The organism is Polaromonas sp. P4_F6, assembly GCF_056401275.1.
Map to the genome: position 1 here is coordinate 5,001 of NZ_JBFUJQ010000007.1, position 57,671 is coordinate 62,671.

Annotated in this window: 44 protein-coding genes and 2 rRNA genes (1 of these 46 only partly in view); 32 read left to right on the top strand and 14 right to left on the bottom strand. The window is 63.5% G+C overall.

What is annotated here, in order from left to right; genetic code table 11:
• Window positions 1-20 precede the first annotated feature (20 nt).
• Window positions 21-2,900, top strand: a 23S ribosomal RNA gene (locus tag AC1DUN_RS16680).
• A 143-nt stretch (window positions 2,901-3,043) separates the two neighbouring features.
• Window positions 3,044-3,156 (top strand): 5S ribosomal RNA (gene rrf / locus AC1DUN_RS16685).
• Window positions 3,157-3,384: 228 nt separating this feature from the next.
• Here the strand turns inward: rrf and AC1DUN_RS16690 are convergent.
• The 3 genes from AC1DUN_RS16690 to AC1DUN_RS16700 all read right to left on the bottom strand — a co-directional run bounded on the left by AC1DUN_RS16690 (window position 3,385) and on the right by AC1DUN_RS16700 (window position 6,831).
• Window positions 3,385-4,305: an MBL fold metallo-hydrolase gene (locus AC1DUN_RS16690; protein WP_477714932.1), complete on the bottom strand. Its 921-nt coding sequence runs from the start codon at window positions 4,303-4,305 to the stop codon at window positions 3,385-3,387.
• Between the two features lie 24 nt (window positions 4,306-4,329).
• Window positions 4,330-6,015, bottom strand: coding sequence for an AMP-binding protein (locus tag AC1DUN_RS16695; protein WP_477714933.1), 1,686 nt, complete (start codon window positions 6,013-6,015; stop codon window positions 4,330-4,332).
• A 75-nt stretch (window positions 6,016-6,090) separates the two neighbouring features.
• Window positions 6,091-6,831, bottom strand: a complete 741-nt coding sequence (locus AC1DUN_RS16700) for a DUF8198 family protein (RefSeq protein ID WP_477714934.1) — start codon at window positions 6,829-6,831, stop codon at window positions 6,091-6,093.
• A gap of 67 nt (window positions 6,832-6,898) precedes the next feature.
• Here AC1DUN_RS16700 and AC1DUN_RS16705 point away from each other — a divergent pair, with 67 nt between their 5' ends.
• The 5 genes from AC1DUN_RS16705 (at window position 6,899) to AC1DUN_RS16725 (ending at window position 11,496) form a co-directional block, all read left to right on the top strand.
• Window positions 6,899-7,405, top strand: coding sequence for a hypothetical protein (locus AC1DUN_RS16705; protein ID WP_477714935.1), 507 nt, complete (start codon window positions 6,899-6,901; stop codon window positions 7,403-7,405).
• A gap of 17 nt (window positions 7,406-7,422) precedes the next feature.
• Window positions 7,423-9,033, top strand: a complete 1,611-nt coding sequence (locus tag AC1DUN_RS16710) for a GMC family oxidoreductase (RefSeq protein ID WP_477714936.1) — start codon at window positions 7,423-7,425, stop codon at window positions 9,031-9,033.
• A 43-nt stretch (window positions 9,034-9,076) separates the two neighbouring features.
• The gene (locus AC1DUN_RS16715) at window positions 9,077-9,985 is read left to right on the top strand and encodes an esterase/lipase family protein (RefSeq protein WP_477714937.1); all 909 of its coding nucleotides are present in this window, start codon (window positions 9,077-9,079) and stop codon (window positions 9,983-9,985) included.
• 147 nt (window positions 9,986-10,132) lie between these two features.
• Window positions 10,133-10,795: a helix-turn-helix transcriptional regulator gene (locus AC1DUN_RS16720; protein WP_477714938.1), complete on the top strand. Its 663-nt coding sequence runs from the start codon at window positions 10,133-10,135 to the stop codon at window positions 10,793-10,795.
• Between the two features lie 83 nt (window positions 10,796-10,878).
• Window positions 10,879-11,496, top strand: a complete 618-nt coding sequence (locus tag AC1DUN_RS16725) for a Crp/Fnr family transcriptional regulator (protein WP_477714939.1) — start codon at window positions 10,879-10,881, stop codon at window positions 11,494-11,496.
• A gap of 14 nt (window positions 11,497-11,510) precedes the next feature.
• On the opposite strand, the gene AC1DUN_RS16730 is transcribed toward AC1DUN_RS16725, so the two are convergent.
• The 3 genes from AC1DUN_RS16730 to AC1DUN_RS16740 are packed head-to-tail and all read right to left on the bottom strand — an operon-like array spanning window position 11,511 to window position 16,359.
• Complete coding sequence (locus tag AC1DUN_RS16730) at window positions 11,511-13,391, bottom strand: S8/S53 family peptidase (protein WP_477714940.1); 1,881 nt, start codon at window positions 13,389-13,391, stop codon at window positions 11,511-11,513.
• Window positions 13,392-13,399: 8 nt separating this feature from the next.
• Complete coding sequence (locus AC1DUN_RS16735) at window positions 13,400-14,542, bottom strand: phosphatase PAP2 family protein (protein WP_477714941.1); 1,143 nt, start codon at window positions 14,540-14,542, stop codon at window positions 13,400-13,402.
• A gap of 35 nt (window positions 14,543-14,577) precedes the next feature.
• Window positions 14,578-16,359 (bottom strand): adenylate/guanylate cyclase domain-containing protein, encoded by a 1,782-nt coding sequence (locus AC1DUN_RS16740; RefSeq protein ID WP_477714942.1) that lies wholly within the window; start codon window positions 16,357-16,359, stop codon window positions 14,578-14,580.
• A 332-nt stretch (window positions 16,360-16,691) separates the two neighbouring features.
• Here AC1DUN_RS16740 and AC1DUN_RS16745 point away from each other — a divergent pair, with 332 nt between their 5' ends.
• The 3 genes from AC1DUN_RS16745 (at window position 16,692) to AC1DUN_RS16755 (ending at window position 21,529) form a co-directional block, all read left to right on the top strand.
• Window positions 16,692-17,174: a 4'-phosphopantetheinyl transferase family protein gene (locus AC1DUN_RS16745; RefSeq protein WP_477714943.1), complete on the top strand. Its 483-nt coding sequence runs from the start codon at window positions 16,692-16,694 to the stop codon at window positions 17,172-17,174.
• A gap of 12 nt (window positions 17,175-17,186) precedes the next feature.
• Window positions 17,187-18,284 (top strand): M4 family metallopeptidase, encoded by a 1,098-nt coding sequence (locus AC1DUN_RS16750; protein ID WP_477714944.1) that lies wholly within the window; start codon window positions 17,187-17,189, stop codon window positions 18,282-18,284.
• A 218-nt stretch (window positions 18,285-18,502) separates the two neighbouring features.
• On the top strand, window positions 18,503-21,529 hold the full coding sequence (locus AC1DUN_RS16755) for an ATP-binding protein (RefSeq protein WP_477714945.1): 3,027 nt from the start codon (window positions 18,503-18,505) through the stop codon (window positions 21,527-21,529).
• Window positions 21,530-21,538: 9 nt separating this feature from the next.
• On the opposite strand, the gene AC1DUN_RS16760 is transcribed toward AC1DUN_RS16755, so the two are convergent.
• Both AC1DUN_RS16760 and AC1DUN_RS16765 read right to left on the bottom strand, forming a co-directional pair.
• Window positions 21,539-22,195, bottom strand: a complete 657-nt coding sequence (locus tag AC1DUN_RS16760) for a class I SAM-dependent methyltransferase (protein ID WP_477714946.1) — start codon at window positions 22,193-22,195, stop codon at window positions 21,539-21,541.
• Window positions 22,196-22,216: 21 nt separating this feature from the next.
• Window positions 22,217-22,753, bottom strand: coding sequence for a hypothetical protein (locus AC1DUN_RS16765; RefSeq protein ID WP_477714947.1), 537 nt, complete (start codon window positions 22,751-22,753; stop codon window positions 22,217-22,219).
• Between the two features lie 365 nt (window positions 22,754-23,118).
• Between AC1DUN_RS16765 and AC1DUN_RS16770 the strand changes: the two genes are divergently transcribed.
• Entirely contained in the window at window positions 23,119-24,231 is a 1,113-nt protein-coding gene (locus tag AC1DUN_RS16770; protein ID WP_477664510.1) for a response regulator, read from the top strand.
• The gene (locus AC1DUN_RS16775) at window positions 24,228-27,650 is read left to right on the top strand and encodes a response regulator (protein ID WP_477714948.1); all 3,423 of its coding nucleotides are present in this window, start codon (window positions 24,228-24,230) and stop codon (window positions 27,648-27,650) included. Before AC1DUN_RS16770 ends, AC1DUN_RS16775 begins: the two co-directional genes overlap by 4 nt.
• On the opposite strand, the gene phhA is transcribed toward AC1DUN_RS16775, so the two are convergent.
• From phhA to hppD, 3 genes are read right to left on the bottom strand one after another with little or no spacing between them, the layout of a single operon-like run.
• Window positions 27,647-28,552, bottom strand: a complete 906-nt coding sequence (gene phhA, locus AC1DUN_RS16780) for a phenylalanine 4-monooxygenase (protein ID WP_477714949.1) — start codon at window positions 28,550-28,552, stop codon at window positions 27,647-27,649. The genes AC1DUN_RS16775 and phhA overlap by 4 nt on opposite strands.
• A complete protein-coding gene (locus tag AC1DUN_RS16785; protein ID WP_074579891.1) occupies window positions 28,540-29,337 on the bottom strand; it encodes a transporter substrate-binding domain-containing protein in 798 nt (265 codons plus the stop codon). Before AC1DUN_RS16785 ends, phhA begins: the two co-directional genes overlap by 13 nt.
• A gap of 52 nt (window positions 29,338-29,389) precedes the next feature.
• A complete protein-coding gene (hppD, locus tag AC1DUN_RS16790; RefSeq protein WP_477714950.1) occupies window positions 29,390-30,535 on the bottom strand; it encodes a 4-hydroxyphenylpyruvate dioxygenase in 1,146 nt (381 codons plus the stop codon).
• Window positions 30,536-30,653: 118 nt separating this feature from the next.
• On the opposite strand from hppD, the gene AC1DUN_RS16795 reads away from it, so the two are divergent.
• From AC1DUN_RS16795 to lnt, 4 genes are all read left to right on the top strand, one after another.
• Window positions 30,654-31,127, top strand: a complete 474-nt coding sequence (locus tag AC1DUN_RS16795) for an Lrp/AsnC family transcriptional regulator (RefSeq protein ID WP_007867295.1) — start codon at window positions 30,654-30,656, stop codon at window positions 31,125-31,127.
• 251 nt (window positions 31,128-31,378) lie between these two features.
• Complete coding sequence (locus AC1DUN_RS16800) at window positions 31,379-32,125, top strand: N-acetyltransferase family protein (RefSeq protein WP_477714951.1); 747 nt, start codon at window positions 31,379-31,381, stop codon at window positions 32,123-32,125.
• Between the two features lie 920 nt (window positions 32,126-33,045).
• The gene (locus tag AC1DUN_RS16805; protein WP_477662477.1) at window positions 33,046-33,828 is read left to right on the top strand and encodes an HlyC/CorC family transporter; all 783 of its coding nucleotides are present in this window, start codon (window positions 33,046-33,048) and stop codon (window positions 33,826-33,828) included.
• A 32-nt stretch (window positions 33,829-33,860) separates the two neighbouring features.
• Window positions 33,861-35,495 carry an apolipoprotein N-acyltransferase gene (gene lnt, locus AC1DUN_RS16810; protein ID WP_477714952.1) on the top strand — a complete coding sequence of 545 codons (1,635 nt, stop codon included), beginning with the start codon at window positions 33,861-33,863 and terminating at the stop codon, window positions 35,493-35,495.
• A gap of 131 nt (window positions 35,496-35,626) precedes the next feature.
• Here the strand turns inward: lnt and AC1DUN_RS16815 are convergent, their stop codons facing one another.
• Window positions 35,627-36,535 carry a LysR family transcriptional regulator gene (locus AC1DUN_RS16815; protein WP_477715137.1) on the bottom strand — a complete coding sequence of 303 codons (909 nt, stop codon included), beginning with the start codon at window positions 36,533-36,535 and terminating at the stop codon, window positions 35,627-35,629.
• Between the two features lie 264 nt (window positions 36,536-36,799).
• Between AC1DUN_RS16815 and AC1DUN_RS16820 the strand changes: the two genes are divergently transcribed.
• A complete protein-coding gene (locus tag AC1DUN_RS16820) occupies window positions 36,800-37,861 on the top strand; it encodes an asparaginase (protein WP_477715138.1) in 1,062 nt (353 codons plus the stop codon).
• Window positions 37,862-37,942: 81 nt separating this feature from the next.
• Here AC1DUN_RS16820 and AC1DUN_RS16825 read toward each other — a convergent pair whose 3' ends face one another.
• The gene (locus tag AC1DUN_RS16825; RefSeq protein ID WP_477714953.1) at window positions 37,943-38,719 is read right to left on the bottom strand and encodes an SDR family oxidoreductase; all 777 of its coding nucleotides are present in this window, start codon (window positions 38,717-38,719) and stop codon (window positions 37,943-37,945) included.
• Between the two features lie 159 nt (window positions 38,720-38,878).
• Here AC1DUN_RS16825 and AC1DUN_RS16830 point away from each other — a divergent pair, with 159 nt between their 5' ends.
• The 9 genes from AC1DUN_RS16830 (at window position 38,879) to AC1DUN_RS16870 (ending at window position 51,167) form a co-directional block, all read left to right on the top strand.
• Window positions 38,879-39,829, top strand: coding sequence for a LysR family transcriptional regulator (locus AC1DUN_RS16830; protein WP_477714954.1), 951 nt, complete (start codon window positions 38,879-38,881; stop codon window positions 39,827-39,829).
• Window positions 39,830-39,910: 81 nt separating this feature from the next.
• A complete protein-coding gene (gene glyQ, locus AC1DUN_RS16835; RefSeq protein WP_413328895.1) occupies window positions 39,911-40,831 on the top strand; it encodes a glycine--tRNA ligase subunit alpha in 921 nt (306 codons plus the stop codon).
• Window positions 40,832-40,842: 11 nt separating this feature from the next.
• A complete protein-coding gene (gene glyS, locus AC1DUN_RS16840; protein WP_477714955.1) occupies window positions 40,843-42,945 on the top strand; it encodes a glycine--tRNA ligase subunit beta in 2,103 nt (700 codons plus the stop codon).
• A gap of 15 nt (window positions 42,946-42,960) precedes the next feature.
• Complete coding sequence (gene gmhB, locus AC1DUN_RS16845) at window positions 42,961-43,533, top strand: D-glycero-beta-D-manno-heptose 1,7-bisphosphate 7-phosphatase (RefSeq protein WP_477714956.1); 573 nt, start codon at window positions 42,961-42,963, stop codon at window positions 43,531-43,533.
• A gap of 64 nt (window positions 43,534-43,597) precedes the next feature.
• A complete protein-coding gene (locus AC1DUN_RS16850) occupies window positions 43,598-44,350 on the top strand; it encodes a lysophospholipid acyltransferase family protein (RefSeq protein WP_477714957.1) in 753 nt (250 codons plus the stop codon).
• Window positions 44,351-44,389: 39 nt separating this feature from the next.
• Window positions 44,390-45,409, top strand: a complete 1,020-nt coding sequence (locus tag AC1DUN_RS16855; RefSeq protein WP_477714958.1) for a M48 family metallopeptidase — start codon at window positions 44,390-44,392, stop codon at window positions 45,407-45,409.
• Window positions 45,410-45,567: 158 nt separating this feature from the next.
• On the top strand, window positions 45,568-46,008 hold the full coding sequence (locus AC1DUN_RS16860) for a response regulator (RefSeq protein WP_074579839.1): 441 nt from the start codon (window positions 45,568-45,570) through the stop codon (window positions 46,006-46,008).
• A 58-nt stretch (window positions 46,009-46,066) separates the two neighbouring features.
• Window positions 46,067-50,371, top strand: coding sequence for a PAS domain S-box protein (locus AC1DUN_RS16865; protein ID WP_477714959.1), 4,305 nt, complete (start codon window positions 46,067-46,069; stop codon window positions 50,369-50,371).
• Window positions 50,372-50,525: 154 nt separating this feature from the next.
• The gene (locus AC1DUN_RS16870; protein WP_477662465.1) at window positions 50,526-51,167 is read left to right on the top strand and encodes a response regulator; all 642 of its coding nucleotides are present in this window, start codon (window positions 50,526-50,528) and stop codon (window positions 51,165-51,167) included.
• Between the two features lie 118 nt (window positions 51,168-51,285).
• Here the strand turns inward: AC1DUN_RS16870 and AC1DUN_RS16875 are convergent, their stop codons facing one another.
• Window positions 51,286-52,368, bottom strand: coding sequence for an MBL fold metallo-hydrolase (locus tag AC1DUN_RS16875; protein ID WP_477714960.1), 1,083 nt, complete (start codon window positions 52,366-52,368; stop codon window positions 51,286-51,288).
• A 112-nt stretch (window positions 52,369-52,480) separates the two neighbouring features.
• Between AC1DUN_RS16875 and AC1DUN_RS16880 the strand changes: the two genes are divergently transcribed.
• The 6 genes from AC1DUN_RS16880 to aceK all read left to right on the top strand — a co-directional run.
• Window positions 52,481-52,882, top strand: a complete 402-nt coding sequence (locus tag AC1DUN_RS16880; protein WP_074579834.1) for a MerR family transcriptional regulator — start codon at window positions 52,481-52,483, stop codon at window positions 52,880-52,882.
• A 126-nt stretch (window positions 52,883-53,008) separates the two neighbouring features.
• A complete protein-coding gene (locus AC1DUN_RS16885) occupies window positions 53,009-53,449 on the top strand; it encodes a PaaI family thioesterase (RefSeq protein WP_477714961.1) in 441 nt (146 codons plus the stop codon).
• A 50-nt stretch (window positions 53,450-53,499) separates the two neighbouring features.
• Window positions 53,500-54,681 (top strand): isovaleryl-CoA dehydrogenase, encoded by a 1,182-nt coding sequence (locus AC1DUN_RS16890; RefSeq protein WP_477714962.1) that lies wholly within the window; start codon window positions 53,500-53,502, stop codon window positions 54,679-54,681.
• Window positions 54,682-54,686: 5 nt separating this feature from the next.
• Complete coding sequence (locus AC1DUN_RS16895) at window positions 54,687-55,508, top strand: hypothetical protein (RefSeq protein WP_477714963.1); 822 nt, start codon at window positions 54,687-54,689, stop codon at window positions 55,506-55,508.
• 50 nt (window positions 55,509-55,558) lie between these two features.
• Window positions 55,559-56,251, top strand: a complete 693-nt coding sequence (can, locus tag AC1DUN_RS16900; protein ID WP_007867400.1) for a carbonate dehydratase — start codon at window positions 55,559-55,561, stop codon at window positions 56,249-56,251.
• Between the two features lie 15 nt (window positions 56,252-56,266).
• Window positions 56,267-57,671: the 5' portion of a bifunctional isocitrate dehydrogenase kinase/phosphatase gene (gene aceK / locus AC1DUN_RS16905; protein WP_477714964.1), read on the top strand. It continues 473 nt past the right edge of the window; 1,405 of the gene's 1,878 nt are visible here — the first part of the coding sequence; it begins with the start codon at window positions 56,267-56,269; its stop codon lies off the right edge, out of view.

Consider the following 57,671-nt stretch of genomic DNA (forward strand, 5'->3'; position numbering starts at 1 on the left):
TTGAGAAATCAAAGTTATAGGGTCAAGTGAATAAGAGCACATGGTGGATGCCTTGGCAATGATAGGCGACGAAAGACGTGATAGCCTGCGATAAGCTTCGGGGAGCTGGCAAATTAGCTTTGATCCGGAGATTTCTGAATGGGGAAACCCACCCTTAGGGGTATCGCTCACTGAATACATAGGTGTGCGAAGCGAACCGGGTGAACTGAAACATCTCAGTAGCTCGAGGAAAATACATCAACCGAGATTCCGAAAGTAGTGGCGAGCGAAATCGGAGAAGCCTGTTAGTGATAGCAAGACTCTTAGCAGAACAGCCTGGAAAGGTTGGCCATAGCGGGTGATAGCCCCGTATGCAAAAAGAGACTTGTGGTACTGAGCTAACGACAAGTAGGGCGGGACACGAGAAATCCTGTCTGAATATGGGGGGACCATCCTCCAAGGCTAAATACTCATCATTGACCGATAGTGAACTAGTACCGTGAGGGAAAGGCGAAAAGAACCCCGGGAGGGGAGTGAAATAGATCCTGAAACCGTGTGCTTACAAAAAGTAGGAGCCTCGTAAGGGGTGACTGCGTACCTTTTGTATAATGGGTCAGCGACTTACATTCAGTGGCAAGGTTAACCGAATAGGGTAGCCGTAGAGAAATCGAGTCCGAATAGGGCGATCAGTCGCTGGGTGTAGACCCGAAACCAAGTGAGCTATCCATGGCCAGGATGAAGGTGCGGTAACACGCACTGGAGGTCCGAACCGACTAGTGTTGCAAAACTAGCGGATGAGCTGTGGATAGGGGTGAAAGGCTAAACAAACTTGGAAATAGCTGGTTCTCTCCGAAAACTATTTAGGTAGTGCCTCAAGTATTACCATCGGGGGTAGAGCACTGTTTTGGCTAGGGGGTCATGGCGACTTACCAAACCAATGCAAACTCCGAATACCGATGAGTACAGCTTGGGAGACAGAGCACCGGGTGCTAACGTCCGGACTCAAGAGGGAAACAACCCAGACCGCCAGCTAAGGTCCCTAAAATTGGCTAAGTGGGAAACGAAGTGGGAAGGCTATAACAGTCAGGATGTTGGCTTAGAAGCAGCCATCATTTAAAGAAAGCGTAATAGCTCACTGATCGAGTCGTCCTGCGCGGAAGATGTAACGGGGCTAAGCCAGTTACCGAAGCTGCGGATTTGCAATTTATTGCAAGTGGTAGGAGAGCGTTCTGTAAGCCTGTGAAGGTGGTGGTGTAAACCCTGCTGGAGGTATCAGAAGTGCGAATGCTGACATGAGTAGCGTTAAAGGGGGTGAAAAGCCCCCTCGCCGTAAGCGCAAGGTTTTCTACGCAACGTTCATCGGCGTAGAGTGAGTCGGCCCCTAAGGCGAGGCAGAGATGCGTAGCTGATGGGAAACAGGTCAATATTCCTGTACCGATGTGTAGTGCGATGTGGGGACGGAGAAGGTTAACTCAGCCAACTGTTGGATATGTTGGTTCAAGCCTGTAGTCGTGCCTGGTAGGTAAATCCGCCGGGCTTAGATGAGGGGTGATAACGAGTCTGCTTGCAGACGAAGTGAGTGATACCCTGCTTCCAGGAAAAGCCACTAAGCTTCAGCTACACACGACCGTACCGCAAACCGACACTGGTGCGCGAGATGAGTATTCTAAGGCGCTTGAGAGAACTCAGGAGAAGGAACTCGGCAAATTGACACCGTAACTTCGGAAGAAGGTGTGCCTTTAGTAGGTGAACCATTTACTTGGGGAGCCCAATGAGGTTGCAAAAAATCGGTGGCTGCAACTGTTTATTAAAAACACAGCACTCTGCTAAGACGAAAGTCGACGTATAGGGTGTGACGCCTGCCCGGTGCTGGAAGATTAAATGATGGGGTGCAAGCTCTTGATTGAAGTCCCAGTAAACGGCGGCCGTAACTATAACGGTCCTAAGGTAGCGAAATTCCTTGTCGGGTAAGTTCCGACCTGCACGAATGGCGTAATGATGGCCACACTGTCTCCTCCTGAGACTCAGCGAAGTTGAAATGTTTGTGATGATGCAATCTCCCCGCGGAAAGACGGAAAGACCCCATGAACCTTTACTGTAGCTTTGTATTGGACTTTGAACAGATCTGTGTAGGATAGGTGGGAGGCTTTGAAGTGTGGTCGCTAGATCGCATGGAGCCAACGTTGAAATACCACCCTGGTGTGTTTGAGGTTCTAACCTAGGTCCATTATCTGGATCGGGGACAGTGCATGGTAGGCAGTTTGACTGGGGCGGTCTCCTCCCAAAGTGTAACGGAGGAGTTCGAAGGTACGCTAGGTACGGTCGGACATCGTGCTAATAGTGCAATGGCATAAGCGTGCTTAACTGCGAGACTGACAAGTCGAGCAGATGCGAAAGCAGGACATAGTGATCCGGTGGTTCTGTATGGAAGGGCCATCGCTCAACGGATAAAAGGTACTCTGGGGATAACAGGCTGATACCGCCCAAGAGTTCATATCGACGGCGGTGTTTGGCACCTCGATGTCGGCTCATCTCATCCTGGGGCTGTAGCCGGTCCCAAGGGTATGGCTGTTCGCCATTTAAAGAGGTACGTGAGCTGGGTTTAAAACGTCGTGAGACAGTTTGGTCCCTATCTTCCGTGGGCGCTGCAGATTTGAGGAAGCCTGCTCCTAGTACGAGAGGACCGGAGTGGACGAACCTCTGGTGTATCGGTTGTCACGCCAGTGGCATTGCCGAGTAGCTAAGTTCGGAAGAGATAACCGCTGAAAGCATCTAAGCGGGAAACTCGTTTCAAGATTAGATCTGCCGGGGCCTTGAGCCCCCTAAAGAGTCGTTCAAGACCAGGACGTTGATAGGTCAGGTGTGGAAGCGCAGTAATGCGTTAAGCTAACTGATACTAATTGCTCGTGCGGCTTGACCCTATAACTTTGATTAATTCGAAGTTGTTATGCCAAGTTGACGCATTCAAAAAGCACAGCCCAGCAGCTGTGCGAATCTAAATACAAGCTGATTGGCTCTATGAATTCGATGGATTGTTCTTTGGACAATCTGTCAAAAAGTTATGCCTGATGACCATAGCAAGTTGGTACCACTCCTTCCCATCCCGAACAGGACAGTGAAACGACTTAGCGCCGATGATAGTGCGGATTCCCGTGTGAAAGTAGGACATCGTCAGGCTCTTACAGCAAGGAACGCCCGGTTGATTTTTGATCAACCGGGCGTTTTCTTTTGTGTGCCGGGTATTCAGCCAGGCGACTCGAGATTTAAAAAAAGCCCTCATGGATCCATGCGGGCTTTTTCCGTTTCTGAGACGAGACGGGGGAGCGCAAGAAGATGGCCCAGGGAGCCGCTTGGTGAAATGGAAGAGAAAATTCTGAACGCCAAACTGGAATTGGCCAGGCCGGCTCAAGCGTTCGCGATACTGCTGCCGTCTCTTTGTGCGACGCCGGCCGTGACCAGCTCTTCACTGAGCTGCTCGATCCACTCACGAGCGGGGATGTCAGCGAAAAACTTGGCATTGATCTGCATGAAATACGGCGTTTCAATGGCCCATTGCGCAAACGCATCAAAGTCCTGCCGCTGGGTTTCGAGTAGTTTGAATTTCAGCAGGACTTTGGCGGCATGGTGAGCATGCCTGTTCGGGTTGCCGACAAACGAATCCAGCCGCTGGCGCGCGCGCATCAGCACTTGCGGTGCATAGGCGAAGACGCGGCCATGCCCGGGAACAACGGTTTTCGGGTTTAAGCGCTCGATCAAATCCAGTGTTGCGGCCACTTGCGAGAACGCATCCGCCCCTTCGAGCTCGGGAAACACCACACCAAACCCGTTTTCCCACAAGGCGTCGGCGGAAATAAGTACGCGACTTCGCGGTTCGAAGAAGATCAACGAGTGGGGATCATGGCCGGGCGCAGCGTGAATCTCCCAGATTTCAGTTCCAAAGAGCATGGAACTCCCTGGCTGCAACGCCCGCGTGAAGCCAAATTGTGGGCAAAGCTGCCCGGTGGGCAAATAAGTCAGCGCCACCGGGTCCCAATCAGCGACCTGCTGTGCGTGACCGGGAGGAATCAAGGTACGGAGAGCAGGGTAACGCGCCTGCAAAGCCGCATTGCCGCCGCAGTGGTCACTGTGCAAATGCGTGTTGATCAGGATATCGAGCGGCCGCGGGCCCAGAACGGCCTCCACCAAGGCCAGCGTCTGCGGCGCATGCGTGCAGTACCCGCTGTCCACCAACACGGTTTTGTCGCCGCCGGTGAACAAAATATTGTTGGCGGAGAGCCAGCCTCGCTCTAAAACATGCATCCCCGGCGGCAAATCCGGCTGGGCCATCAGCAAATTTCCGCGAAAAAGTACTCAGGCTGACGCACGCAACTCACGCCTGAGGATTTTTCCGACATTGGTTTTGGGCAGGTCATCGCGGAATTCAATGTATTTGGGGCGTTTGTAGCCGGTGAGATGTTGCTTGCAATAGGCGCTCACTTCGTCTTCGGTCAGTGTAGGGTCGTTCTTCACGACAAAAACCTTGATGGCTTCCCCTTGTTTGTCGTCTGCAATGCCGATGGCCGCGCATTCGACAACGCCGGGGCACAGGGAAATCACGTTCTCAAGCTCATTGGGGAACACATTAAAGCCCGAGACGATGATCATGTCCTTCTTGCGGTCGATGATCTTGGTGTAGCCGCGCTCGTCCATGATGCCGATGTCGCCGGTGCGCATAAAGCCGTCAGGGGTGAATGCCTTTTTGTTTTCCTCCGGTTGCTGGTAATAGCCCGTCATGACCTGCGGGCCCTTGATGCAAATCTCGCCGGATTCGCCCAAAGTGAGCGATTTCCCCTCATCGTCCTTGATCGCAACCTCGATGCTGGGCAGGGGCAGGCCTATGGTGCCGGTGAAGTCCTTGTTGAGCACTGGGTTGTTGGTGCCGATCGCGCAAGTCTCGCTCATGCCCCAGCCTTCGATCATGGGGCAGCCCGTCACCTGAAGCCAGTGTTTCGCCGTCCCCTCGGATGCGGCCATGCCGCCCGCCTGGGAGACGCAAAGGCTGGAGAAGTCCACCGTCTTGAATTGCGGATGCTGCAGCAGCGCGTTGAACAGCGTGTTGACCGCCGGCAACATGTGAAAGGGCCGCTTCTTGAGAACCTCGATGAATTTGCCGAAGTCGCGCGGGTTGGGAATCAGCGTCAGGTGGGCGCCCCAGCGGATGGTGAGCAGGCACAGCGTCAGCGCGAAGATGTGGTACAGCGGCAAGGCCGCGATGTTGTTGGTCTTGCTGACGTCCCCCACGCGTTCCAAGGCGGGCGTGAACCATGCCTCCGCCTGCAGGATCGCGGCGACGATGTTGCGATGGGTCAGCACCGCGCCTTTCGACAGGCCGGTGGTCCCGCCGGTGTACTGCAGAAAAGCAATGGAGTCCAGCGTGCTTTGGGCGGGCTTGAGCGCCAGGCGGCTACCCTCGGCAATCGCGCGGTTGAAGGTGGTGACAGTGCGCCCCTCGCTCAAAGGCAGTTTATAGGCCGGCACCAGCTTGGCAAGATGGCGCACGGCAAACGTGATCCACTGGCCGTACCAGAAACCGAGCAGGTCGCCCATGGAGGCCACGACGACCTTCTTCACCGGCGTGCGTTCAATCACCTCCGCCAGGGTGGCCGCGAAGTTTTCCAGGATAACGATGGTCGTCGCACCGGAGTCGCGCAGCTGGTGCTCCAGCTCACGCGCGGTGTACAGCGGGTTGACGTTGACGCAGGTGTAACCCGCCCGCAGGATGGCCGCCATGGTGACGGCGAACTGCGGCACATTGGGCAGCATGATGGCCACGCGGGCGCCGGGCTCCAGGCCCAGGCTCTGCAGCCAGGCGCCGAACGATGCCGAGAGTTCGTCGAGTTGCCCATAGCTCATCCAGCGGTCCATGCAGACCGAGAACGGCTTGGCCGCGTTCTTCTTGAGGGAGTCCTCCAGCAGATGGGTGAGCGAGTGGAACTGTTCGGTGTCGATCTCGTGCGATACGCCTTCGGGATAACTCTTGAGCCAATGCTTGTTCATACAAACTCCTTGCGGCTCATTGTGAAAGCCGCCTGGCGGAATCCGTATGGGGCTTGTCCTAATGCGGGCGCGATATCAGGGCCCGGCAGCGAGCAAATGGCCCAATCTGGTCTCGCAGGTGACAGCATCGTCCTCGAACAGGGAGTGGATCCATGCTGTCTCGCGGTCTTTGATCAGTCTGAGGAACTCACTTGCGCCGCGCATGGCGGCGAAGGCATCAAAGCCGGTCTCCAGGAAATGTTGCAAGGAGTTCAGCCCGGCCGCGGCCGCGGGCCCGCGCATCATTTTGAGCAAGGTGCGAAGGCCGAACATCCGGGTCAGGCGGTCGAGTTCCTGCCCCAGATGCAGCACCACCTCCAGCTGCCGCTTGCGCGCGGCGATATCCCCCACGCGGCGCCAGCAGCGGATGTAGCGGGCACATACATCGCTCTGGGGCATGCTCCCCGAGTCCGCCAGCCACTCGCGCGCCATCAGGTCGTCGAGCTGTTCCGTCAGCGCGTGCACCTCCGCCAGCGCGGCCGCGGTGTTGACCACAGGCTGCGGAAAAAGTTTGGCGATGGTGCCGGCGATGCGCGCAAACTGCTGGTCGCGCTCGGCGTAGTCCTTGTCGCTGTAGAGCTCCTGCAGGAAAAACGTGGCCGCGGTTTTATACCGGTGGCTGTGCAGCAGGTCGGAATAGGTGGCCTCAAACCGGCGTGCCTGGAAGCGCTTGAGCTCGGCATTGGCCCGAGCCAGCGGCGCGTCGGCCCTGTGCTGTTGCCTGAGCTTCGCCACAGTCTCCAGCGCGTCGTGTATTTGTTGTGCGGAGGCGTCCATACAAACCCGGAGTTTATCTAGGTACGGGTCCCTATTGAAACCTAAATGCGCGTGCGAAACTTCCAGCATGCAAAGAAGAACGCTCCTCAAGCTAGGCGCCGCGTCAGCCGCCGTGCTGCTGGTGGCCGGTGGCACGGCCGCGTTGCTGCAGCCGGGCCTGGCCGGCGGCGCGCTGAGTGCATCGGGGCGCGAGGTGTTTTCAGCCATAGGCCGGGCCGTGCTCGACAAAACACTGCCGGCCGATGAAGGTGCGCGGCAAATCGCATTGAACGGCCTGCTCAGCCGCATCGACGGGCTGGTGCAGTCTTTACCGCCACACGCGCAGGCCGAGCTGTCGCAGTTGCTGGCCCTGCTGGCGAGTGCCGCTGGCCGGCGCGCGCTGGCCGGTTTGAGCCAGCCCTGGCAAGAAGCCTCCGTCACCGATATCCAGCAGTCACTTCAGGACATGCGCTTTTCCAGGCTGGCACTGCGGCAGCAAGCCTACGCCGCCTTGCACGACATCACTGCGGGCGCGTATTTCTCCGATCCGGCGAGCTGGGCGCTGCTGGGATATCCCGGCCCCATGAAGATATAAAGACCTCCGAAAGCAGCATGAGCCAACTGAAAGACCCGATCCGCGAAGGCCTCGCGCGCGGCTGGAAAGTGATGGGCGGCGCGTTGCCGCCGGCGCCCGAAACACTGAGCTGCGATGTCGCCATCATAGGCAGCGGAGCCGGCGCCGGCGTCACGGCCGAGCTGCTGGCCAAGGCCGGCCTGCAGGTGGTGATGGTTGAAGAGGGCCCGCTCAAAAGCAGCAGCGACTTCAACCAGAAGGAATCCGAAGCCTATCCTTCGCTCTACCAGGAGAGCGCGGCGCGCAAGACCGAAGACAAGGCCATCAACATCCTGCAGGGCCGCTGCGTGGGCGGCTCCACCACGGTGAACTGGACCAGCTCCTTCCGCACGCCGGGCTCCACGCTCAAATTCTGGCAGGAGCGGTTCGGGCTGGACGGCTACACCACCGAAGCGCTGGCGCCGTATTTTGCCCAGGCGGAGCAGCGTCTGAATATCACGCCCTGGCTGGTTCCCCCCAATGAGAACAACGACCTGCTGCGCCGGGGCGCGGCCAAGCTGGGAATTCCCGCGTCGGCCATTTCGCGCAATGTCAAAGGCTGCTGGAACCTCGGCTCCTGCGGCCTGGGTTGCCCGACCAACGCCAAGCAATCCATGCTGGTCACCACCATTCCCGCAGCGCTCGACAAAGGCGCGCAGCTGCTGACCGAAACTCGCGCGGAAAAGTTTGAATTGGCCAACGGCAAGGTCACTGCGTTGTTATGCCGGAGCCTGGGCACATCCTCCGGGACGGCGGGCGGGGCCATCAAGATCGTCGCCAAACACTATGTGCTTGCCGGCGGCGCCATCAATTCGCCGGCCGTGCTGCTACGCTCGCAGGCGCCCGACCCGCACGGCGTGCTGGGCGCCCGGACTTTTCTGCATCCAGTGGTCATGTCCTCCAGCGTGTTCGAGCACAAAGTGGAGGCCTGGAATGGCGCGCCGCAAACCATTTACTCCGACCACTTCCTGGAAACCCAGGCGATAGACGGCCCCATAGGCTACAAGCTCGAGGCCCCACCGCTGCACCCGGTGATTTTTGCGTCGACCGTACCAGGCTTCGGCCAGGGCCAGCACGACTTGCTCAAATCCTTCCCCTACAACCACACCCTGCTGGCACTGCTACGCGATGGTTTCCATGATGAATCAAGGGGCGGGCAGGTCAAGCTGCGCAGCGATAACTCCGCCGTGCTGGACTACCCGCTGACGGATTACGTCATGGAAGGCGGGCGCAGGGCGCTGCTGTCGATGATGGAGATCCAGTTCGCGGCGGGCGCAAAACAGGTGCTGCCGCTGCACGAGATGGCCCAGTCCTACACCTCGTGGGCGCAGGCCCGCGATGCGGTCAATGCCTTGCCCATGAAGCCCCTGCTGACCCGGGTGGTGAGTGCCCACGTCATGGGCGGCTGCGGCTTGGCCGGCAACGAACGCCACGGTGTCACCCGGCCTGACGGCGTGCACTGGCAACTCGAGAACCTGTCCATCCACGACGGTTCGCTGTTCCCGACCAGCATAGGCGCGAATCCGCAGCTGTCCATCTACGGCATGGTGAATCGCCTGGCGCAGGGCCTGGCCGCCAGGCTCTCGGGCCGTGGTGTCACACTGGCCTGAGATACTGCGGCTTGCCACCGCTTTTTTCTCCTTTGCCTGACCGATGCTGGCCCAACTACAAAGACTCATCACCCTGTCCCTGGTCGCAGCGGCCTTTGGCTGGCTGTTCTGGTTTCTCGGCGATGCCCCGTTTCTGGCCGTCGCGGGCTTTCTGGCCATCGCGCTGGGATACACCGTTTTTCTGGCCCTCGAATTCGTCGTTCTTCACCACGTCAACAAGCGGGACCCGGCGCCCCGGCCGAGCTGGGGGGAACTGCTGCGCGCCTGGCTGGGGGAGACCCTGACGGCGCCGCGCGTGTTCTGCTGGCGACAGCCTTTTCGCATGAACGTGGTGCCGGATCAGCTTTTGCCTGCCGCGGCCATGCGTGGGCGTCGCGGTGTGGTGTTTGTGCATGGGTTCTTTTGCAACCGCGGTTTGTGGACGCCCTGGCTCCAGCGCGTCCGCGCAAGCGGACGGGCTTTTGTTGCCGTCAACCTCGAACCCCTGTTCGGCTCCATCGACGACTATGCGCCGCAGATCGACGAGGCCGTGCGCCAGGTCACCGAAACCACGGGGCTACCGCCGCTGCTGGTGTGCCACAGCATGGGCGGGCTGGCCGTGCGGGCCTGGCTCAAGCGCATGCGGGCCGAGGCCCGCGTCTTCCATGTGGTCACCATAGGCACGCCGCACCGCGGGACCTGGCTGGCGCGCTTCGGCCATGGCCACAACGGCCGCCAGATGCGGCTGCAGTCCGACTGGCAGGCCCAACTGGACCACGAGATGCCGGCGGACCGCCATGCGCTGTTCACCTGCTGGTATTCCAATTGCGACAACATCGTGTTCCCGACGTCCACCGCCACCTTGCCGGGCGCCGACAACCGCCTGATTCGTGGCGCCGCCCACGTGCAGATGGCATTCCTGCCCGAGGTCATGGATGCCACCCTGGCCATGCTGGAGCGCGGGCCGGGTTGAGCTACAGCGCCGCCGGAGCGCTGGAATCCGGCAATCCGGGCGGATTCATGTGAATTTCTCACAAGAACGACCCGGCATATTCACTATCTACATTGGGCCGGGCTTTTTATGCTCGTCTTCATCTATTTGTAGGATGGAGCGCCCCCCGTGACCCTGTTTGCACAGCCCAATGCCGCCTTCCTGGAGGCCGCGCCTTCATTCCCCCTGGACGACACCGATTCGGTGCCCGCCCTGCTCGCCTTCCTGGTGGATGAGCTGGCCCACGGGGTGCTTGTCGTCAGCGCCCAGGGAAAACTCCTGCACGTCAACCCGGCTGCCCGGCGCGAGCTGGACCGCGCCGTCGTGCTGTGCGCGGAGCGGGGCGAGTTGAAAGTCCTCATGCCGGCCGATGCCAAGGCCTTTCAGGTCGCCTTGGGCAAGGCCATCGCAGGCAAGCGCGGCCTCATCAGGCTGGCGGGCGAGGGCGCGGATTTCACCTTGGCCCTGGTGCCGCTGCAGCGCCAGGTGGGCGTGCCCTGCGACCGGATCGCGCTGGTGCTGTCGCGTGTGGGTGTGAGCGAGTCCGGTGTGTTCGGCGCGTTTGCCCGCAACCACGGCCTCACCCACACGGAAGAGCAGGTGCTGGTCCTCCTGTGCCGCTGCCTGAGCACGCCCGAGATCGCCGTTCAGATGAAAGTCGCGGTCTCCACCGTGCGCAGCCACGTGCGCAGCCTGTGCGCCAAGACCGCTTCCAGCGGCGTCCGGGAACTGGTCAACCGCGTGGCGATTTTGCCACCCATCGCCCCCGCGCCGGTCGGACAGATTCATTGATTGCCGCAGGGGGGCGGCAACGTGCTAGATTACGACTCATCATGAGTCCGCATATACCTCCCGAAGAAGATCTTTACGCTCACTTGACCCCCGAATTACGCACCCTGGCCATGCGCGGCGTGGTGCGCACTTACCCCAAGAAGGCGGTCGTCATCAACGAGGGGGAAATCGGGGACAGCCTCTACGTCCTGCTCAAAGGCAGCGTCAAGGTGTTTTCCATGGACGAAAGCGGCCGTGAAATCACCTACGGCCGAATCCATTCGGGCGATTACTTTGGCGAGATGTCGCTGGACGGCGGCCCTCGCTCCGCCTCGGTCATCACCCTGGAACCTTGTACCTGCGCCGTGCTGAGTCGTGCCGAAGTGAGTGAGCACTTGGTGTATGAGCCTGGATTTGCCATAAATCTGGTGGTTCAGGTTATCCGCCGCGCCCGCGCCGCCACGGAAGCTGCCCGCAATATGGCGTTGCTTGACGTGTATGGGCGATTGATTGCCGTGCTGGAAGCCCACGACGACGTCGCGACCCGCGATACCGCCGAGGGAGTCACCTTGGAGGCGATCACCCACCAGGATATCGCCAGCCGCGTCGGCGCCTCGCGCGAGATGGTGAGCCGTCTGCTCAAAGACCTTGAAAAGGGCGGCTACATCGAAATGGGCACCAAGCGCATCACCCTGCTCAAGAAATTACCCAGCCGCTGGTAGCGGCTAGGGCAGTTCTATAGCGCATTAAAGGTGCGCCGTGTTTCCTGCGGCGCCGCGGCGCTGGTCCCCTTCAGGCGGACGGCCGAGCCGCTATAGGTACCCGCAGCCCGAACACCCGTCAGGGCTGGATTTTCATCGCTGTGCGCCGCCGTGCTGGCGGTCTTTACAACGCCGGGACGCTCGGGCCTGCCTGCATCGGGGTCCGGCTTTTGCGGGGAGTAATGCGCCCAGTGTGAGCCCACGATCCGCGTGCCACCCACGGATACCGTCTTGCGTCCGGTGGCAATGCTGTTGAAATTGCCGCTGCGCCGGATCAAGGTCGGATTGTCGGGGTGATCCACGAATGACCACGGGTTCCCGCTCATGTCGTACAGCTTGTCTTCAAAGTGCGATTGGCGCCCGCCTCGCGGGCCGGTCACCACGTCGTCACGTTCCACATAGGCGTCTATCGTGACCTTGCCCGGCTTCGTGTTGGTCAGCTTGATCTGCCACACGCCGCTAGGGGCCGTGGCGACACCCTTGTCGAAACTGAAGGTGGGTGCCAAAGCGATCAGCGCGCAAGTGCCGTGTGTGCCGGTTGCCACGCTTTTGGGGTAAATCAGCGCGCACAGCGGCTGCGTGCCGTTGCCCGTCCACATGCGGGACTCGCCGAAGCCCAGGGCTGGCAGTGCAGCCTGTCCAGGTGGCGTGATCTCTATCCGGATGCCATGGGCCTGCGGCGGCAGCCATAGCTCCAGGAAGTTCTCGGTGGCGTCATCGGGTTGCCCGCGCCAGTGCAGTACTGCGTGCTCATTTTTTGCCAAGGTCACGTTGGCGTGCGTGCGCAACTGGTAGCTGTTGCCTGCCGCCAGCACGATCCGCAGCCGCTGGCCGCACAGCGTGATCAGCTGGTCCATTGCGGCTTCCAGCAGCGAACTTCCGTCATGCGGCCCGGCCACGGTGCCGAAGCTGATGTTGGTTACGATTTTCGCGTCGTGCGCGCAGCGGGAAAGAACGTACATCAATCCATCAAGGACGTGTACGTTCATCGAGCCGCCCGAAGTATCGGCCACGGTGTCGTAGTCCAGCTGCACGGCGATGATGTCGCAGCGGCTGGCATCGTCGTCGGCCAGCGCCCAGCTGGCCGGCCCGTCGAAGCCTGGTGGAAGATCTGCTACCTGTGCCAGCAAGGTTCGCGGGCCGCACGCCAAGTCCAGTACATGTGTGCCATGACTAATGCGCTTTCGCAGAGTCTCAAGTTTGAAATGCGCGTAGACCGCACTCTCGTCCACCACACCGTCGTAGGTGCGCTGTTGCATCGCATGGTTGATGTCGGCGGCCGTGAGTTCATGCCCATAACCAAGGCCTGATGGCGTGCCGCCCACACCTTTGCCGTCTTGCCGCCAGAAGTACCTCGTACGAGCCTTGCCCTTGTGCAGGAAATTGGCGTTGGCGAAAGCCAGGTCGTCATCGATGACCGCCATCACCTTGCCCTTGAGCAGGGGCTGGGTGTGGCCCTTGCTGGTGGAGCCCGGGCCGTCGGTGTGCGGACCCGCGGCCAAACCCAGTTCCAGCCGCCTGACCAGCGCATGCAGGCTGCCGCCAGGCTGGATGTGCTTGAAGAACGCCGGCCTGACGCGGGCCGTGCAGTAGCGCAGCCCCGCCGGCGCGGCGCTGGAGGTGTACACCGGAGGCACATGCAGCCATTGAGGCGAGGCCGCGCCTATGAATTGGGCGATGCTGGTGCCGGCGCTGAGCTCAATCGCCACGGGCAGCCACTTCGGCTGCTTGTCGCCGTAGCCCGCAAACCGGTCGGTTTCAGCCCACACCAGATAGGGGTCAAAGCCATTCGTTGCGTCGGGCTTGGACCAGTCGATACCGGTGAACCCGCCTTTTGGAAGTTTGCTCCAGGTCATGACTATCCTTACTGGAGGGGTTTCCACTCTTTGACGGCCTTGGACCACATGAAGGCCAACAGCGGCGAAGCCGCAATGTTGCCGACCTTGCCAAGGTATTCGTAATAGCCGCTGTGGTGGTCGTCCATGGAAACGCGCAGGTCAAAATCGACTACACCGCCTTGCGGGGTGTGGAACTTCCGGCCGTCGAAGCCGCGCTCGTGAAGCTTGTTGTTGCCGAGGCAGCGTGCCACCAGGAAGTCACCGAGTGCCGTGCCGAGCAGCCTTCCCACGGCGCTGTCCACGGGATAGTGCAGGCCTGCCACCGTGCGATTTACCGCGATACGGGCCGCTTGCCGCTCCAGCTGCTCACGGAATTTGGCGCCCGTGCCATTGGCATTCTCAAGCAGGGCCAGCAACACTGTGGCCACGGTGAAGGCTTCCGTCGCGTGCCCGCTGGGCCAGCTGGCGTGGCCGGGGGTATCGATCATCGGCTGAACTTGCGGTGACAGCTCCATGGGGCGCGGGCAGGCGAAGGCATGCTTGAAGCGCATCTCCACATCCGAGGCGAGGAGGAGCGACAGCGTTATCAGTTCCAATGTCCATTTATGGCGGTGCGGCTGTAAGCCCACAACGGATCCCCAATAGGGCACTTGAGGGGTCGTTTGGCTGAGGATTTCGCTACCCCGGTCTTCACGCAGTTCTGCGTAGTTGGCAACCAACCCGACCTGTTGTTTGAAGACCTTCGCGGTAGGACGTATCAAGCGGACAACGGTGTGATCCTTGAGCGGCCTCCTGTTCAAGTCAACAAAGCCCAGCGTCACCGATTCCTTGGCTTGGTTGACATCGAAATGCAGTCCGCCCAACAGTTCAAGCTCACAGACTTGCAGCCGCCGTTCGGCTGCCCATTGCGTCAGGCGATCCGCCTTGTCGATAGGAAGGGGCAGGTTCACCGGCAGGGTGGGGCCTTGGAACGGCCCGACGAGGGCTGAGCGGCTTTTTGTCAGGCCGTCCGCAAGCAGCGGGTCCGAGCTGGCCGCCCCCAAACCGCCAAGCCCACCGAGCCCTCCCAAACCGCCCAATCCGCCAAGGCCGCCAAGGCCGCCAAGGCCGCCAAGGCCGCCAAGGCCGCCAAGTCCCCCCAAACCGCCCAGTCCACCAAGACTACTCATTGTCAATTCTCCTCGTTAAGTTGAAACCACTCTCATTATTCAGGCAGGCCGGCGAGCTTCAGCGCGTTGGCATAAGCTTGTCCGACCGGGTACTCGCTGCTGGGTGAGCGTTCACGAAATTTGCTAACCGTGAAGGTCGGTTCCAGTTTCAGCAGGCTGGTAACCGTCGCAGATGCAGCTTCCAGTTTTCCCGACATTGCCTGAGCTATGGCCAATGCACGGTATGTGGATGTATGCGTTCTGTTGCTGCGCAGTGACCGCAAGGCAAGTTCGATTGCACGCTCATACTGAGCGGCCGATACGGCGGCTGACGCCGCCAATGAATCATAAAAATACCGTATTGGGTCGAGAGGAGACAATCGCAGGGCGCGCTCGCTCGCCTCAAACGCCGCGCCTCCGTCTCCCTTGAACGCATTAAGCGTTCCGGTCAACAGCCATGCCAGGGACTCATTGGGGTTGACGCTTAGAGCTGCTTCGTAGCGTTGTGCGGCGACTTCCAGATTCTTCAGCAAATTTGTGTGAACGAAGCCATCTATCGTGAGCGCCAGAGAAGAGGTTGGGTCAATGTCGAGGGCTCTTTTGGTGCAATCCAACGCAAGCTGTTTCTCTTTCTCCGGGTTTTCCGCCCACCCCTGCTGTACCCGCAGTACATGCCATTTCGCCAGCCATGCGTAAGGAATTGGATGGCGGCGGCTACGGTCGATCAAGTGTTCCAGCATCGCGCGAGCGCGGTCAAACTCACTAAACGCCGTGCGATGCATCAGTGCTACCGAACCCAGCAGCAAGGTATAGCCGTCCAGCGTCGGCAGGGCCTGACTTTGGGCTCGCTCCAATTGCTGGGACATGACGGAAGAACTGATGGCCGCCACCATCCGCGAAATCAGCTCGTCATCCGTCTCGAACACGCCGTGTACTTGCCCTTTGAGATTTTCCGCCCACACCAATTTCTCGGTTTTGGCATCAATCAGCTCTACAAACAACGCCAATTGCGTGCCCACACTGCGGCAGGTGCCCGAAAGAATGTAGCTGGCACCCAGGTGCGTGCGGATATCCTCAATTGCCTCTTGCCGCTCACGGAATACCGTCGTGGACAGCCGCGAGATCACGTGCAGTTCCGAGGTCCGGGACAGTGCGGCGATCACCTCGTCGGCTAGCGCTTCGCCCAGCATTTCATGTCCGGGTTCAGAACTGCGCATCGCGAAGGGAATGACGGCAATAGTGGGGCGCAGGTCAAGACGCACTGCACTGCTGAGGGCGATCACCGGATGCTCCCCTAGCGGGGCAACGCGATAAGCGCGAACGGGCTTTTCAACGTGCTTGAGGTGGCACTCGCCCAAATCCTCGAGGTCGGCATCCAGGTTGGCGGTGAGGTTGTCGCGCAATGCGGCCGTTACCACCAGTTCCCCGGGACCGGCCAAGGTACAAAAGCGCGAGGTCAGATTGACGTCGGTTCCATAAATGTCATGCTGGTCCGTCACAAAGCTCGCCAGGTGGCCGCCCATGCGCAAATGCATTTGCTGCTCAGGCTTCAGGCCGGAATTGGCCTGCTGGCTGAAATGCTGCATGGCAAATGCCGCCTTGACCCCACCTTGAGCGTTAGCAAATTCCAGCATCAGCCCGTCACCCAGGCTTTTGACGATGCGGCCGCCATGCTGCGGCAGAATTTGCTGCTCAGCTTGCAGCACCAGTTGTTGCCATCTCTGTACGAAACCATCTTGATCCTGCTCCATGATCCTGACGGACTCCACCACATCCATGACCAGCAGCACCTTCGTGCTTCGGCCCATGCGGGTAGGTAATTCGGTCGGGGGATTCATCGTAAATGGTGTAACAAAGTTTTACCTCCTCATTTTGGAGGAGAACGCGGGTAATGGAAATACTGTGCGCGGCTTTATCTACAGAAACATCGGAATTGTTATGCTTGAGCAAAACCCATGGTAGATTGCGTTTAGCTGCGGTTTTGATGCACAAAAGGTCCGCTTTGCGGCTGCCTTATACAAAAACTGGGATGAACGCCGCCGTCCTATGTCGCGGATGGGCTAGTCGCCTTGGGAAAAATATCGTCCGCAGTGTTCAACTTCTGATCCTGTGCTGAAGGCGATAGGGTGCCAGGTGAGCGAAAAGACCATCGGGATTTCAGATTGGATTAATGTTGCGCGTACTAATTGGGGCCGGTGTTTTTTCAGCGACAGGCTCCCTCCCATTTCAAATATTGCCTTTTCTGATTCTGTCTCTCGTGTCGGAAGGGCGCATTGATATCGTTTATGCCGGATGGGTGGGCTCTGCATATCTCATCGGGATGCTTTTCAGCACCCTGTTATTGCCTCTTTTCAGTGTGATCATCACGCTGGGACAGTTCAGCGTGCAAAAGAGCTATTCGACGCTTGCGTACTTCCTGCCGCAGCAGTATTCCGGCATCGTCCCGCCCGAAGAGCGCCGTCAGCGCCAGGCAACGCGCGCGGTGCTGCGAATGGTGTTTGGGCGTACCGCTGTCGCTGCCGCTGACGTTCGCATTGGCACGGGAGCCTATGGCAAGCCTTGTTTGGTGGATTGCCGTGCCATCGGCTTCAGTGTGCCGCATTCGGGCGGCTTGAGCCTGTTGGCATTTGCGCCCCGGCTTTTTTCGCACTGAAGGGCCGAATTCGTGAAACCCGCCTACCGCTGCTTTTGTTTTGCCGTCCCGTCCAAGCTGTTTCGCAAGCTTGCCGAAAAATCAGGGGAGGAAGGGCGCCAGCGAATTGACAGCCACATCGAGCACAGCATGCGCTTGCGCACGCATCGCCATGTCTGCGCCAAGCAGGCGGTGGTGCCCCGCACGGTCCAGTCTCCCCAGGGCTTCATGCCTGCACAGGCTTACCGCCGCAGTATTTTTAATGCCGGCTTCGACACCGACCTGCCGGGCAAGCCGGTGCGCCATGAAGGAGACAAGCCGGTCAAGGATCGCGCTGTGAACCAGGTCTACGACAACACCGGCATCGCCCTGGATTTTTTCCACCAGGTTTTCGGGCGGGATTCCCTCGACGACCGCAGCATGCGTGTGGAGTCGGCCGTGCATTTCGGCAAGGACTTTGCCAATGCCATGTGGACCGGCGAGCAGATGGTCTACGGCGACGGCGACGAGAACGTGGGGGGCTTCACCGAGGCGCTGGACATCATCACCCACGAACTGAGCCATGGCGTCATCCAGCACATGATTCCCGGCGGGCTGGGTGTGGTCAAACTGGCGCGCAAGGACCGCGAGTTCGAGGAGCAGACGCATGTGCTCCAGGGCCAGGCCGGCGCCCTCAATGAATCTTTCTCCGACGTCATGGGCAGCATGGTCAAACAGTGGCACCTGGGCCAGACGGCGGCCCAGGCCAACTGGTTGCTCGGCGAGAACATGCTCGCGCCGCAGCATGGCAAGGCCATACGCTCGCTCAAGGATCCCGGCAACCGCAAGCTGACCTGGTATGACGACGACCAGTTCAAGACCATGGAACAATACGTGGACGGTGCCGACGTCCACGACAGCTCGGGCATTCCCAACCATGCGTTTTACCTCGCTGCCCGAAAAATAGGCGGCTTCTCCTGGGAGAAGGCCGGCCCCATCTGGTACGAAGCCTTTCCCAAGCTCAAGCCCAAGGCCAGCTTTCTGGATGCGGCGCGGGCGACAAGCCGTGTAGCCAGTGCGCGCTTCGGCAGTAAGTCAAAAGAGTACATGGCCGTGGTCTCGGCCTGGCAGGCCGTGAAGGTCCTCCCCTGAGAAGCTATTCTCAGACAAAGCCACTCCAAGCCACTAATGCCTTGATTTGTTGCGGGGCTCGTGCAACGATTCGCCTAGTGGTTTTTCCTGTTGTGGAGAGGGATAAATAGAAGATGTCGTTGCGCTGCGTTTCGTGCCTGACCGTGAATCCGGTGAGCAACCGGTTCTGCGGTAACTGTGGCGCCGCTTTCGGGCTCAGTGTGCAAGAGCCGTCCAATTTGCCCTCGCCGGTCTCTGAAATCCAGTGGGGTGCACTCAAGCACGCCACCATTCTTTTTGCAGACGTCGTCAGTTCTACGGAGCATGTGGCCGGCCTGGACCCCGAGCAGGCCATGGAGCAATTGCGGCCCGCCGTGCAGCGCATGTGCAATGCGGTGGAGCGTTTCGGCGGCACCGTCGTGCGCACGCTGGGTGACGGCATCATGGCCTTGTTCGGCGTGCCCCGCGCGCTGGAAGGCCATGCCAGCCTGGCCTGCGAGGCCGCGCTGGCGATGCAGGCGGCCTTCGAGGGCCCCGACTCGAGCCTGCGCATACGGGTCGGCCTGCATTCGGGCCAGGTTGCCCTGGACCCCGAGGCGGTTGACGCCACCCGGGGCGGCGGCGTGCACGGCCACGCGATTCACCTGGCCAGCCGCGTGGTGGCCCTGGCTGAGCCCGGCGGAATCTGCATGACGGCCGACTGCCTGGCGCTGGTGCGCTCGGCCTGCGACGTCCGGCCCATGGGGAAACATCCGCTGCGGGGCATCACCGAGCCCGTCGAATTGCACGCCCTGCTGGGCATGAAAAACGACGTGCAGAACCACAGCTTCCATGAGGCGGCGCTGTCGCTTTTTCGGGGACGGTCGCAAGAGCTGGCCGCGTTGCAGGACGCGCTGCGCAATGCCGAGAACGGCGAAGGTTCCGTGATTGGCCTGTCAGGCGCGCCCGGCTCAGGCAAGAGCCGGCTCTGCCACGAATTTGCCCAGTGGTGCCATCTGCGCCACGTGCCCGTCTTCGAGGTCAGGACACAGCTTTACGGCCATGCCACCCCCTTGCAGCCGGTCCTTCAGTTGCTGCGCAGCTGTTTTTTCCACATCACGCCGGCGCACGATGCCGCAGCTGCGCGGGAATGCATTGTGCGGGGGCTCGCAAAGCTGGGCGCCGTCTCTGCGGACGACCTCGCCTTGCTCAGCGAGTTCCTCGGCGTGGCCGGCGCGAACAGCCAGCCTTGCACCCTCAACCCCAAGGCGCGGCGTGCCCGGCTGCTGGGCTTGCTGCATGAACTGGTGAAGCAGGCTGGCGCCGCCACCTCCGTCATTGTTTTCGAAGACCTTCATTGGCTGGACGATGCCAGCGCGGAGTTCCTCTCGGCCCTGGTTGCCGCCGTCGCCGGAACCAGGACACTGCTGCTGCTCAACTACCGGCCGGGCTACCAGGCGCCCTGGTGGACGATGCGCCACTTCCGGGCGATTCAGCTGGCGGACCTGAGTTTGTCCGATACGGAAGAGCTGGTGCGCGAGCGGCTCAGGCATTACCCCGACTTGCTCGATTTTTTCCCGCTGATCGTGGAACGCTCCGCCGGGAATCCTTTTTTTGCCGAGGAATTGGCGCACTCCCTGATTGAAAAGAGTGCCGCACTGGCGGCTTCAAGCCAGAAAAAATCCGATGTCGCCTCGCTGGCGCATGCCCTGCCGGCGACCGTGCAGGCCGTCATCGGCGAACGCATAGACCGGCTGGTGGTCACCCAGAGAACGCTGCTGCATGTCTGCGCCGTGATCGGCAAGGAAATTCCGCTGGCCGTGCTGCAGGATGTCGCCGTGTACCTGGTGAGCCAGCTGGAGAGCGGCCTGGACGGTTTGTGCGAGGCCGAGCTGCTGCAGCTGCTGCGCGAGATCGCGGGCGGGCGGCGTTTCGCATTTCGCCACCCGCTCATCCAGGAGGTGGCCTACAGCACGCAGCTCAAGGCGCGGCGCGCCAACCTGCACGCCGCGGTCGCGATCGCCATGGAGGCGCACTACAGCGCGCAGCCGGGCGAGTTCGCCGCGCTGATCGCCTACCACTACGAAGCCGCCGGGCAATTGCTCAATGCGGCGCAGCACGAGGCGCGCGCCGCGAAGTGGACCGGCTCCACGAACTCGGCGCAGGCCATCAAGCACTGGCGCAAGGTCTGGACCCTGCTGGACGGGCAGGAGCGCTCGCCGCAGGTCAACAGCCTGCGGGCCCTGGCCGGCGGAAGAATCGTCTACCTGGGCTGGCGGGAGGGCTTGAGTCCCGAAGAGGTCCAGAAGATCACCCAGGAGGCCATAGGCCATGCCAGCGAGGCCGACAGCCGGCTGGTGCAATTGCTGCTGTTCGCCCAGGGGCGGATTCTGCAGTCCGGCGGCGGCGCGGCTGATGATTATGTGGAGTGCGTCCTCAAGGCCTTGTCCCTCACACCGCCTGGCAGGGATGCCGGCCGGGTCGCGATGCTGAACGTGGCCCTGAGCCAGGCCTATGCCTGGGCGGGCCTGCTGGAGCAAGGCCTGGCGGCCAACGACGCTGCCATGCAGGGCGTCGCAAGCATCGACCAGTTCGACCGGGAGTTCATCGATTTCAGCATTGAGCAATGGGTGCTCGGCATTCGCGCGCGCCTGCTGATCCGCATGGGACGTTTCGACGACGCCAGGGAATGCCTGCAAAAGATGCTGTCGGCCGATGACGGTCCGGGCGATCCCGTGATCGGACAGATCGCCCACCACCTGCATGTGGAGCTTGCGGCTGCGACGCAAAATACCATGCTTGCCAAGGAACACGTCACTGTCGTCGTGAATCTTGCGCAGCAATATGCCAGTCCCTACTCAAAAATCTTTGCGCTCTGGTGCTCGGGGCTGGCCGAAGCCAGCGCGGGAGATTTCTTCGCTGCGCAGGAGAGTCTTGCTGCGGCCTTGAATCTTATTTCGAGCACAGGGGTGGCGGTGGAATTTGAGGCGGAAATTCGGGCCTGCCTGGCGGAGTGCCATCAAAAATCGGGCAATCTTGAGCTGGCCCTGGAGGCTGCCAGGGAAAACATCGGGATATCCAAACCCCGCAACAACCGGCTGGCCGAGTGCCGCGCGCTGCTCGTCTGCGGAGGAGTCTTGAGCCAGAAAGCGGATGCCGGTTCCTGGCAGGAGGCGCTTTCACTCTTTAACCAGGCCGAGCAGCTGATTCGCCTGACGGGCGCCAAGATCTATGAGCAGACCCTGCATAGCGAGCGCGGCCGCGTTTTGCAGTTGATGGGGAACTGAGTCCGTAGCTCAGGGTAGCCGCACCAGCAGGGTGTACTCGCGCATGCCGTAGTTGTCCAGCACCTCCACTCCGGCGCCGAACTCCCGCGCGCAGTGGTCGCGCCAGACGGACGACGGGGCCCTGTAGAGCTCGGGCTTCGGGTCTGCGCCGTCAGTCAGTGGCGCGAGAAAGTTGACGGCAAAGCCGCGGCGGCTGGTAAGCCGCAGCGCGGCCAGCGTTTGCGCAACGAACTCGGTCCAGAGTGCGTCAGACTGGTCCAGCTTCACATTAAAGATACCGCTGGCAATCGAGTAATCCGCCACGCGGGGGCTCTTGCTGGCGACGGCAAATTCCGCGTTGCCGCGCTTACGCCACAACCGCCGTGCCTGCGCAATCATGGCCTCGGATAAATCCACGCCCAGATAGCTGATCTCCTTTCGCCGGTGCCGCCTGGCCAGAAATGCCAGCAGAGCGCCGTAGCCGCAGCCGACGTCGGTCAGGGAGAAGGGCGCTGAAAAGTCGCACAAACGCAGGAGTTGCACGAAGCGCAGCTCCTGCGTCGGCCGGCACGGCCAGTCCACCCCCAAGGGGGTCGGGCCGTAAGTTTCGACCTTTTGCGTGTAGTACTGGCCAATCGCCGAATGCAAAGCCGCCAAGGCGGGTTCAGCGGACAGGTGCCCGGTCATCGCGGCAATCGGCCAGACGGCTTATTTCTTGGCGCGTTTCTTGGCCGCTGGCTTGGCAGCAGGTTTGGCCGCCGGCTTGTCGGCAGGTTTCTTGGCCGCCGAAATCGGCTGCATGGGGATGGAGATCGTCAGGTAGTCCTGTTCCAGGTAGTGGATGGGCTGGCTCTTGTCGATGATCTTCACTTCCGTGTTCGACTTGTCGCCGCGCATGTCGTGGGAGGTGAAATAGACCGGCAAGGGCGTCTTGGCGGCCAGGTTCTTGATGAGGGCGTCCACGATGGCGGCGTCGCCGTCCAGGCCCTTTTTGTTGGAACCATGGCGGTACAGGTTGCCCAGCAGGTTCTGCCAGAGGTTCTTGACCTCGTTGTTGCGGGCGCCCAGGTTCAGCGCGGCGCAGCTCATCTTGAACGAACGGCCCTTCTTGAAGAGCTTGAACTCCTTTTGCAGGGCGACCATTTCCAGGATGCCGCCGAAATGCGACTCTTTGCCCTGCGAGGGCGCAAAGCGCAGGTTCAATTCATCCAGCATCGTTCCGATGTAGATGTCGTGTTCTTTCATGAAATAACCCATAGATTTCTCCTGCTGTTTCGATTGATGGAATGACCGCGGTGTTTTTGTAACTCTGCTACGGGCGTTGAGCGCCTCTTGTCAGGAGCCTTGTTTCCCCCCGAAAACCGGTCATTTCGTGGATAAGGGAAAAACTCCTCATTTGGAAGGATATCGTAAGCGAAGTAACAAACTATTACGCCCTCTTTTTGTAGGAGGGATTACCCGGTAGGCAAAGAATTAGACCCGATCTGGCGCTTGTGAAAAAAAACCGCTTTGAAGAGTGCCCTTGCAGCGCGCTTTTCCGGGCCATTGCCGACAAAATAAGGGCCCTAGGTCCCTGAATCCCCCAGAACACAACAGCGAGAGTCCGGTATATGCCCTTGATCGTGGTGATTGATGATGACGCAGGCACGCGCATGCTGGTCACCCAGGTGCTCAAGAAGGAAGGCCATGAGGTCATGGAGGCCGACGACGGCGCCAAGGGCCTGGAACTGATCCGCGAATTCAGGCCGGACGTGGTGGTCAGCGACATCCAGATGCCCCAGCTGGACGGCTTCGAGGTGCTCGACAGGGTGCGCAACGACGACGCGCTGGCCACCACCGCCGTGATTTTGCTGACCTCGCTGCAGGACCGCACCCACATGCGCCAGGGCATGACCACCGGCGCCGACGACTACCTGACCAAGCCCTTTGCCCCGCAGGAGCTGCGCGAGGCGGTCAACGCCCAGCTCAACAAGCTCACCCGGGCGGAGGCCATGCGTGCCCAGGTGGTGGACAAGGCCGTCCAGCTGGCGCTGGTGGAGCAGGGCCAGAAGATCAGCGACCTTTACGAGATGCGCATGGCGCAGTCGCTGAGCCAGCAGTGGCCCGAGACCGGCGCGGTGCAGGACAACGACAAGTTCGCCAGCGCCACGGTGCTGTTCGCCGACATGCGCGACTACGGCCTGTGGACACAGTGCCTTTCCGGCCCGGAACTCAGCGACGTCGTCAAGCGGCTCTACAGCAGCGTCGGCGACACCGTCTACCTGTTCGGCGCGCATTACATGCAGTTTGTCGGCGACGGCATGTTGTGCGTGTTTGTCGACGCCGCCGACACCCAGTCGGTCAACCACGGCCTGCGCGCCATTCGCGCGGCCCTGGGGCTGGCCGATGCCACCAAGCGCATAGACACCTATGTGCGCCAGCGCTTTCCGGAGCGGGGCCTGCCGAACTTCGCCCTGGGCGTGGCCCTGCACACCGGCCCCGTCGCTTTTGCGCGCCTGGACGGGCTGATAGGCCGCTCCGGCCAGACCACGCCCATAGGCGACACGGTGGCCGCCGCGCTCAGGCTGTTCCAGGGCCAGCCCTCGCTGGACTGGACCATCGCCGCCAGCGTGCAGGCCACGCGGCTGGTGACCGGCGCGGTGCGCACCGGCCGCCGCGCGCTGGTGCAGATCGCGGGACGCGCCAAGCCGCTGGATACCGTGGAAATCGTGGGGCTGGCATGACCACGCCCCAGGTGGCAGCCGCGGCAGGCAGCCTGCGCGGGCGCAGTTGGTCGCTGCGCGCGGTGCTGGTCACCAGCCTGCTGCTGTTTTCGCTGGTGCCGGCCGCCACCGTGGGCTGGTTTTTGTACCGCAGCAACCTGCAAAGCGTGCAGACACTGGCCGAAAAAACCGTGGACGGCGTGGCGCAGCGGGCGCAGATCAGCACCCAGGAGCACCTGGCGCAGGCCCACGTCGTGCTCAACGGCCTGGTCCAGGACCAGCCCGGCGAGGCCGGCGTGGCGCGCGCGCGCCAGCTGATCCAGAACCCCGCCCTGTTCGAGCAGACCGCCTTTGCCATGACCCGCATGACGCCCCAGGTGCCCCTCATGGTCCTGGCCACCCATCGCGGTGAATACCTGGGCGTCGAGGCGCTTGCCTCGGGCGGCGGCCACGCCACGCAGGTGGCGGTGCGCAAGGAAGGCGGTCAGGGCCGCACCTTCTTTTCCGCCGAATATGCCGGCGACCGCCGGCAAAAAACCAGCACCGAGGCCGCGAACCATGAGCCCCGCACCCGCGCGTGGTACCAGGGAGCGATGGAGAACAAGGGCCGCAGCTTTACCGCCGTGGCGCCTTCGGAAGCCCACAACCAGCTGCTGATCACCCTGTCGCAGCCTGTTTACGGCGCGGACGGCGGCTCGCTGGGCGTCTTCGCTGTCGACCTGCACCTGGCGCGTCTCAAGGAACTGCTGCAGACCATGGTCTTCAGTGCCCACGGTACGGCTTTCCTGCTCGACGAGAACGGCTTGTTGGTCGCCAACTCCACCATAGACCCGCTGTTCTCCGCGGCGCAGGGCAAGCTTGAGCGCAGGCGACCGATGGACAGCCGCAACCCCATCGTTCGCAGCGCCTACAACGAAGTGGCCTCCAGCCTGGGCAGGACGCTGCCCGACAGCGTGCAGCGCGTGGCTTTTTTGCACCGTGTGCCCATGGAGGGCGATACCCTGATCGTGGTGCTCAAGCCCTTCGGCGAGAGCCTGGGGCTGCGCTGGAGCCTGGTGGTGGCCGCACCCGAAAGCGACTTTGCCGCCGCCAGCCAGGCCGCCCTGCAAAAAACCCTGGCCGTGATGGCCTTCGCGCTGGTGCTGGGCGCGGGGCTGGCGACCTGGCTGGCCTACCGCCTGAGCCGGCGCTTCCGGGGCTTGAGCATCGCCGCTGCGCAGCTGGCGCGCGCCGAGGTGCCGCAGGTGCAGCAAAACGCCCGCATCACCGAGGTGCGGCAGCTGTCGCAGGCCATGCACGACAGCGCCGAGGAAATCCTGCGCAACCGCGCGGCCATCGACGCGCAGAACATCGCCTTGCAGGACGCCAACGAGACGCTGGAGGCGCGGGTCGCCAGCCGCACCGCCGAGCTGGCGGCGTCCCGCGAGGAGGCGCTCGCCGCGGCGCGCGCGAAGGCCGCCTTCCTGGCCACCATGAGCCACGAGATCCGCACCCCGCTCAACGGCGTGGTGGGCATGACCACCCTGCTGGCCGACACGCCGCTGGACCCCGAGCAGCGCGACTACCTGCACACCATGCGCGTCTCCAGCGACCAGCTGCTGGGTGTGATCAACGACATCCTGGATTTTTCCAAGATCGAGTCCGGCAAGCTGGATCTCGAAAACGAGCCGCTGAACCTGCTGGCCACCATCGAGGAGGCCTGCGACATAGGCGCGCCGCGCGCGCGCGAAAAAGGCCTGGAGCTGCTGGTCGACATGGGCGACGAACTGCCCACCTGGGTGCGCGGCGACGTCACGCGCCTGCGCCAGGTGCTGCTGAACTTCGTCAACAACGCCGTCAAGTTCACCGAGCGCGGCCAGGTCATCGTCTCGGCCCACGTGCTGGAGGACGCTACCCCCGAGCGCGGCGGGCTGATCGAGTTCCGCGTCAAGGATTCCGGCATAGGCATTCCGCTGGACCGGCAGTCCGCGCTGTTCCAGTCCTTCACCCAGGTCGATACCAGCACCACCCGCAAATACGGCGGCACCGGCCTGGGCCTGGCCATCTGCAAACGCCTGGCCGGCCTGATGGGCGGCGGCGTCGGGCTGGAGTCCGCACCCGGCCAGGGCTCCACCTTCTGGTTCACCGCGCGGCTGGGTTATGCCGATGCGCCGGAAATCGCCCAGCTGTCCTCGCTGCACATGGTCAGCCTGGCGGGCAAGCGTGTGCTGGTGGTGGACGACACCCCGGTCAACCTGCGCATCCTCGACAAGCAGCTCAGGCGCTGGGGCATGGAGCCCGCCCTGTTCGAGCGCGCCAGCGAGGCGCTGGACTGGCTGCGCAGCCAGCCGCCCGTGGACGTGGTGGTGACCGACATGCACATGCCCGAGATGGACGGCCAGACTTTTGCGCAGACCCTGCGCGAGCGCCACCCGGGCACCCGCATCGTGCTGCTGACCTCGGGCACCATGCCCACCGGCGAGCAGGCCAAGGTGTTCGACGCGCGCCTGCTCAAGCCTTACCGGCAGTCCCAGCTGTTCGAGGCCATCGCCCGCATCACCTCGGCGCCGGAAGCGGCCAAGGCCGTGGCCGAAGCCGGCAAGGTCGAATCGCGCAACCAGTTCATCCTGGTGGCCGACGACAACGCCGTGAACCTCAAGGTGGCCCTGGCCATGCTGGCCAAGCTGGGCTACGAGGCCGCCACCGCCCTCAACGGGCGCGAGGCGGCGGACCGGGTGGCCGCCTCGCTGCGCCCCGAAGGCGGCGTGAGCAGCCGCGACGGCCCGCGGCCCTATGCCGCCGTCCTGATGGACGCCAACATGCCGGTGATGGACGGTTTTGCCGCCTCGCGCGAGATCATCGCGGCCCACGGCGCGGCCGCGCCGCCCATCATCGCGCTGACGGCCTCGGTGCTCGAAGAGGATCGCCAGCGCTGCCTGGCGGCCGGCATGGTGGGTTTCCTGCCCAAGCCGCTGCGCATCGACGAGCTGTCGGAGGCGCTGGCCCGCTACGCCCGCAAGCCCGAGGATGCCGGCGCCGCGAGAATCATGGCGGCCGAAGCCATGCCGGCCCAGGGCACATCGCCGCAAGCCGGGGCACCTTCAGTGGTCCTGATGGACTGGAGCCGGCTGGAGCAGTTCAAGGAATTCGACGACGAGGAGCGCAGCATGACGCGCGAGGTGATCGCGCTGTTCGCCAGCGACGCGCCCAACCGCATCGACGACATACGCGCGGCGCTGGAGGCTTCGGACAGCGCCGAGCTCTCGCGCGCCGCGCACGCCCTCAAGGGCGCGGCGTCCAACGTGGGCGCCGAGGCCCTCAGCGATGCCTGTTTTGTGCTCGAGCAGTCCTGCCTGCAGGGCCAGTGGCCGGCCGATGCGGGCCAGCAGGTGGCGCGGGTGTGCGAACTGGCCGAGCGGACCCGGCACGCACTGAACGACTGGATGGCCAGCCCCGCTTAGGCCGCAGCCTGCGTCCGGGCCAGCTCTTTGTAGAAAGGCGTGAAGTCCGGCTCCGTCAGGCGCAACAGCGCCTCAAAGCTGTCGATCACGAAGTATTGCTGCTGGAAGGTGTCGATCTTGTAGGTCGAGGACATGCAGCGCAGCAGCTCGGCGTTGTCGCGCAGCGGGATGCGCTTGGGCTCGGACGACTCCACACTCCAGGCCAGCTCGCCCGGGCTGCTCAGGATGCCGGCGCCGTAGGCGCGGACGTCGTCGCCGCCTTTTTTGTCGCGCATCAGGCCGAACTCAATGGTGTACCAGTACAGGCGCGAGAGCATCTCGACCGCGCCGGGAATCGGCTGCGTCCCATGGGTGCCGTGCTCCAGCGCATGCGCCTTCAGCGCGCCCTTGCCGTAGGCCTGGATGTGGTCGGCGTAGCTCGGGTCGAACAGCAGCGGCACATGGCCGAACAGGTCGTGGAAGATGTCGGGCTCGACGATGTAGTCGAACTCGACCGGTGTGCGTATCCAGTCCGTCACTGGGAATTTGCGGTTCGCCAGCAGCGTGAAGAACGGCACCTCGGGAATCAGCCCCGGTACGCCCACCAGTTGCCAGCCGGTGGCCTTGAAGAGGCGTTCGTTGATGTCCTCGAAGCGCGGGATCGCGTCGCTCGCGCCCAGGCTGGGCAGGGCCTTGATGAAGGCGCTGCAGGCCCGTCCCGCCAGCAGGGCCGATTGGCGCGTGTAGAGGCGCCGGTAGGTGTCGTGGTCCTGCGCGGTATAGGCCGCGTAATTTTGCGGGCAGGTGTAGTCCGCGTTGACCTGGCCGCCGCGCGCATAGTCGCCGCGCGGCGGCCGGTCGGACTGGCCGTACACCGCCGGCGGCGGGGTGCTATTGCTTTTGCTGTCGGCTACTTCAGCCATTGGCTCTCCACACGTTGGTATTCACCGCTGGCGCGCGCCAGGTGCAGCCACTGGTCGACGTAGGCCTTGAAGGGCACGTCGCCGCGCGGCAGCAGGTAGGCCATTTCGCCGTACTGCAGCGGCTTGTCGGGGTTGATCGCGCACAGGCCCGGCTTGAGCCTTTGCTGGGTGATGGCCTCGGCCGATTCGGTGACGAACACGTCGGCGCGGTTGGCCAGAATTTCGTCAAAAATCGTCAGGTTCTCGGGGTTGAGCCGCATCTGCGCTTGCTTGAAGTTGGCGCGGGCAAAACGCTCGTTGCTGCCGCCCGGGTTGAAGATCACGCGCGTCGTCGGCTTGTCGATGTCGGCCACCGTCTGGTACTTGGCCACGTCGGCGCAGCGCGCGATAGGCGTCTTGCCGTTGACCATATAAGGGGCGCTGAAAAAAGCCTTCTTCTGCCGCTCGGTGGTCACCGAAATGCCGCCCACGGCCAAGTCGCATTTGCCGGCCGTCATGTCGGGCATCAGGTTGGACCAGCTGGTCTTGACCCATTCCGGCTTCACGCCCAGGCTGGCCGTCAACGAGGCCATCAGGTCCACGTCTATGCCCTCGAAGCTGCCGTCCGGCTTCTGGAAGCTGAAGGGCTTGTAGTCGCCCGGCGTGCAGATGCGCAGCACGCCGGCTTTTTGCACGGCGTCCAGGCTGGACGCGGTCTGGGCCGAAGCGGCGCCGCAGGCGAGCAGCGATGCCGAGGCGAGGCCGAGCAGGGCCAGAGGGCGTTGCAGTTTCAGGCGAAGGGACATGGCAATCTCCGTAAGGGGGTGGTCGATGGGAGCTTTATTGTGCCCCCGCTTTTCAGGCTGCCTTTGCGTCCGCCAGAACCCCGCGGCGCATCTGGTCCAGTTCGATGCTCTCGAACAGCGCCTTGAAATTGCCCTCGCCGAAGCCGTCGTCGCCCTTGCGCTGGATGAACTCGAAGAAGATGGGCCCCAGCTGGTTTTCGCTGAAGATCTGCAGCAGCAACGCGCCCTTTTTGCCGTCCACCAGGATCTTGCGCTTCTTCAGGTCCGCCACGCTTTCGCCGTGGCCCGGGATACGCTTGTCGACCAGCTCGTAATAAGTGTCTATGGTGTCCAGCAGCTTCACGCCGCTGGCGCGCAGCGCGTCCACCGTGGCGAACAGGTCGTTGCTGCCCATGGCGATGTGCTGTATGCCCTCGCCCTGGTAGCGGTCCAGGTATTCCTGGATCTGGCCGGCCTTCTCGTTGCCCTCTTCATTGATCGGGATGCGGATCTTGCCGCAGGGGCTGGTCATGGCCTTGCTTTTCACGCCGGTGACCTGGCCTTCGATGTCGAAGTAGCGGATCTCGCGGAAGTTGAACAGCCGCTCGTAAAAGCCCGCCCATTCGTCCATGCGGCCGCGGTGCACGTTGTGCGTCAGGTGGTCGATATAGGTCAGGCCGTGGCCCGCCGGGTTCAGCGCATCGGCCTCGACGCCGGGCAGGGGCTCGAAGTCCACGTCGTAAAAGCCGATGTTGCCGATGTCGCCGGGCTGCGCGCCGTTCTTGCCGCGCCATTTGTCGATGAAATAAATGATGGAGTCGCCGATGCCCTTGATGGCCGGAATGTTGAGCTCGCCCGGGCCCGCCGTGTGGGCATAACCCCAGGCGCCCAGCGAGATGGCGCGCTCATAGGCGAATTTGGCGTCCTTCACGCGAAAGGCGATGGCGCAGACGCTGGGGCCGTGCTGGCGCGCAAAGCGCTGCGCGAAGGAATCGGGCTCGGCGTTCAGGATGAAGTTGATGCCGCCCTGGCGGTACAGCGTCACGTTCTTGTGGCGGTGCTTGGCGATCGGCTTGAAGCCCATGCGCACAAACAGCGCCGCCATGGCGGCCGGGTCGGGGGCGGCGTATTCGATGAACTCAAAGCCGTCCGTGCCCATGGGGTTGTCCCAAGCCGCGCCTTGTTCAAAGTTCAGGGCGGCGTCGCTGCGTGCGTTCATGCATGTCTCCAGAATGTTGGGGGTATGCATGGGACTTTAGCGGCGCCGCCCATCAGTTTTACTGCGAAATAGGGCGTTTGAATTGCTTGTAACGCAGTAAACCTGCAAAATAAGCGGAATGGAAACACTCGACAAGCTCGATCGCCAGATTCTGCGCAAACTTCAGGATGACGGCCGCGCCACCTACGACCAGCTGGCCGAGCAGGTGGGCCTCTCGCCCAGCGCGGTGCTCAGGCGCGTCAAGCGGCTCGAGGAAAGCGGCGTCATAGACCGCTATGTGGCGCTGGTCAAACCCGAGGCCGTGGGCCTGGGCCTGACGGCTTACCTCAACGTACGGCTCGAAAAGCACACCGAAAGCCACAAGCGCAACCCCATGGACTTGTTCCGTGCCAGCGTGCAGACCTGGCCCGAGGTGGCCGAATGCGCGGCGCTGACAGGGGAAATGGACTATTTGCTGCGTGTACTGGTCGAGGACATGGCCCACTACAGCCGCTTCATCATGGACACCCTGCTCAAGCACCCCAGCGTGCAGGACTGCAAAACCAGCTTTGTACTGGACCGGGTCAAGGCAACCACAGCCGTGCCTTTGTGAGGTCTGGGCGAGTCAGCCCCGCGTCAACAATCGGGTAGCCAATGGCTGTGTGCTGGATTTGGCAGGACGCGGGCCTGAATTTTGTTGTTGCGATGCAACATTTTTCCCTCCAAAGCCGATTCACTATGATTTTGATAGCTTATTGAGTCCTATTGACGGGCCAGGTGCCTGGTTTTGGCTGGCCTCCCTATTGAGGTCCTTTGAGAAGCCCCTAGGCTGGGAATTCTAGGGAAAACCCTTATATTGAAGCCATGGTTTCACCCGGCACACTTTTAAAAGCATCCTACAACGCGAGCAAGGAGTTCTTCCGCCCGCCTGTAGCAGAGACGCGCCCGCCCCAGCAGCAGCCTGCCGCCGCCCCGCATGTCCAGCCAGTCATGGTCCCCATCCGTTCCATAGGCCCCAGCCACGGGGAACGCATCGCCACCCATTTGCTGGCCCTGGGCGAACACGACCGTTATTTGCGCTTCGGCTACGCAGCCAATGACGAGCAGGTGCGCCGTTATGTCGACAGCCTGAACTTCGACCGCGACGAGATCTTCGGCATCTACAACCGCAAGCTGCAGCTGATCGCCATGGCCCACCTGGCGCATTCGACCGACCCCAACCTCAAGAGCTGCGCCGAATTCGGCGTCTCGGTGCTGGCCCAGGCCCGCGGCCGGGGCTACGGTTCGCGCCTGTTCGACCGCGCCGTGATGCACGCCCGCAACGACGGCGTCGACATGATGTTCATCCACGCGCTCAGCGAAAACACCGCCATGCTCAACATCGCCCGCAAGGCCGGCGCCACCATCGTGCGCGACGGCTCCGAAAGCGAGGCCTACCTCAAGCTGCCCCCGGCCGACCTGGATTCGCGCATGACCGAAATGGTCGAAGAGCAGATCGCCCAGACCGATTACCGCCTCAAGGTCCAGGCCAAGCAGTTCTGGGACTTGCTGGGGGTGATCCAGGAAGTGCGGCAAGGGGTGCGGGACGGTAGGGACCGGATGCCCATGTAGTTTGGGTGACCTGGCCGGTCGGGCTGTCTCTCTGCTGAGGGCGGTTGGCCGGGGTTGCCCGGCGGCAACTCACTTTTCTTTGCTTCGCCAAAGAAAAGTAAGCAAAAGAAAGGCGACCCTGGTGTCTGCGACCCTTCGCTTCGCTACGGGCAGCCTGTGGTGCTCGGTCCAGACGGGGTCAAAAACAACTCGCTTCGCTCAAACACGTTTTTGCCCTTATCCGTCTGGACCTGCGCTCCTCGGCGCATACACAAGGGGCCCGACTACCAACAGCCAACAGCCGAAGACAGAATCCCGAATACCTGAAACCACAAGGACACGCCATGGCGTGTCCTTGTTTGTCTTGGTTTGTTCTTTGGTATTTCTCTTTTGTCCCCGCTCCCGATTGTCCCGTCCTGGCTGGGCCGAGGAGCGCAGACGTAGGCGGATCAGGGATCGCGCTTGTCTGAGCCGAAGGCGAGTTTGCGCGAGACCCCGCCGTAGTCGAGCACCGCAGGTTGCCCGTAGCGCAGCGGAGGGACCCAGACTGCGGGTCGCCTTTTCTTTGCTTACGTTCTTTTGGCGAAGCAAAAGAAAGTAAGTCGCCCGCCGGGGCGAGACCCGGCCAGCAAGCCTATGCAAAGGGCAGGGGCGCGCAAGGCCGGAGCAAGACCCGGCCCAAGCAACCGATACAACCAAAGATTTCGTTCATCCCCCACTCCATACTCAATTGCTATCAAACAAGTAGCACCACAGCCCCAGTCACAAAAGGTTGGCAGGAGAAATTTCCTGTAAACCCTGCCGCCCCACCCTCACCATCAAAGATTTCAGCTATCCTTACCCCCTTCACAACTACCGACCGCCATCACGTGTCCGACGTTCCCCCCAGTCGGTCTTCCAGGCCAGAAGACAAGCGAGGCTTTCTGCAAAAGCTCGCTGAAATGCTCCACCCAGGTCCCGACTCGAAAGACGAGTTGATCGAAACCCTGGTGGAGGCCCAGGACAATGACGTTATTGGCGCCCAGAGCCGCGAGATGCTCGAGGGCGTGATCCGCATGGCCGACATGACGGCCGGCGACGTCATGGTGGCGGCGCCGCGCATGGACGTGATCAACATCGACGCGCCTTTCGACGAGTTGCTGCACCTGGTCATAGACACCGCCCACTCGCGTTTTCCCGTCTATGAAGGCGAAAAGGAAAACATCCTCGGCATCCTGATGGCCAAGGATTTGCTGAAACTGCAGCGCGCGCCCGAACTCAACATCAAGGCCTTGCTGCGCCCTGCCGTCTTTGTGCCAGAAAGCAAGGGCCTGAACGACCTGCTGCGCGAGTTCCGCGGCAACCGCAACCACCTGGCCATCGTGATCGACGAGTTCGGCCGCGTGGCCGGCCTGATCACGATTGAAGACGTGCTCGAGCAGATCGTCGGCGAGATCGAGGACGAATTCGACATTGCCGAGGACGAGGGCGACATCTTCGGCCTGACCGACCACACCTACCGGGTCAGCGGCGACACCTCGATAGAGCGTGTCAACGAGGCTTTCGGCGTGACGCTGCCGGAAACCGATTTCGACACCATAGGCGGGCTGGTGGCGCACGAGATGGGCCATGTGCCCAAGCGCGGCGAACACTACGCGCTGGCCGGCCTGCAATTCACGGTGCTGCACACCAAAGGTGGCGCGGTGCGCTGGTTCAAGGTATCGCCGGTATCCGCCGGCGTCTGACGACACACACAATAAAGTAAAGAGGGCAATATATGGCACGGGACTCGATCCACAGCATGATGTCCCACCTGCCGACCTTGCCCGCCTTGCTCGAGCATGCGCGCAACCTGCCGCCGCGCAAGGGCTTCTCGCCCTTCCAGCTGGTCATGGTCCTGGTCGCGGGTTGCCTGCATGCCGCCAGCATGGCCTGGCCCTTTGATTTCGCCTTCCTGCAGGGCCAGCCCCTGGGCGGCATGCAGCTGCTGGCGATGTTCCTGTTCGCCGCGCAGATCGACAGCTGCCGCTCCATGAAGCGCGCCGCCTGGCTGGGCGTCGCCTTCGGCACGGCCATGCTGTGCAGCACTTTCTGGTGGCTGTTCATTTCCATGCATTTCTACGGTGGGCTGGCCGCGCCGCTGACGGTGCTGGCCGTGGTGCTGCTCGCGGCCTTTTTGTCGCTGTACTACGCTGCGGCGGGCGCGCTTTTTGTGCGGCTGGCGCCGCGCCGCAAGCTGCCGCGCGCCCTGGTGTTCGCCTCGCTATGGCTGCTGGCCGAGCTGGCCCGCGTCGAATTCTTCACCGGCTTTCCCTGGGGCGAGGGCGGCTACGCCCATGTGGACGGCTGGGCCAGGCCGCTGGCGGCCTGGGTGGGCGTGCACGGCATCACCTTCCTGGCGGCGCTGGCCGCCGCCTGGCTGGCCATGGCCTTGCGCGCTTCCCGCATGCAGTGGGTGACCGCGATCGCCATCGTGCTGGCCTGCTTTGTCCTGTCCTACCTGCCGGTGCAAAGCGCCTTGCCGGGGGCGGCGGGTTCCAATGCGGCCGCCGAGCCGCTGCAGGTCACGCTGCTGCAGGGCAACATCCCGCAGAACGAAAAATTCCAGAGCGGCACCGGCGTGGCCACCGCACTGCAGTGGTACGGCCAGCAACTGCGCGACGCGAAGACGCCGCTGGTGGTGGCGCCCGAGACCGCCATTCCGCTGCTGCCCATGCAGTTGCCCGACGGTTATTGGCGGGCGCTGCAGTCGCGCTTTGCCACCGGGCAGCAGGCGGCACTGGTCGGCATGCCCGTGGGCAGCCCCCAGGCCGGGTATGCCAACTCGGTGGTCGGCTTCAAGCCCGGGCAGCCCGAGCTCTACCGCTTTGACAAGCACCACCTGGTGCCTTTCGGCGAATTCGTTCCGCCCGGCTTTCGCTGGTTCATCGACATGATGCGCATCCCGCTGGGCGACTTCAACCGCGGCGCGGTCGGCCAGGCTTCTTTTGAATGGAAAGGCCAGCGGCTGGCGCCCAACATCTGCTACGAAGACCTGTTCGGCGAAGAGCTGGGCGCGCGTTTTGCCGACCCGGCGCTGGCGCCCACGATTTTTGTCAACGTCAGCAACATCGCCTGGTTCGGCAACACCGTGGCGATAGACCAGCACCTGCAGATCTCGCGCATGCGCGCGCTCGAATTCAGCCGCCCCATGATCCGCGCCACCAACACCGGCGCCACCGTCATCATCGACCATACCGGCAAGGTCACGTATTCGCTGGAGCGCCACACGCGCGGCGCGCTGGTCGGCGAGGTCGAGGGCCGCAACGGCATCACGCCTTATGCCGAGTGGGTGTCGCGTTACGGCCTGTGGCCGTTGTGGGGGCTGGGATTGGGTATCGCGGTTCTGGCACTCTTGTTCCGCCGTCGCTAGACTGGCTCACCCCGTCGGACGCTCACTGCGTGTAGCGCCTTCCCCCTTCCAGGGGCGGCGCCAGCGGCCTGGCGAAGCCAGTTCCGCGGCCCCTGCTGAAGGGGCGAACTTAGGGCGTCCGAAGGGGTGGGTTAGCTTGTTGATGCCATCACGCCATGTAACAGGTCAGGCAGCATCTCCAGCATGCGCAGCGCATCCTGGCCCGGCGGCGTGCTGGTGGCGAAATACATCTGCAGCGGCGCATGGGCGAACTCATGCAGCGGCACCGCCGTCAGCGAGGCCGGGTCCAGGTTGCTGGCCGTGAGAAAGTCCACCACCGTCCAGCCCATGCCGCGCCTGACCAGCTCCAGCGCCAGCCGCGAGGTCTGCACCTGCAGGCCCGCCGGGGCGCTCAGGCCCAGGTGGCGGGCCAGCTCGTCGATCGAGCTGCACATCGGGTCCTCGCCCACCAGGCGTATCAGCGGCATGCCGGCCAGGAAGGACATCGGGTTCTGCCGGCGCGCGCGCACCGCGCGCTGCCAGATCTCGCGCGTGACGGCCAGGTAGAGCGGCCCGCTCACCAGCGTCGTGCTGGTCAGCAGCGGGTGCGGGTGTTCGTAAAAGCCCAGCGCGAAGTCCACGCCGCGCGTCAGCAGGGCCTGCACCATCTGGTCCTGGTGCAAGGTGCGCACCTCGACGCGCACGCGCGGATACCGCGCCATGTGCCGCTCCAGCACCAGCGGTAAAAATTCGTGGCTGATGGACGGGATGGCCGCCAGCCGCACCTGGCCGTCGGCCGCCTGCCGCAGGTTGACGGCCATGCGCTTGAGCCCGTCCAGCTTCTGGTGGATTTGCGCGGATTCCTCAAACAGCACCCGCGCCTCCGGCGTGGGCGCCAGCGAGCCCTTGCCACGCGTGAACAGCTTGTAACCCAGCTGCAGCTCGGTGTGTGAAATGGTCTTGCTGACGGCCGAGGGCGTGATGCAGATCAGCCGCGCGGCGGCGCTCATATTGCCCGTCTGCATGACGGCCTGGAAGACTTCAAGTTGCCTGAGGTTCATCGTGGTGCCGGGTGCCGGAGCGGGGAAAAGGGGTGGGTTGCTGTGGGGTGTGAGTTTCATTCATACCCCTCGTTACATTATGCATCGCCGCTTTTTGATGGTCTGGCTACGATGAGCCACCTTTGGCCTGGTGCCGGAGGAGACATCGGGACGCGGGCCAAGGCATTGACACTTTTTCACAGCTGTCTTTCAAGGCCCGCGACCCGGCAGAACTATTTCACCTTCCTGGGATATCTCATGCAAATCGCTTCCACCCTCCTGAAAATGGGCGCCGGGCTCGGCTTCGTCGCCTTCACCGCGCTGGGCACGCCAGCCTCCGTGCTGGCGCAAACCGCCGGCAAACCCAATGTCGTGATCCTGGCCACCGGCGGCACCATTGCCGGCGCCGGCGCCTCGGCCCTGAACAGCGCCACCTACGCCGCCGCGAAAGTGCCGGTCGACAAGCTGCTGGCCGGCCTGCCCGAGCTGGCCAACATCGCCAACGTCAAAGGCGAGCAGGTCTCGCAGATCGCCTCGGAAAGCTTTACCAACGACAACCTCATGAAGCTGGGCAAGCGCATCTCGGCGCTGGTCAAGCAGTCCGACGTGGACGGCATTGTCGTCACCCACGGCACCGACACGCTGGAAGAAACCGCCTATTTCCTGAACCTCGTGATCCGCACCAGCAAGCCCATCGTGGTGGTGGGCTCCATGCGTCCCGGCACGGCGCTGTCGGCCGACGGCGCGCTCAACCTGTTTGACGCCGTCAGCGTGGCCGCCAGCAAGGATGCGGCCGGCAAGGGCGTGCTGGTCACCATGAACGATGAAATCCAGAGCGGGCGCGACGTCACCAAGACCATCAACATCAAGACCGAGGCCTTCAAGAGCCAGTGGGGCCCGCTGGGCATGGTGGTGGAAGGCAACAACTACTGGTTCCGCGCGCCCGTCAAGCGCCACACCGCGCAGTCCGAGTTCAACATCGACGACTTCGACGCGCTGGCGCCGGTGGAAATCGTTTACGGCTACGGCAACGTCTCGCGCACCGCCCTGGACGCCGTCGCCAAGACCGGCATCAAGGCCCTGATCCACGGCGGCACCGGCAACGGCTCGGTGGCCGACCGCATCGTTCCCGTGCTGCAGGAAGTGCGCGCCAAGGGCATACAGGTGGTGCGCTCCTCGCGTGTGCCCGAAGGTTTTGTGCTGCGCAACGCCGAACAGCCCGACGACAAGTACGACTGGGTGGTCGCGCACGACCTGAACCCGCAAAAGGCCCGCATCCTGGCCGCCGTGGCCCTGACGAAGAACGTGGACAGCAAGGAACTGCAGCGCATCTTCTGGCAGTACTGAGCCTTTCCGGGGCGTAAAGACAAAAGGGCGATGCCGGTAACGGCATCGCCCTTTTTTCATGGGCCGGTGGGGCCTGGTTGCTTAGAGCTGGCTCATGCCGCCGTCGACGATCAGTTCGGTGCCCACAATGAAGGCAGCGTCGGGCGACGACAGGTAAACCACGGCGCTGGCCACCTCGTCGGGCGTGCCGAAGCGCTTGACCGGCACTTGCGCCTGGATGCCGGCGGCCAGCGCATCCAGCTGGTCGGCGGGCACGCCCAGCTTGCCGTAAAGCGGTGTCGTCACCGGGCCGGGGCTCACCACATTGACGCGTATGCCGCGCACCACCAGCTCGGCCGACAGCGTCTTGGCCAGTGAAATCAGCGCGGCCTTGCTGGCGGCATAGACGCTGGAGTTCGGCATGCCGATGTGGGCATTGATGGAGCCGTTCAGGATGACGGCGGCGCCCGTGTTCAGCAGCGGCGACAGCGCCTGGATTGCAAAGAAGGCGCCCTTCACGTTGACGTTGAAGGTCTGGTCCCAGAGCGCTTCGTCCACGCCTTCCAGCGGCGAAAACTTCGCGACGCCGGCGTTGATGAAGATCGCGTCCAGCGTGATGCCCTGGGCGCGCAGCGCGCCGGCCAGCGCCTGGGCGGCGCCGCTTTCGCCCGCGTCGTTGCGCAGCGCGATGGCGCCTTCGCCGAGTTGGGCTTTGGCTTGATTCAGCGTGGCCTCGTCGCGGCCGGTGATGACGACGCGGGCGCCTTGTGCGGCGAATTGCAGCGCCGTGGCCAGGCCAATGCCGCTGTTGCCGCCCGTGACGAGCACGGTCTTGTTGGCAAAACGGGGTGTGAAGGAGGAGGTTTGTGCGGTGGTCATATCAGTTTCCTGGAGTCGTTTGTTGAAGGGTTTTCTGGTTCGGCGAGCCTTCCGGCTTGCCGATGGGTCCAATGTACGGTTCATGTTCTCTAAGAAGAAGGCCTGAAAAGTGTTTTAATCATTCAGGTTTTATGAATGTCAAGCACTGGAGACGCCGTCATGGACCGTTTGCGAGCCTTTGAGGTATTTGCCGCCGTGGTGGGGCGCGGCAGTTTCACGCGCGCGGCTGATGCGCTGGACACCTCGCCGGCCAACGTCACGCGCTACATCAACGAGCTGGAAGCCCACCTGGGCACGCGCCTGCTCAACCGCAGCTCACGCAGGCTCTCGCTCACCGAAAGCGGCGAAGCGCTGTATGAGCGCAGCAAATCCATCCTCGAGGAGGTCGCCGACGCTGAAGCGCTGGCCTCGTCGGCCACCTTGCAGCCGCGCGGGCGCCTGCGCATCAACGCTCCCGTGAGCTTCGGCATACGCCAGCTGGCGCCGCTGTGGCCGCGCTTCATGCAAAGTTATCCCGGCGTGGAGCTCGACATCGCGCTCAGCGACCGCGTGGTCGACATCGTCGAAGAGGGCTACGACCTCGCCATCCGCATCTCGCGCGCCGGCCCCGCCGCCCACGCGGCGCGCAAGCTGGCCACCTCCTGCAACATCGTCTGCGCCGCGCCCGCCTACCTCAAGCAGCACGGCAGCCCCCGGGTGCCGGCCGACCTGGCCGCGCACCGTTGCCTGGGCTACACCTATGCGGCCACCGCCAATGAATGGCATTTCGTCGACGAGCAGGCGCGCCCGCACAAGGTCAAGGTCCAGTACGTCATGCATGCCAACAACGGCGACACGGCCCGCGAAGCGGCCCTGGCCGGGCAGGGCATCATCTGGCAGCCGGCCTTTCTGGTCGGCGACGACCTGCGCGAAGGGCGCCTGCTGCCCTTGCTGCCGGGCTACCGTATGCCCGACATCGACGTGCTGGCCGTCTACCCCAGCCGCCGCCACCTGAGCGCCAAGGTTCGCGTGATGGTGGATTTCCTGGCGCAGGCCTTCAAGGACGGGCCGGCCTGGCATGTGCCGCCCGCCGCCGCTGCGGCGCCCGCGCGCCGTCGCCGCGTAAAATGAACGGTTTAGCACTGCCGCCCATGCGGCCTTGCCTTTCCGGCGCCTGCACAGGCGCCGCGCTTTTGTCCTGAACCCATTCCTATGCTCACTTTCCAGCAAATCATCTTGAAGCTGCAGTCCTACTGGGACGCCCAGGGCTGCGCGCTGCTGCAGCCCTATGACATGGAGGTCGGCGCCGGCACCTCGCACACCGCGACCTTTCTGCGCGCGCTGGGCCCCGAGCCCTGGAAAGCCGCTTATGTGCAGCCCAGCCGCCGCCCCAAGGACGGCCGCTACGGCGAGAACCCCAACCGCCTGCAGCACTACTACCAGTACCAGGTCGTGCTCAAGCCGGCGCCCGCCAACATCCTGGAGCTCTACCTCGGCTCGCTCGAGGCCCTGGGCTTTGACCTCAAGAAAAACGACATCCGCTTCGTCGAGGACGACTGGGAGAACCCCACGCTGGGCGCCTGGGGCCTGGGCTGGGAAGTCTGGCTCAACGGCATGGAAGTCACGCAGTTCACCTACTTCCAGCAGGTCGGCGGCATAGACTGCAAGCCCGCGACCGGCGAAATCACCTACGGCCTGGAACGCCTGGCCATGTATTTGCAGGGCGTGGACAACGTCTACAACCTGGTCTGGACCGAAGGGCCCGACGGCTCCAAGCTGAGCTACGGCGACGTCTACAAACAAAACGAGGTCGAGCAGTCCACCTACAACTTCGAGCACAGCGACGCCGATTTCCTGTTCACCGCCTTCAGCGCGCATGAAAAACAGGCCAAGCACCTCATTGAGGTGCAGCTGGCCCTGCCGGCCTATGAGCAAGTGCTCAAGGCTGCGCACAGCTTCAATTTGCTCGATGCGCGCGGCGCCATCAGCGTGACCGAGCGCGCCGCCTACATAGGCCGCATCCGCAACCTGGCGCGCGCCGTGGCGCAAAGTTACTACGAAAGCCGCGAACGCCTGGGTTTCCCCCTGGCGCCGCGTGAATGGGTTGAAAGCATGAAGAAGAAGGCTGCGTGAGAGCGATGACGATGACAACCCAAAACCTGCTCGTAGAACTGTTTGTCGAAGAACTGCCGCCCAAGGCGCTGAAAAAACTCGGGGATGCCTTTGCCGGCGTGCTGTTCGAGCAGCTCAAGGCCCAGGGCCTGACGGCCGATGCTTCGGCGCTCACCGCCTTTGCCTCGCCGCGCCGCCTGGCCGCGCATGTCACGGCAGTCGCGGCCCAGGCCGCCGACAAGGCCGTTTCGCAAAAACTCATGCCCGTGGCCGTTGGGCTGGACGCCTCCGGCCATGCCACGCCCGCGCTGCTCAAAAAGCTGCAGGCCCTGGGCGCCGACGCGTCGGCGGTCGCCGGCCTCAAGCGCGCGCCCGACGGCAAGGCCGAGGCGCTGTTCTACGACAGCACCGTCAAGGGTGCGACGCTGGCCGAGGGCTTGCAAAAAGCCGTGCTCGAAGCGATTGCCAAACTGCCGATCCCCAAAGTCATGACCTACCAGCTGGCCGACGGCTGGAGCGACGTGAAGTTTGTGCGACCGGCGCACGGCCTGGTCGCGCTGCACGGCGGCACCGTGGTGGCCATCGAGGCGCTGGGCCTGAAGGCCGGCAACAGCACGCACGGCCACCGCTTTGAGGCCGCCGTGGACCCGGTCGTCTTGAAAGACGCCGACAGCTACACCGCGACCCTGCAAAAAGACGGCGCGGTGATCGCCAGCTTTGCCGAGCGCAAGGCCGAGATCGCCAGGCAACTGGCGGCCGCCGCGGCCAAGGTCGGCGGCGGCGTCAAGGCCATTGAAGACGATGCGCTGCTCGACGAAGTGACCGCGCTGGTCGAGCGCCCCAATGTGCTGGTCTGCGAGTTCGAGAAAGAATTCCTGGGCGTGCCGCAGGAATGCCTGATCCTCACGATGAAGGCCAACCAGAAATACTTCCCGCTGCTCGACGCCGCGGGCAAGCTCACCAACAAGTTCCTGGTCGTCAGCAACATCAGCCCCGGCGACGCGAGCGCGGTGATTGGCGGCAACGAGCGCGTGGTGCGCCCGCGCCTGGCCGATGCCAAGTTCTTCTTTGACCAGGACCGCAAGAAAACCCTGGCTTCGCGCGTCGAAGGCCTGGGCAAGGTGGTCTACCACAACAAGCTGGGCACCCAGGGCGAGCGCACGCAGCGCGTGCGCGCGATTGCCGAGGCCATCGCCAAGCGCCTGAACGCCGACGTGGCCGGCGTGCAGCGCGCCGCCGAACTGGCCAAGACCGACCTGGTGACCGACATGGTCGGCGAGTTCCCCGAGCTGCAAGGCACCATGGGCCGCTACTACGCGCTCAACGACGGCCTGGGCGCCGATGTGGCCGATGCGATCGAAGACCACTACAAGCCGCGTTTTGCCGGCGACGAGCTGCCGCGCGGCAGCGTGGGCCTGATCGTTGCACTGGCCGACAAGCTGGAGACCCTGGTCGGCATGTTCGGCATCGGCAACCTGCCGACCGGCGACAAGGACCCGTTTGCGCTGCGCCGCCATGCGCTGGGCGTGATCCGCATGTTGGTCGAGAAAGACCTGCCGCTGGGCCTGGCCGAACTGGTCGAAAGCGCGCAGCCGGTGTTCGGCGACAAGATCCAGGACGCCTCCGTCGCCCTGGTTGATTTCATCTACGACCGCCTGGCCGGCTCCCTGCGCGAGCAGGGCTACAGCGCGCAAGAGGTCGACGCCGTACTGGCGCTGCGCCCCCAGCGCCTGGGCGACGTCGCCAAGCGCCTGGCCGCCGTGCGCGCTTTTGCCGCGCTGCCCGAAGCGCCGGCCCTGGCGGCCGCCAACAAGCGCGTCGGCAATATCCTCAAGAAGGCCGAAGGCGCCGTCGAGGCCGCCATCAAGCCTGAGTTGCTGCAGGAAGCCGCCGAAAAATCCCTGGCCGAGGCCTTGAAAACCTTGACGCCCAAGGCTGAGGCGGCTTTTGCGTCCGGCGACTATGCGGCTTCGCTGCAGGCCCTGGCGGCCCTGAAAGCGCCTGTCGATGCCTTCTTTGACGGCGTGATGGTCAATGCCGAAGACCCGGCCTTGCGCGCCAACCGCCTGGGCTTGCTGGCCACGCTGCACCAAGCGATGAATCGCGTGGCCGACCTCTCCAAGCTCGCGACCTGATCGGAAGCCATCCCCATGAAACTCGTCATCCTCGACCGCGACGGCACCATCAACAGCGACAGCGACGATTTCGTCAAGACGCCGGACGAATGGCTGCCGCTGCCCGGTTCGCTGGAGGCGATCGCGCGGCTCAACCACGCGGGCTGGCATGTGGTGATCGCGTCCAACCAGTCGGGCCTGGGGCGCGGCCTGTTCGACGTGGCCTCGCTCAACGCCATGCATGCCAAGATGCACAAGATGCTGGCCGCCGTCGGCGGCCGTATCGACGCGGTGTTCTATTGCCCGCACAGCCCCGAGGAAAGCTGCACCTGCCGCAAGCCCTTGCCCGGCCTGTTCGAGCAGATAGGCGCGCGCTTCGGCGTGCAGCTGGCGGGCGTGCCCACGGTCGGTGATTCGCTGCGCGACCTGCAGGCCGGCGCCGCGGCGGGCTGCGAGCCGCACCTGGTGCTCACCGGCAAGTCGGCCCGGTACCGGGCCGGCGGCCAGCCGGAAGGCCTGCCGGCCGGCACCACGCTGCATGCGGACCTGGCGGCTTTCGCCGATTTCCTGCTGGAGCGCAGCGCCCGGCCTTTGCCGATGGCCATTTAGGCATCGCGTGTTCGCGGAACACTTTTTCGTCCCTACAACCTGACCTGATAGCCGGAACCCCGCCATGCCTTTCATCCGCTCCGTCCTGCACCTCCTGTGGATGGCCGTCACGGTCGTCCCCTGGGCCATCTTCGTGATCATTGCCTCCCTGTTTGTCAGCGGCACCACCATGTACTGGATGTGCGCGGGCTGGCTGCGCGTGGCGGTCAGCGGCGGCACTGTCATCCTGGGCATCAAGAACCGGGTGACCGGCATGGAAAACCTGCCCACGGGCGAGACCAGTGCCGCCGTGCTGCTGCTCAAGCACCAGAGCACCTGGGAGACCCTGTGCATGCCCACCCTGATGCCGCATCCGCTGGCCTATGTCTTCAAGAAAGAGCTGCTTTACGTGCCTTTCTTCGGCTGGGCCATGGCGCGCATGGACATGATCCACATCGACCGCAGCCAGCGCGCCCAGGCCTTCAACAAGGTCGTGGTGCAAGGCAAGCGCCTGATGGCGCAGGGCACCTGGGTCATCATGTTTCCCGAAGGCACGCGCATCCCGCGCGGCCAGAAGGGCGTTTACAAATCCGGCGGCACGCGCCTGGCGATCGAAACCGGCGCGCCGGTGATCCCGATTGCCGTCACCTCGGCCAAATGCTGGCCGCGCAAGGCCTTTATCAAGACGCCGGGCATTGTCGACATCTCCATCGGCAAGCCCATCCCCAGCGCGGGCCGGCAGCCGGACGAGCTGATGCGCGAGGTGGAAGCCTGGATAGAGTCCGAAATGCACCGGCTGGACCCCGAGGCCTACGCCGGCGCCGCCGCCAATACCTGAGCAGTGCCTGCGCCTGTCGTCACGCCGCGCTAAACTGCCATGATGCAACGGCTTCTCCAGTTCACGCTCGACCTGTTTGACGCCCATCCCGCGCCGCCGGCCCGCGCTGCAAACCCGAAAAGCGCAAAACCGCCGGCAAGGCCGCGGCCCAAAAAACCGCCCACTTCCACCCCGCGGCCGCCAGCGGCTCCCGAGCCCGAGTTCATCGGCCCGCAACTGCCCGCCCAGAGCCTGCAGCAGGCCCTGGCCCCGGCCACCTTCCGCCATCCGCGCGCCACGCGCGAGGCGGTGCTGGACGGCATCCTGGTGGCCTACGAATTCCGCCGCGGAAAACGCAAGACCATAGGCTTTTCAGCCGGCGCCGAGGGCCTCACGGTGAGCGCGCCCAAATGGGTACCGCTGTATGAAATCGACAAGGCCGTGCTGGAAAAATCCGGCTGGATACTCGCCAAGCTGCAGGAGACCCGCGAGCGCCACCAGCGCATGGAGTCCGCGCGCATCGACTGGAAGGACGGCACCACCCTGCCTTTCCTGGGCGAGCAGGTGATTGTGGTGATAGACCCGCGGCACGCCTTCGGCGGCGTGGGCGCCGAACTCAAGACCCGGGCCGCCGAGGTGCTGCTGCAGGGCAATGAGGGCGCGGCCGGCGACATGCTGCCCGGCGTGGCGCAGATGACGCTGCACGTGGGCCTGCCCCACAACGCCTCGGCCGAGCAGATTCGCGATGCCGTGCAGGCCTGGCTGATGCGCCAGGCCAAGCGCATCTTCATCGAGCGGCTCAACCATTTCGCGCCGCAGCTCGGCGTGCAGTGGCACAAGCTCAGCCTTTCCAGCGCCGGCACGCGCTGGGGCAGCGCCAGCGCCGACGGCTCCATCCGGCTGAACTGGCGGCTGGTCCATTTCCGGCAGTCGGTGATCGACTATGTGGTGGTCCATGAACTGAGCCATTTGCGCGTCATGGACCATAGCCCGCGTTTCTGGGACACCGTGCGCACCATCGTGCCCGACTACGCCGAATTGCGCGGCCAGCTCAAGGACGAAGCGATTCCGCGCTGGTAACTGGGGGAGGGCGCCAAGGCGGCGCAGGGCAAACCCTTTGCCGGGGCTGAATCGGCGATAACAAAGTAGTACAGCTTGGCGTTACTTGTTAATATGACAAAAATATCAAAAATGCCAAAAACACCAGGGACTTGATGTCGTACCTCCAAAGCACTTCCATGAACGACAAGCTCATACTCGTAGTTGAAGACAACCCCGACCACCTGGAGCTGACTGTCTTGACTCTGGAGGAGCAGGGCGTGACGGCCGAGATCGCGGTCGCCCGCGACGGTGTGCAGGCGCTGGACTACCTGTTCGGGCAGGGGGCCCACGCGGGGCGCGACACGCAGCGACAGCCTTCTTTCATCCTGCTGGACATGAAGCTGCCCAAGCTCTCGGGGCTGGATGTGCTGCGCGGCGTGCGCGGCAACCCGCTCACCGCCCTGGTGCCGGTGGTCATGCTGACCTCCTCCAGCGAGCGCTCCGACATCGTGGCGTGCTACCAGGCCGGCGCCAATGGCTTTGTGCGCAAGCCTGTCGATTTCGGAGACCTGACGGAAAAACTCCAGCGGCTCCAGGCCTATTGGCTGGATGTCAATGAATCGATCGCGGCCGGTTGATACGCCCGCGGGGCGGGCCGCCTGTGCGGCCTGGGCGGGCTCCTGAGCGATGGCCGCGATGAAGGTTCAGATCACGCTGCGGACCCGCCTCGTCATCTTGGTGCTGGCCGCGATTGTTCCGCTGTTCGGCCTGTCCATCTTCAAGGCCGTCTACAACGCCGACGTCGCCGTCGAGCGGGCCATGACCGACCTGCAGTTCGCGGCCTCGCTGGCGGCCTCCAACCAGCAGCAGCTGGCCGAGACGGCGCGCCAGGTGCTCACCGCCGTCGTCCATGCGCCCGAGCTGCTGAGCGGCGAGGACGGCAAGACCGTCAAGGGCGGCAGGGGCGGCCGCTGCGACGCCTACCTGGTGCAACTGAACCGGCTGTTCCCGCTGTATGCCAACCTGGGTGTTGTGGGCATGGACGGCCGGGCCCTGTGCAACGGGATTCCCAATTCGACGCTGAACTACCTGGGCGACCGGGCCTATTTCCGCGAGGCCGTGGCCCGCCGCGAATTCGTGACCGGCGAATACATCGTGGGCCGCGCCACGGGCATACCCTCCATCACCTTCGCGCTGCCCCTGCTGGACCAACAGGGACAGGTTGTGGTCGTGGCCTATGCCTCGGTCGACCTTGGTGAAATGGCGAAGACGGCGCTGAGCATCCAGCTGCCGCCCGGCGCCGCGCTCGGCATCCACGACCGCAACGGCGTGCTGCTGGCCGGAAAACCGGCCCTGCCCATACGCGTGGGCCAGAAGGCGGCCAGCCCGGTGCTGCGCGAGGCGGTCAAAACCCTGCGCACGGGCACGGCCGACGGCCCGGACGGCGCGGGCAAGCGCCGGCTCTGGGCCTTCATGCCCAGCAGCGCCAATACGGGCGAGGCATTTTTTGTGGCGGTCAGCCTGGACCACAACCTGGTGGTGGGCGCCACCCAGCGGCAGCTGTGGCTGGAGCTGGGCGTGCTGTCCCTGCTGGCTTTCCTGAGCGGCTTGCTCGCCTGGATGATGGGCGGGCGCGCCATCGTGGTCCCCACGCGCAACATCCTGGAGGCGACCCGGCGCATCCAGGACGGGCGGCTGGACGTGCGCATCCCGGTCACGGCGTCCGACGACGGCGGGGAATTCTCCCGGATCGCCGAAGGCTTCAACCGCATGGCCGAATCCCTGCAGAAGCACCGCGGGGCCCTGGAGGCGGAACTGGCGAACAGCGAAGCCATCCAGCGCAGGCTGCAGGATGCCCAGCGCCTGGGGCGCATAGGCTACTGGCAGCTTGACGTGCGCAGCGAAGAGACCTGGTGGTCCGATGAGGTCTATGACGTGCTGGGGGTGGACAAGGCGACCTTTGCCACAAATCGCGATTCGTTTTTGCTGCTGATCCATCCTGCCGACCGCCAGGACTTCAAGGCCAGGCGCGACGCCGCCGTGGCGGCCGGCCTGCCACTGGACGTCGAGTTCCGCATCATCACGGCCGCCGGCGAGCTGCGCTGGATCCACCTGGTGGGCCGCGCCCATGGGCCGCAGGACGGCCAGCCGGGCCAGGGGCCGCGCCGCTCCGGCGTGCTCCAGGAGATCACCGACCGCAAGCAGGCGGAACTTGAAATCGCCCGCGGCACCGAGTTGCTCAACCGCACCGGCGAGCTCGCGAAAATCGGCGGCTGGGAAGTCCAGGTCGACACCATGGCGCCCTACTGGTCCCAGGAGATCTACCGCATCCATGACATGGAGCCCGGGGCCAGGCTCAGCATAGGGCAGGCGATCCGGTCCTATGCGCCGGAAGCGCAGCCCATCGTCAGGGCCGCGGCCGAAGCCGCCTTTCGTCACGGCACGCCATGGGACCTGGAGCTGCCGCTCATCACCGAGAAAGGCCGGCGCATCTGGGTGCGCACGCGCGGCCGCGCATTGCAGCGGGACGGCAAGGTCGTGAGCCTGGTCGGCGTGCTGCAGGACATCACCGAGCAGCACCAGGCCCAGGAGCACCTGCGCCTGCTGGAGTCCTGCGTCGCCCGCCTCAACGACATCGTGCTGATCACCGAGGCCGGGCCGATTGACGAGCCGGGCCCGCGCATCGTCTTTGTCAACGATGCGTTCGAGCGCCGCACCGGCTACACCCGCGAGGAGGTGCTGGGCCGCACGCCGCGCCTGCTGCAGGGCCCCAAGACGCAGCGGGCCGAGCTGAACCGCATACGCGCCGCGCTGCAGGCATGGCAACCGGTGCGCGCCGAACTGATCAACTACACCAAGGGCGGCGAGGAGTTCTGGGTAGACCTCGACATCGTGCCCATCGCCGACGCCAAGGGCCGGTACACGCACTGGGTGGCGGTCGAGCGCGACGTCACGCAGCGCAAGCGGGCCGAGCAGGCGCTGGTGGACAGCGAGCAGCGCTACGCCGCCCTCTTTGAGATGGCGCCTGTGCCCATGTGGGTGTTCGACGTCGCCACCTCGCGTTTCCTCAATGTCAACAAGGCGGCGGTGGACAGCTACGGCTACTCGGTAGAGGAGTTCCTGGGCATGACACTGTTCGACATCCGTCCCGAGGCCGAGCACGCGCGCCTGGAGCGCGCGCTGAGCGACAACTCGGTCGAAAGAAAAGGCTCCTGGCAGCACCGCCGCAAGGACGGCTCCATCTTTTCCGCCCATGCGGTGTCGCGGCCCATCCAGTACGCCGGCGTGCCCGCGCGCTTTGTACTGGCAATGGACGTCACGGCCCAGCTCAAGGCCGAGCGCGACGTGCAGGAGCACCTCTTTACCCTGCAGCGCGCGGCCGACGCCGCCCAGGCCATCACCTGGCACCAGACGCTGGAAGGCACCATGCATGAGGTGGCCGAACAGGCCCGGGGCGTGGTGGGCGCCCACCAGTCCATCGTCAGCCTGACCGTGAACAGCGACTGGAAGCAGGCCATCAACGCCCTGTCCCTGTCCGACAAATACGCGAAGTACCGCGACCTCATCGAGCCGCCCGACGGCACCGGCATTTACGCCATGGTCTGCCAGACCAACCGCTCCATGCGCATGACCCAGGCCGAACTCGAAGCCCATCCGCGCTGGCGCGGCTTCGGCAGCTATGCCGACAAACACCCGGCCATGCGCGGCTGGCTGGCCGTGCCGCTGACCGGGCGCGACGGCCGCAACATCGGCCTGCTGCAGCTGTCCGACAAGTACGAAGGCGAGTTCACGCAGCAGGACGAATACGTCGCGCTCGAGCTGGCCCAGCTGGCGTCCATCGCCATCGAGAACGCCCGCCTGCTGGAGGAAGTCAGCCAGCTCAACACCGGGCTGGAGCGCAAGGTGGCCGAGCGCACGCTGGAACTGGAGCGCCAGCAGGCCTTGTTCCGCGGGCTGGCCGAGCAGGCGCCCCAGGTGGTGTGGACCATCAATCCCGACGGCGCGGCCACTTACTTCAACCGCGCCTGGTTCGAACTGGTGGGCGGCAAGCTCGAGGACTGGACCGGCACGCAGTGGTTCTCCGTCATCCACCCCGAGGACCTTCCCGAGGTCAAGGCCACCTGGGAGACCGCCAAGGCCACGCAGACCCAGTTCATGGGCATACGCCGCGTGCTGGCCCGCGACGGCAGCTGCCACACCATGTCCTACCGCGCCTCGCCCGTCATCGACGAGCAGGGCCGGGTGGCGTTCTGGGTCGGCATAGACGCGGACATCACCGAGATCAAGGCCATCGAGGCCGCGCTGCGGCTGTCCAACCACGAACTCGAGGCGTTTTCCTATTCCGTCTCGCACGACCTGCGCTCGCCGCTCAACACCGTGGACGGCTTCAGCCGCCTGCTGGCCAAGCAGCTGGGCGGCAACGCCGGCGACAAGGTCTCGCACTACCTGGCGCGCATCCAGGCCGGGGTGGCGCAGATGGGGCAGCTGATCGAAGACCTGCTGTCGCTGGCGCAGGTCTCGCGCGCGCCGCTGAGCAACAAGTCGGTGGACCTGTCCGCGCTGGCGCACAGCATCATGGACGACTGGCAGGCGCGCGACCCGGACCGCAAGGCGGTGATCACCATCGAAAAAGGCCTGAGGGCGCACGGCGACGCGCGCCTGGTCCGCGTGGTCATGGAAAACCTGCTCGGCAACGCCTGGAAGTTCAGCTCCCACGAGGGGGTGACCGAGATCACCGTCGGCCACACGCAGGACGCCGCGGGGCTTCCGGTGTACTTTGTGCGCGACAATGGCGCCGGTTTTGACATGGCCTACGCCGACAAGCTCTTCAACCCCTTCCAGCGCCTGCACGCCGCGTCGGAGTTTCCCGGCACCGGCATAGGCCTGGCCACCTCCAGCCGGGTCATCAAACGCCACGGCGGCAGGCTGTGGGCGGAGTCCTCGCCGGGCCATGGCGCGACCTTCTTCTTCACCCTGCCCAAAACCCCGCACACCTCTTGATGTGTCCTGATGTGACGCAATGTGTCTTCGGCGGGATTAATTACCGTGGTTGAAGTCTGTTTTAACGTCTTTTCTGCTGTTTTTACTAGGGTTTAATACATCGAATTGATTAAAATGCGAAAAATGCCAAAAACAATCCTTTACGAGACTGATCATGCGTGAACCCAAGTCTTTCGAGGCCGCCATCACCGCTTCGGATTTCTCGAGCGAGGATTACTGCGGCACCAGCTACGCGGCCAAGCTGCTGGGCCTGTCTGTCGCCACCGTGCAATCGCTGGTGGAAAAGGGCGAGATCGAAGCCTGGAAAACGCTGGGCGGCCATCGCCGCATCGCGCTGCAGTCCATCAATGCCTACCTGGCCAAGAACAGCCCGCAACTCTCGCGGGCCGACACCGACCCCAAGCACCGCCTGCGCGTGCTGATGGTGGAAGACGACGAAAACACCCGCGAGCTGTATCGCTGCCAGTTCGAGGACTGGGACCTGCCGGTCGACTGCACCTGGATGCCGTCGGCGCTCGAAGCCATGATGGACATCGCGAGCATGCGGCCCGACCTGCTGATCACCGACCTGTCCATGCCCGGTGTCGACGGCATCGAAATGCTCAAGGCCTGCAAGCGCAACCTGCAGCTCGCCGACATGCAGATCGTGGTCATCAGCGGCCTGGCACCCGAGGCCGTCCAGGCCCGCGGCGGCCTGCCGCCCGAAGCCCATTTGCTGCAAAAGCCGATCAACTTTGACTGGCTGCATGGCTATGTCACGGCCTTGGTGACGGCCAATCGCAAATGGAGACATTAGCCCCCACGCTTGCTCACTGCGTGTAGCCGCTGCCCCCCGAGGGGGCCGCCCGCCTGTGGCCCGGCAAAGCCGGTTCCACGGCTCATGCTGGTAGGGGGAGGCGCCTTTAATTCGGCCGCTAGGCCGGAACGCTGCTGAAGCGGTAAATGCCGTCGGCGCCTAGCCGGCGCGCAAGCTTTTTCTGGAACCACAGCGCATGCAAATGCGCCACCGCTTCGCCCATGGCGAAGGTGGTCTGGTGCAGGTCCAGCTTGCGGGGGAACATGATGGGCAGGATGTCGGCGGCGCTGCAGGGGGCTGCTCCGCAGGCCTGCATGACTTCGGCCAGGCGGTCGCGGTGGTGGTCGTGCAGCTGGCCTACGCGGGTGTGCAGGCCGCGAAAGGGTTTGCCGTGCGAGGGCAGCACCAGCGTGTCCTTGTCCAGCGGCAGGAACTTGTCGATCGAGTCCAGGAACAGCGTGAGCGAGTTGGCCTCGGGCTCCAGGTCGTAGACGCTCACATTGGTGGAAATGCGCGGCAGCACCATGTCGCCGCTGATCAGCGTGTCCAGTTCCTTGCAGTGCAGGGCGATGTGTTCAGGCGCGTGGCCGTAGCCGCTGATGCAGCGCCAGTCGCGCCCGCCAATGCGCAGCGTCATGCCGTCCATGATGCGCACATAGCTGGCCGGCACCGCGGGCACCATGCCCGGGTAGTAGCTGGCGCGTCCGCGGATTTTTTCGATGGCCTCCGGGTCCACCAGGCCGTGCGAGGCAAAAAAGCGCGCCGCGCTCTCGCCGCCGAAACCCGTGGTGCTTTGCGAGCCTATGCGCGCCGAGTGGTAGTCGGTGGCGCTGATCCACAGCCGGCAAGCCCAGCGCTCGCACAGCCAGTACGCCAGGCCGATGTGGTCGGGGTGCATATGGGTCACGATGACGCGCAGCACCGGCAGGCCTTCGAGCTGCGTAGCGAAAATCTCCTCCCACTGGGCCTTGGACTCTTCCCGGCTGATGCAGCAGTCGACGATGGTCCAGCCCTGGATCCTGGCGCCTGCCTGGTTTGGGTCGTCGATCTCGTCGCGCAGCAGCCACAGGTTGATGTGGTCCAGCGCGAAGGGCAAGGCCATGCGTATCCACTTCACGCCGGGCGCCACTTCCAGCGCCGCGCCCGAGGCGGGCAGGGTGTCGCCGAAGGGGTAGTGCAGTTGCTGTTCAAGGAGGTTCATGGCAATATTCACGGTATATTTGACGTTTACGTAAACGTCATGTTCAGCCATTGTAGGGACCGCGCCTGTTTCGCGCTGTCGCCCCCGTTTGCACAGGACTTCACCCACCACCATGGCCACCACTTACACCATCAGCGACCTGGCAAAAGAGTTCGACCTGACCACGCGCGCCATGCGGTTCTACGAAGACATGGGCCTGCTGCAGCCGCAGCGCGAAGGGGCGGGCGGCCGCAACCGCGTCTACACCGCGCGCGACCGCACCCGGCTCAAGCTCACGCTGCGCGCCAAGCGCCTGGGGCTGTCGCTGGTCGAGGCCAAGGAAATCATCGACTCCTACGACAGCCCGCGCGACACCGCGCCGCAGCTGCGCAAGTTCCTGGCTGTGCTGGGCGAGCACCGCAAAAAGCTCGAGGCCCAGTTGATGGACCTGCAGGCCAACCTCGACGAAATCCGCACCCACGAAAAAGAAGCCAAGGCCCTGCTCGGCAAGGCCGAAAAAAGCAAGGCCGCCTGAGCCCGGTTCCCATTTCCCGCCAGGCCGCTGGGTCAAAACCACGCGGGCCCGCAAATACGCCATAATTGACGTTTACGTAAACGTCAACTAAACCCGGTCTCCCTCACACCTCGTAAAGGGCTCTCCATGGACGCACCCGCCCCCTCCGCGCTGTTCCGCCGCATCGAAGCCAGCTTTTTGCGCCAGGGCCTGATGCGGCACCTGGGCGCGCGCCTGCTGCGCGTGGAGCCGGGCCTGTGCGAAGTGGCGCTGCCCTGGTCGGACAACGTGACCCAGCAGCAGGGCAGCTTTCACGGTGGCGCCATGGGCGCGCTGGCCGACATTGCCGGTGGTTATGCGGCCCTCACCGTGGCCGCCGAAGACAGCGAAGTCACCACGGTCGAATACAAGATCAACTTCATGGCCGCCTTCCGGGACGGCGAGCTGCGCGCCCTGGGCCGCGTCGCCAGGGCCGGCAAGCGCATCATCGTCACCACCGCCGAGGTCACGCACGTCGCCCCGGGCGGCAAGGAAAGCCCCTGCGCCCTGATGCAGCAGACCCTGGTGCCCGTGCCCAAGACCTACTGAGCCCTTATTCCGACAATCCCCACAATCCAGCCTTCAAAAGGACGCCCACCATGACCAACATGCCCGGACTCAACTTCATGCTCGGTGAAGACATAGACGCCCTGCGCGACGCGGTGCGCGAATTTGCCCAGGCCGAAATCGCCCCGCGCGCGGCCGAGATCGACCGCAGCGACCAGTTCCCCATGGACCTCTGGCCCAAGATGGGCGCGCTCGGCGTGCTGGGCATCACCGTGGGCGAGGAATACGGCGGCGCCAACATGGGCTACCTGGCCCACATGATCGCCATGGAAGAGATCAGCCGCGCCAGCGCCTCCGTGGGCCTGTCCTACGGCGCGCACAGCAACCTCTGCGTCAACCAGATCAAGCGCAACGGCAGCGACGAACAGCGCAAAAAATACCTGCCCAAACTCATCAGCGGCGAACATGTGGGGGCGCTCGCCATGAGCGAGCCCGGCGCCGGCAGCGACGTCATCAGCATGAAGCTCAAGGCCGAGGACAAGGGCGGCTACTACCTGCTCAACGGCAGCAAGATGTGGATCACCAACGGCCCCGACGCCGACACCCTGGTGGTCTACGCCAAGACCGAGCCCGAACTCGGCGCGCGCGGCGTCACCGCCTTCCTGATCGAAAAAGGCATGAAGGGCTTTTCCGTCGCGCAAAAGCTCGACAAGCTCGGCATGCGCGGCAGCCACACCGGCGAGCTGGTCTTCAACAATGTGGAGGTGCCGGCCAGCCAGATCCTGGGCGGCCTTAACAGCGGCGCCAAGGTGCTCATGAGCGGCCTCGACTACGAGCGCGCCGTGCTCACCGGCGGCCCGCTGGGCATCATGCAGTCCGTCATGGACAGCGTCGTGCCCTACATCCACGACCGCAAGCAGTTCGGCCAGAGCATAGGCGAGTTCCAGCTCATCCAGGGCAAGGTCGCCGACATGTACACCGTGCTGCAGGCCGGCCGCGCCTTTGCCTACACCGTCGCCAAAAACCTCGACTTATTGGGCGTCGAGCACGTGCGCCAGGTCCGCAAGGACTGCGCCTCCGTCATCCTCTGGTGCGCCGAAAAAGCCACCTGGATGGCCGGCGAGGGCCTGCAGATCCACGGCGGCAACGGCTACATCAACGAATACCCGCTGGGCCGGCTCTGGCGCGACGCCAAGCTCTATGAAATAGGCGCCGGCACCAGCGAAATCCGCCGCATGCTCATAGGGCGCGAGCTGTTCGCCGAGACCATGTGAGGCCGGTGCCCATGCCGGTGATACATCAGAGCGCGAAATGGGTTCTTGTGCTCGCGCTTGCCGCGCTTCTCGGCGCGTGCGAGAAAGACGAACCCCTGCCCAACAACGCCGCGTCCGTCGAAGCGGACGCCAGCTTCGAATGCCCTGTTCCCGAATCGTTGCGGGGAAAGGTGACGAACGTTCTTGTGGAAGGCTCAAGAATCGGGGAGCCGAGCGGGAACGAGCTCGCCCTGGAGGGCAGTTTTGTGGCCTACACCGTGGGCCTTACCTTGCAGGATGGCTCCAGCGCCAGCATCCAGCTTGATGACACCCTGCATTTCAGCGCCAAGGGCCTGGCGCATCACACGGCCTGCGAACAGTTCAAATGGAAAAGCCTGGGCAACCTCACCCTGTTTGAGTACTTTCACGGCGGAGCAAACCCCTATCCCGCCCAGCAGCTGATGTATTCGCGCGGCGCCACCCCGAACTTCAAGGACCTGCACGCACTTCTCGGCAAAGATAGCCCCGGCTTTTTTGAAAGCCAGGGCGAGCGCTGCCTGGCCGGGCTGGTCAAAGGCGACGGTGAAGTGCAGCGATGGTGTTACCAGGACGGCAAGCTGCATCTCACCCGCAAGATGCTGGATGCCTCGGTTGCCGGCAGCGAGTACCGGTTTGTCTGTGATTTCTCCGGCGAAGGCCCCTTGCTGGTCGACGCATCGATCATGAAAGCAGCCGGGCCGGACCGCAGCCCACCCGGCCCCGACAGCGACCAGCTCGCCACCGACTTCAGGGAAAAATGCCTGGCCGAAAAATCGCTTTTGAAGCCGAAGGCCGTCGATGAAAAATGATTTCAGCCGCCTCCCGGACGGCATTCCCGCCGGCAGGTGAAAATACGCCCATGACCACCTCTCTCCAAGACCTTTTTGCCCATAACCGTGCCTGGGCCGCGCAGATGGAGGCCGAACGGCCCGGCTTCTTCACCGGCCTGGTGAAGCAGCAGACGCCCAGGTACATGTGGATAGGCTGCTCCGACAGCCGCGTGCCCGCCAACCAGATCACCGGCCTGGAGCCCGGCGAGGTGTTTGTGCACCGCAACGTCGCCAACATCGTCGTGCACTCCGACCTCAACGCGCTCTCGGCCATCCAGTTCGCCGTCGAGCGCCTCAAGGTCAAAGACATCATGGTCGTCGGCCACTACGGCTGCTCCGGCGTGCAGGCCGCGCTCGAAGGTGCGCGCATAGGTCTGGCCGACAACTGGCTCCGCCACATCCAGGACGTGCGGCATCGCCACCGCCAACTGCTCGACAGCCTGCCCGAGGACGTGCGCGCCCAGGCCCTGTGCGACATCAACGTCATCGAGCAGGTCGTCAACGTCTCGGTCAGCACCGTCATGGTCGACGCCTGGGCGCGCGGCCAGGAGGTCACCGTGCACGGCTGGGCCTTCGGCGTGCATGACGGCCTGCTGCAGGATCTGCAGATGAGCGTCGCCGGGCCCGAGCAGCTCGACATGCTTTACAGCAAGGCCATAGACCGCGTCTGGGACGTGTGGATGGCCCGCGTGGGCGGCGGCACGCAGCAGCAACTGGTCTGAAGAAGGCCGGCCGCCATGTTCCCGCAGCGCCTGGACTCGAGCATCGCCTACGACATCGCCAAGGCGATGATGGACGGCTTCAACCGCCATTACCAGCTGTTCCGCACCGAGTCCGCGCGCGCCAAACACCGCTTTGAAACGGCCGACTGGCACGGCCAGCAGCGCGCCCAGCGCGAGCGCATCGAGTTCTACGACCTGCGCGTGCGCGAGGCCTCCACCCGGCTGGAGCGCGAATTCAAGGCCGGCGAGCAGCCCATGGACGTCTGGCAGCAGGTCAAGCTGCACTACATAGGCCTGCTGGTCAACCACCACCAGCCCGAGCTCGCCGAGACTTTTTTCAACTCGGTCACCACCAAGATACTGCACCGCAGCTACTTCCAGAACGACTTCATCTTCGTGCGCCCGGCCGTCAGCACCGAGTACATCGAAAACGAAGAGCCCACCGCCCAGCCCACCTACCGCGCCTACTACCCCACGCGCGACAACATGCGTGACGTGCTGCTGCAGCTGGTGCGCGACTTCGACCTGCGCCTGCCCTTTGAAGACCTGGAGCGCGACGCCGGTTATGTGCTCGAGGCCATCAGCGAGCGCTTCGCCGACGTCAAGCTGCGCGCCAACTTCCAGATCCAGGTCCTGACCAGCCTGTTCTTTCGCAACAAGGGCGCTTACGTCGTCGGCAAGATCATCAACGGTTTTAACGAAGTGCCCTTCGCGCTGCCGGTGCTGCACAACAAGGCCGGCAAGCTGGTGATTGACGCCGCGCTGTTCGGCGAAGACGATTTGCTGATCCTCTTCAGTTTTGCGCGCGCCTACTTCATGGTCGACATGGGCATTCCCTCGGCCTATGTGCAGTTTTTGCGCAGCATGATGCCGCACATGCCGCGCGCCGAAATCTACAACGCGCTGGGCCTGGCCAAGCAGGGCAAGACGCTGTTCTACCGCGACTTTTTGTACCACCTGCGGCATTCCACCGACAAGTTCCGCATCGCGCCCGGCATCAAGGGCATGGTCATGCTGGTGTTCGACCTGCCGTCCTTTCCCTATGTCTTCAAGGTCATCAAGGACTACTACCCGCCGCAGAAAGACACCACGCGCGAGCAGATCAAGGGCAAGTACCTGCTGGTCAAGCAGCACGACCGCGTGGGCCGCATGGCCGACACCCAGGAATACAGCGAGGTCGCCTTCCCGCGCGACCGCTTCGACGACGAACTGATCGCCGAGATCGAAAAATTCGCGCCCAGCCAGCTCGAGATCAGCGACCGCGACGGCGACGGCCAGACCGAGGTCATCATCAAGCACGTCTACATCGAGCGCCGCATGATCCCGCTCAACATCTACCTGCAGGAAGCCTTCGACGCCGGCGTCACCGAGCCCGCCGCCAAGGACCAGATAGAGCGCGCCGTCGTCGAGTACGGCAACG

Excerpts from the sequence above, each read along its gene's own strand:
- AC1DUN_RS16830 (WP_477714954.1), top strand. The coding sequence starts at position 38,879 with ATGGACCGTTTGCGAGCCTTTGAGGTATTTGCCGCCGTGGTGGGGCGC.
- AC1DUN_RS16715 (WP_477714937.1), top strand. The coding sequence starts at position 9,077 with ATGCTGGCCCAACTACAAAGACTCATCACCCTGTCCCTGGTCGCAGCG.
- AC1DUN_RS16860 (WP_074579839.1), top strand. The coding sequence starts at position 45,568 with ATGAACGACAAGCTCATACTCGTAGTTGAAGACAACCCCGACCACCTG.
- AC1DUN_RS16705 (WP_477714935.1), top strand. The coding sequence starts at position 6,899 with ATGCAAAGAAGAACGCTCCTCAAGCTAGGCGCCGCGTCAGCCGCCGTG.
- AC1DUN_RS16730 (WP_477714940.1), bottom strand. The coding sequence starts at position 13,391 with ATGACCTGGAGCAAACTTCCAAAAGGCGGGTTCACCGGTATCGACTGG.
- AC1DUN_RS16870 (WP_477662465.1), top strand. The coding sequence starts at position 50,526 with ATGCGTGAACCCAAGTCTTTCGAGGCCGCCATCACCGCTTCGGATTTC.
- AC1DUN_RS16785 (WP_074579891.1), bottom strand. The coding sequence starts at position 29,337 with ATGTCCCTTCGCCTGAAACTGCAACGCCCTCTGGCCCTGCTCGGCCTC.
- AC1DUN_RS16690 (WP_477714932.1), bottom strand. The coding sequence starts at position 4,305 with ATGGCCCAGCCGGATTTGCCGCCGGGGATGCATGTTTTAGAGCGAGGC.
- glyQ (WP_413328895.1), top strand. The coding sequence starts at position 39,911 with ATGCTCACTTTCCAGCAAATCATCTTGAAGCTGCAGTCCTACTGGGAC.
- AC1DUN_RS16885 (WP_477714961.1), top strand. The coding sequence starts at position 53,009 with ATGGACGCACCCGCCCCCTCCGCGCTGTTCCGCCGCATCGAAGCCAGC.
- AC1DUN_RS16815 (WP_477715137.1), bottom strand. The coding sequence starts at position 36,535 with ATGAACCTCAGGCAACTTGAAGTCTTCCAGGCCGTCATGCAGACGGGC.
- AC1DUN_RS16765 (WP_477714947.1), bottom strand. The coding sequence starts at position 22,753 with ATGAAAGAACACGACATCTACATCGGAACGATGCTGGATGAATTGAAC.
- AC1DUN_RS16825 (WP_477714953.1), bottom strand. The coding sequence starts at position 38,719 with ATGACCACCGCACAAACCTCCTCCTTCACACCCCGTTTTGCCAACAAG.
- AC1DUN_RS16805 (WP_477662477.1), top strand. The coding sequence starts at position 33,046 with ATGCTCCACCCAGGTCCCGACTCGAAAGACGAGTTGATCGAAACCCTG.
- AC1DUN_RS16700 (WP_477714934.1), bottom strand. The coding sequence starts at position 6,831 with ATGGACGCCTCCGCACAACAAATACACGACGCGCTGGAGACTGTGGCG.
- AC1DUN_RS16820 (WP_477715138.1), top strand. The coding sequence starts at position 36,800 with ATGGGCGCCGGGCTCGGCTTCGTCGCCTTCACCGCGCTGGGCACGCCA.
- AC1DUN_RS16775 (WP_477714948.1), top strand. The coding sequence starts at position 24,228 with ATGACCACGCCCCAGGTGGCAGCCGCGGCAGGCAGCCTGCGCGGGCGC.
- AC1DUN_RS16695 (WP_477714933.1), bottom strand. The coding sequence starts at position 6,015 with ATGAACAAGCATTGGCTCAAGAGTTATCCCGAAGGCGTATCGCACGAG.
- AC1DUN_RS16880 (WP_074579834.1), top strand. The coding sequence starts at position 52,481 with ATGGCCACCACTTACACCATCAGCGACCTGGCAAAAGAGTTCGACCTG.
- AC1DUN_RS16740 (WP_477714942.1), bottom strand. The coding sequence starts at position 16,359 with ATGAATCCCCCGACCGAATTACCTACCCGCATGGGCCGAAGCACGAAG.
- AC1DUN_RS16710 (WP_477714936.1), top strand. The coding sequence starts at position 7,423 with ATGAGCCAACTGAAAGACCCGATCCGCGAAGGCCTCGCGCGCGGCTGG.
- AC1DUN_RS16855 (WP_477714958.1), top strand. The coding sequence starts at position 44,390 with ATGATGCAACGGCTTCTCCAGTTCACGCTCGACCTGTTTGACGCCCAT.
- AC1DUN_RS16745 (WP_477714943.1), top strand. The coding sequence starts at position 16,692 with ATGTTGCGCGTACTAATTGGGGCCGGTGTTTTTTCAGCGACAGGCTCC.
- AC1DUN_RS16760 (WP_477714946.1), bottom strand. The coding sequence starts at position 22,195 with ATGACCGGGCACCTGTCCGCTGAACCCGCCTTGGCGGCTTTGCATTCG.
- gmhB (WP_477714956.1), top strand. The coding sequence starts at position 42,961 with ATGAAACTCGTCATCCTCGACCGCGACGGCACCATCAACAGCGACAGC.
- AC1DUN_RS16875 (WP_477714960.1), bottom strand. The coding sequence starts at position 52,368 with ATGAACCTCCTTGAACAGCAACTGCACTACCCCTTCGGCGACACCCTG.
- phhA (WP_477714949.1), bottom strand. The coding sequence starts at position 28,552 with ATGGCTGAAGTAGCCGACAGCAAAAGCAATAGCACCCCGCCGCCGGCG.
- glyS (WP_477714955.1), top strand. The coding sequence starts at position 40,843 with ATGACAACCCAAAACCTGCTCGTAGAACTGTTTGTCGAAGAACTGCCG.
- AC1DUN_RS16890 (WP_477714962.1), top strand. The coding sequence starts at position 53,500 with ATGACCAACATGCCCGGACTCAACTTCATGCTCGGTGAAGACATAGAC.
- AC1DUN_RS16850 (WP_477714957.1), top strand. The coding sequence starts at position 43,598 with ATGCCTTTCATCCGCTCCGTCCTGCACCTCCTGTGGATGGCCGTCACG.
- can (WP_007867400.1), top strand. The coding sequence starts at position 55,559 with ATGACCACCTCTCTCCAAGACCTTTTTGCCCATAACCGTGCCTGGGCC.
- hppD (WP_477714950.1), bottom strand. The coding sequence starts at position 30,535 with ATGAACGCACGCAGCGACGCCGCCCTGAACTTTGAACAAGGCGCGGCT.
- AC1DUN_RS16865 (WP_477714959.1), top strand. The coding sequence starts at position 46,067 with ATGAAGGTTCAGATCACGCTGCGGACCCGCCTCGTCATCTTGGTGCTG.
- AC1DUN_RS16735 (WP_477714941.1), bottom strand. The coding sequence starts at position 14,542 with ATGAGTAGTCTTGGTGGACTGGGCGGTTTGGGGGGACTTGGCGGCCTT.
- AC1DUN_RS16800 (WP_477714951.1), top strand. The coding sequence starts at position 31,379 with ATGGTTTCACCCGGCACACTTTTAAAAGCATCCTACAACGCGAGCAAG.
- lnt (WP_477714952.1), top strand. The coding sequence starts at position 33,861 with ATGGCACGGGACTCGATCCACAGCATGATGTCCCACCTGCCGACCTTG.
- AC1DUN_RS16770 (WP_477664510.1), top strand. The coding sequence starts at position 23,119 with ATGCCCTTGATCGTGGTGATTGATGATGACGCAGGCACGCGCATGCTG.
- AC1DUN_RS16795 (WP_007867295.1), top strand. The coding sequence starts at position 30,654 with ATGGAAACACTCGACAAGCTCGATCGCCAGATTCTGCGCAAACTTCAG.